Here is a 57671-nt window from a genome sequence, read left to right on the forward strand (position 1 = left end):
CTCGCAACCTGCATTGTATCAGCCATTATATGATGTACCCAATGTGCAACCGTTGCTCCAAGCCATAAGCCCGTCGGGTGATTGGGAGGCATTTAAAAATAAGCCTGATAATGACTACATCCTGTCGCTCAAAGCATTGACGGAAGGAGGTAGTGTCACTCAAAAGCTACGTAAAAACCAGATACTCGACCATCTGCTGGCACGTTTCGGTGAGCAGTTCAATGATTATGTGCTGGAATTGTTCCGCATCGAGCGGCCGCTGGACGACCTTGCCGACGATACCGCCGACGCCGGCGACTGGCTGGAAGACAAGCAACGGTTTTTGCAAAATGTACCGACGCTGGGCCATCACCGTGGCTGTGGTTTCAATTACCGGGCGAAGGTCGAAGATGACAACCGGCATTTCTGGAATTCCGATCATGTGGAAGGGTTCAAAAAGCGGGTTATGGCACAGTTGGGCGTCGCGGACTGGTCGCGAAGGACAATATCAGGCGCACCACAGTTTTCCATGGAAGTGCGGACCGAAATGTTCGAGAGAACACGACGGTACCGTTTCGGGGTGCGGCCAGAGGAGGGTGGTGCCGTCTTACTTTTCAGCAAAGCCACTTATAGCTCCGCATCGGCGGCACAGAAAGCCGGCAATGCGTTTCTGAATAAGTCGGCCTATGCGGAACAATATGATCTTTTTGACAACGACCGGGGCTTGTGGTTTGTGGGATTCTGGCAGGAGAATAGCGGAACGGAGCGTAGTATGGACAATGCCTGGCTGATCTCCGAACCATTTCGCGAGCATGGCGAGGCCAGAAAACGGCTTGCGGAGATCGTTCGGCTGGTCAACCGGGAGCGGCAAAGTGACAGTTTTCACGTGGTGGAGCACATTCTGTTGCGACCAGAGGATGAGTTTTATCATTTATTGAAGCCTACTGCAAATCCCACATCAGTGGGCAGAAATGATGCCTACTCTTTTTGTCTGACAGTAGTTGTACCCATTTGGGGCGACCGATACAATGAGCAGGTACGCTACAATCGCTTTCAGCAGATCGTCAGGACCGAGTTGCCTGCCCATACCCATCCGCATTTTGTAGCAATGGACAAAAATCAGATGCTGGATTTTGAATCCACTTATTATCAGTGGCTTGCGGAAAAAACGAAGCCCGACCAGGATGCCTTCGAATTGCGTAAAGCTGCCAACGATCTTATCGACCTTTTGAATCAATACTAGCCATGCAAACGGAATCGAAACCATCGGAAAAGGTCAATGTTTGTATCCACGGGCATGGTATTGTATGTGGGCTGGCCGCGCAGGTAGGAGAAAACTGTGACGTGATGATCACGCCCGGAACGGCGATTGGGCCGAACGGCGAAGTGGTGCATATTGCCGAACACCGTTTCCGGTATTACCTCAAACAGCCTTCGAAAGTCGTTCAGCAGCATTTTCCGCACCAGGTCGACACTGGTGGACGCATAAACCGTCCCGTTCTCGAACTTTGCGAAGGAGCTTTCGATGCAAAGACCATGGACCCGCTCAAACCTCAGGGCCCAAACGACCTGCCTACGCAAGATTTGCTGGCCGATAAGATCCTCATAGTACTTATACCAACCTATGAAGAGAAGCAATATTTCATCCTTATAAGCCCTTACGAACTTTTAAAAAAAGATCAAACATTGCTCGCACAGGTGCAGCAGCTGGCGCGCGAGGATGCGGCAGAACAGCCCGGCGGGATTTTCAAAAAGCCGAAAGAGCCTGTGCATTATCCGGCAGAGGTGATCGATGCGGTGCTCCGGCCGGTGCTGCAACTTCCCGAGGTGGTGGTCCCTAGATTTGGCTATAAAAAGCTGGCGGTAATCAGCAATGGCCAGCCGTTCGGGACTGATAATTTTGAGAACCCTTTTCTCAAAGTTGCTTCATTTTCAGCTATTTTCTTTGAATACAAGGCCATTCTCGATGATCTCGTACCCGAATTCTGCGAAGCTTTGGAGAGGCTGCATACCCTTTTTGGCAATCGGTTAACACATAAAGGGGCTAACTATTGGGGCAAATACCGCAAAGTGCTTGTCCGCAAGTGGCAGTTCTTTCTCGAAGAGGGAGCGCATTTGTATTACATCCAATATTACTACGACTGGCTGACCGACCTCGTGAAAGCGTACGATGAGTTGCGGGCGAAACTGTCGGCATTCTCGGGTGCGTGCCATTGCGATGATGATCTTCCTGAAAAAGAGCAGGTTATATTAGTAAAACTGGGTCCTGTACTCGGCGGGCGTAGCAGCTACACACCCGTGCCATTCCGCGACTACTTTCAGCCTCCCATGACCGGCGCGGCCGGGCAATGGAACGAGATCCGTTTCCTGCATTGGCGGATGATGATGATGATCTGGACGTTCGACCTCCCTTTTCTGAAACTGGACGAAAATGTACTCCTGCGTGAACGTTACATAGTGAAAGCCCAGGAGTTTGAAGATTCCACCAACTATCTTGAAACGACCAATATAGTCGATAAGCCGGGAGAGGTGCCTGGTACCGTCAACTTCGAAGATTTACCCGTGAAATTCACGCCCGGCCAGACGCCGGACACCGAATTGGGCCGACAGGCGATTCCCTATTACTATCCGCTCGACGCGGACAGCCTGTTTTCACTGCATTTGTACTGGAACTACCGCGCTGCCCAAATGCGTGGGACGAGCCATCTGCATTCTTATAATGCATTCAAAACCAGCGATTCCTATGTGTTTAAAAAAGAAGGGCGATATCATCTGGATGCATTATACCCGCAGGGTTTCCACCTGCGCGAATATCCCTGGCTGCGTGTGGAAGGGCACATCGGGAAGCTTTGGGATGCTGCAAATACAGCGAAAGACCTTGCAGCAGCGATGCAGCGCGATCACGTGCTGTTTGAGGTAATAGCAGTATCGACGAAGGAAATCAACGATTTTGTCAATAAAAAGCCGACCAATACCGACCGGCCGACCGGGCTCGGTATGGAGCATACTGGCGGCCTTGCGCAGGCGCAAACGCTCGTGCTTGTGTATGCTGACGCCAATGAGCAGATCGAGCTGGCGGAATGCAAGAAGGACACTTTACCAGAGATAGCGGCGAAAACCATTGTAGCAGATTTCACAATCCCTTATTTGGTCAGACGATAATGGCAATGCATGTGATACAGCATCTTCGCATAGAGGTGCTTGCGGACGGGCAGGTGTCCGCGCGGGAGTTGCAGAATGAGCTGAGCAATTGGTGTCGCTCCAATGCTTTTTGGCAGCGCGTGTCCGACCGGCTCGACGAGCTGGTACCTCCCGGGGCTGTGTTGCAGATTTCCAGGCTTGAATTGGAGATCGGAGCTGCTGACCGTGCGATTTTTTTGGATAATCTGCTTGAAAAACTGGCTTTGGCTGTGGAAAATGGGGTAAGGGAGCGCGCCATGATTCCGGAAGCGGAATATTTGCATGGACACGCTATTTACTTTCTGATACACGGCTATTTGCCTGTCGGAAGCAGCGCCATGGACGGGTCGCGTGTGCGTGATTTTTTACGTGGTTTCGGGAACAGTTTTCATCCGGACTTCGGAAAAATGTTCCGTCGTGAAATGCCGGACAACCCACAGATGATCGGGCGGCTGATGCATTATGCAGAGGCAGAACCGGCCCGTCGCTTTTTACTTGCTGCGCTCCTGGAAGATCAGTATATTGATGCTCATTATGAATGGATTATATCTTTTTTTGCCAAAAATAAAAATGCGCCGGAAAACGGAAATGCAGACTTCGGACAATGGGAGAATGCGGTTTGGAAGCGGTTGTTTGAACTTCCGGTAAAAGATGTTTTTGAAAGTAAATTGAAGCTGGATGCTGTACTTGATGACATCGTTCGGAAATCGGGTTCTTCTGAAAATCAGATAACGAAAGAGGAAAGTCAACCTTCCCAAGTCGATAGTACCCTTTTCTATATCCCAAATGCGGGGATCGTGTTACTGGCGCCGTTTTTCCCTCAGCTTTTTAATGCGCTTGGCTGGATCGGGAACCGGGTGTGGAAAAGTGATGCCGAAATAAGCCTGGCCGTTCGCCTGATCGGTTATGTATGCACCGGCATTGTGGACAATGACGAATACGATTGGGTGCTCCCCAAAATACTTTGTGGTGTGCCGCCGGAGACGGTGATCAACCTCGAAACACCGATGCCGGAGGAAGCCGTTGGCTTATCGGTGAAGATGATGGAGGCGGCAATTGATCAATGGAAAGTATTGAAATCGACCACGCCGGAGGGTTTGAGAGAGCTGTTCATTCGCCGTGATGGCAAGTTGAGCCGCGACGACGAAGGCACAGGCTGGCGTTTGCAGGTCGATAAAAAAAGTCAGGATGCACTGTTGGAACGACTTCCCTGGGGAATCGCGGTAATCAGGCTTCCCTGGATGGATGAAATGTTGCTGGTAGAATGGTAAAACAATATGAGTTATGCAAAACTTTGCTCCTCAGAAAGGTAAAAATGAAGGCCATCATGCGCCCGCAAAAGCACAAAAGCCTTTTTTTCAAACCAAACTCACGGTAAACGCACCGGGCGACCAATACGAACAGGAAGCCGACGCCGTCGCCGACCGGGTCATGCGTATGCCTGATCCGGCGGTAGCCAATCCGGCGGCCTCCTTTCGCACCATCCCTGTTTCGTCGCTCCAACGGAAATGTGCGGCTTGTGAACGGGAAGAGAAAGTTAGTAGGAAAGAGGTTAGAAGGAAGGAGGAAGCGGAGGAAAGGGACGAAGTGGGTGCGGTTCAGGCTAAGGCTGCTTGTGACCGGCGGGTGAGCCGTAAATGTGCGGCTTGCGGGAAGGAAGAGGAAGTTCATCGTAAGGAACGTTTGTCCGACCATGGGGGTATGGAAGCGCCGGACAGTGTGTCGGAGGTCATCTCTGGTGCTGGTCGTCCGCTCGATACCCCCACGCAGCATTTTATGGGCAGTAGAATGGGCCAGGATTTCAGCGACGTCAGGATCCATACAGATGGCAAAGCTGCCGAATCTGCGTCGGCCATCAATGCATTGGCATACACAGCGGGTAACCACATTGTATTCAACTCCGGCCAGTATCAGCCCGATACCGACAGTGGTAAGCGCCTGCTGGCGCACGAGCTCACGCACGTAGGGCAGCAGACGGGAAATGTGGGGCGGAAGCCTTATGTACAGCGGTTTTACACGTTTGCGCCAGCCAACCGGCCCTCAGGAGGCCGTATTCATTCGGAAGTGCTCCCCGAGGTGGCGAAAGTAAATAAGGGAACGGACTTTTTTGTCGAAGCATCTATTCCAGGAGCCAATAAGGTCGACGCAGAAACTGATAAGAGAGGTATTGCAGACTTTTTCAGGGCTAAAACCACAATCGGCATTCGGTTTAATAAAATCCCGGAATATCTGGAATCAGACAAAAAGTTATTACAGGGTGGCGGGCAAAAATACATGCACAAGCAGCTCTCGGCACCACAGGGTGACAAGGTAAGTAAGACAATTACAAGGCTAGATGAAGCACCTGAAAACATCGAAATTGGTGATTTGAAACCAGGTGGCAGTAGTGAAACCATACTGGGTACATGGCAACTCCGTTCGTATACTCAAGGAATTGAAAAGACAGCTGCATCCATTAATAGCTACCTCGTACAATATCCGAATCGGACTACATCTACCCGGAAATCTTGGCATCCAGTGCCGAAGACAATGACGCGCTTGACTATTCCACCAAACTTGGTCATCAATCAGGGAAAGGGTATGTGGCGTAATGAGCTGCACGTTTATGAAGATCAAAAGGGTAAACCGGCAGTATCCGGTACGCAACTTGTCGGCTCGATGTTCGTGTACAAAGACCAGCGCGAAGGAATATGGTCGTATGAGTGGATTCCAGAGCGTTTAACGGTCGACTACCGTCATGTCAAAGTGGAAAGCGCCCTTCGCCGTTTGAATACAGAAGTAATTCCCAATGTGGTGCAAAGCAAAAGCATGCCTGCCCCGAAACCGCCCACTGCAAGCGCCCCGCTCGGTGTCGTTCAACCGATTGTGTCCCGCATTCAGCGCAAAGAGAAATTCAAGGAAGAAAAATGGCTATCAGCGCATTATAAACCATGGAAAGAAGAAACCGCGTCGGTTTTAAAAGAGCCGAAGGTGGCCGAAAAGGCAAAAATCGCTGAGGCGATCGGTCAGCTTGATAGCCGGACCGGGCATAAAGTCCATGCCCCTCAGGATGCGTTACAACATGTTCAACATATGGACAAAATTAAACACTGGCTTCGGTTTGGGCGGCTCTATGGCTGGCTCCGCCAGAAGTTCGACTTTATTTTTACCAAGTTTCAGGGGTTTGCTAAGCGGATAAAAGAAAAAGCCCGGGCGCTTCAAGCAAAAGTGAGCGGCTCTTTCGGAAGCTGGTTTAAGGCGGCTGTTAAGGTAATATTTAAGATCATCAGAATGGTCGGGGCATGGACGCTCACCCGCATAGCGGAGGAAATACTCGGGTCATTGCAACGAGGCATTCAGAAAAACTTAGCCAAGGTTGTGGAGATGTTTACTCCCGAAGGTGTTAAAAGCCGGGTGGAAGAGTACGAGGAGTTAAAGAATAAATATGAAACAATGCTTGCCGAGAAGGAAGAAGCATTAATGGAAAAGCTCTTTGGTAAGAAGCTTAAACTTGTGGAAGAGCTTTCGGAGCTTGAAAAGGTACTCAGTAATATAGGCACCATTGTCGACCTCGTCAAATGGGGCATACGAATCGTCGCCTGTTTATCTCCGCCGCTCTTGGGTTGTTTATGGAATCTTGCGATAGCAGCATTGGAGTATGCTTTTTCCAAACTAATCGAAACGTGCTGGTTCAGCAAGAAGGTGTACGGACCCATTATGAGCAGCGTTGATGTCGTGAGGGACTTTCCCAAAGGTATAGCCGCTGATGTAGTCACATTTGCAAACAAGCATGTTCCCGTTCCGAACGGGCTCGATCCGCTTTTTGACAAAATCAACATTTCCGAGAGTGAATTTTCTGTCGATTGTTCAGCAGGCGGAGGTTCGGGTGGTGATGGCGAACAGCTGAGCCCACAACAGGAAGCGATAGGGAAGCTTATTGAAGAAATTGGTCGCGAAAAATTCGAAGCGTTCCTAATGCTCGCGAAAGCCCGGGGTATAAGTGAGGCGGTTGAAATGGACGCCGACAGGTTGAGACGTCTCAAATCAGCACTGCAAAATTTGTCAAAAGACGCTTTGGAAAAGGCAGCCAGCGCGCCGAGAGGTGATCAAGCCGTGGCATTGGAAGCTTTCCTGGGTACATTGAAAGATGCTAAACCGGCGGAAGAACTGGCTAAACCCAAGGAGAACTACCATATTGAGGATTATGATAAAGTGGCGAAAAAGAACCGGAAACATCAAGCAGAAATTGGCTGGAAGCCGGAAACATTCCGGATCACTGGCGACAAAGCCGACGATGCGAAAAAGATGGCGGAGGCTATTTATGTAATGCAACAAATGCTCGGATTAAAGGCCGATGGAATTGCAGGTCCCGAAACAGTGATTGAGTACTACGAAAGAAACAATTTGAAAGGCGACCGTATTTACAGGAAGGCAAAGGAAAGTAAAGAGAATGCCAATATCAGAAAGCTGATAGCATCTGGATATCCTTCTAACGAGCAATTGTTAAGCGACCTGAAAACGTTGCAATTTGGGCGGGTTGAGAATGGGAGTTGTGAGTTTTCGAAAATTGGGAAAAACTACATTTTCTGGGGCAAAACGGCTATGGGAAGCCGGGTAGGTAGTTATATTAAGATTTACCCGACCATGCATGAAAGCCAAAAGCGCATGCAGGTTGTCGGAGTTTCCACCATCATTACTTTGGACAGAATAAGTTCGGAAGACAGTCTGGAATTCGACATCGAAGTGCATGCTGCAAACAATATGGTGGAGCTTCGGTACGGCTCCATCTTTATTGGTAACTACCCGGCCAACTCGGTGTTGAATCCCGCGGAGAACTTGCTGGGTGGCCTTATCCCTTCTCATATGTTAAAATAAAATCTTTTAATCCCGTCAGTTGGCCATGCAAAATTGTAAATGTAGACCCCGCGCAAGAGTCCGCTCGCAAATCAGCCGCAAACCCTTCTTCCAAGTCCAACGCAACGGCTTCGGTGATGTGCGCCTGGCGGAAGGGTATTATTATGCCAGAACGACCATTCTTGCCGGTGCTAAATATGCAGCATTAGGTACGGCAGATAAAAGCTTCGCGGACCAACTCCTTGCCTTAGCCGAAAAACAGACTAGTACTCAGACACGTTACGATTATATAACCAAAATTCAGATCCCGTTTTCGCGCTATGCTTCGGTAGCGGATATGGATTATGCCAAAACACAGATATTGGCTTGGGGCGTGGACGCGGGCAAAGTGGCGTCCCTTTTTGCAGTATTATCAAAACCCTTGCTCGGTTACACGGCGTCGGGGTTCGATTTTAGTAAAAGGTTTTTTCACCAGGATACCAAACTGGGTTTCGATGTGGAGAACCGCTCGTTAGGCAGCCACAAAACGCCCGATCCTTATGACAAAGGCCAAACCGCCGCAGTAACTAACCCGGCGGAAAAATCATTTGAGAAATCCGACATGCTGTTCTTTTCGGGGCATCAATATGCACAATACAAAGAGCCCGGACAGTTCGGAGACGATCAAATAGAATCCTGTTTCAACGTGGGCATGATTTCTAAGGCATTAAGCAAAGTGAAACTCATTGTGAGCACCAGTTGCGCTACGATATGTAAGGACGTGGCCAAAATCTGGCAAAGCAAATTCCCCGGTGCAACGATTCTCGGCTATCGCTTTTCGGCACCGTTGGATGGCAGTAAGGTAGCGACGGGTTTCGGAAATCAACTGGCCAAAAAAGGGCCTGTCGATCTCTCCAATAGCACAGGAATGGCGAAGGTGAAGGAGGCATGGAAGTCGGTGGTGCTGGCGAAGCACAGCATTGGCGGCGGTCCGGGTATTCTCGAAGGTACCGAAGTGGAGTTTCATAACGGTAAAACCTGGGTGAAAAAGGCCTGGGACGATAAGGCGAATGAGTGTCATTATCATTGAGGCCGGTTGACGGTAGAAGATAGACCATGGACGATAGACCATAGACCATGAAAAAAGCCATAGTCTATGGTCTATCGTCCATGGTCAAATCCTAAACCATCCCAAAACCACACTAACCATGACCACCGCATTAAACAATCTCCGAACCTGGCTGGGTATGAAAGAAGATGATATAGAACCGGCTCCTGCGCTGCCTGCTCCGGAAGATCAGCCTGCTATGACGCTCTCCGACTCCGGGCGGGTGCAATCGAACCTTACGCTTGGACTTGCGCAGGTAAGGCAGGTGCTGGAAGGCAGATTACGGGAGCATTTTGGCAAAGGAAGCTTCAAAATGCCGGACATGCAGTTGTACGACGACAATTCGGTGTTGTTCAACAAGCTCGGTGAATGGGGGCTGACGGTGGAGGAATACCTGATGCTGATGATCGCCCTCGCGCCGCATTTGCATCCCAATTTCTTCGACAGCATCATCCAGCAATTCGTGCCGAAAGACGGCGAATTTCCCGAGTTTGGCGGTATGAAGGGCGTTGCTTACCGCGGCATGCTTCCGACGGGCGATACCCTGCTTTTTATGCTCGGTGGCCCCGACCTTCCTACGCGCATGGCCGCGCGGCAGCACATTCTCGATCGGGAAAATATCCTTTTCAAAGAACAGGTCCTCACGCTGGAAGAACCGCCCATCGGGGAACCCGATACGAGTGGCCGGCTGCTGGTATCCAGGGATTATATCGAACTCTTTACCACCGGACAAAAATGGCGCCCGCGTTTCGGCCCCGGATTCCCGGCCCAGCTCATTACCACCGAGATGGAATGGCCCGAGCTGGTGCTTTCCGATACTTTGCGTGGTGAGCTCGATCAGATTTACAACTGGCTGATGTTCAATGAAAAACTTATGCAAGACCCGGCGTTGCACGCGCGATTGAAAGCCGGTTACCGGGCACTTTTCTACGGCCCGCCCGGAACCGGCAAGACACTGGCGGCAACCTTGCTCGGCAAGCGGCTGGGGTTGGATGTCTATCGCATCGACCTGTCGCAGGTCGTATCCAAATACATTGGTGAAACCGAGAAAAACCTGCAAACGCTCTTCGAAATGGCCGCCAATAAGCAGTGGATACTCTTTTTCGACGAAGCAGATGCATTATTCGGGAAAAGGACCGCCGTGAATTCCTCCCATGATCGTTACGCCAACCAGGAGGTGTCCTATCTTCTGCAACGCATCGAAGATTATAACGGGCTGGTAATTCTGGCGTCTAACTTCCGGAATAATATGGACATTGCATTCACGCGGCGGTTTCAGGCCATGGTTAATTTTGTGATGCCTACTGCTGCCGAACGTGTACTGCTTTGGCGACAAACGCTCCCCACCACAATCGAAACCTCGCCGGATTTATCAGTAGAGGAATTAGCCACACATTTCGAACTGACCGGGGCGTCTATTTTAAATATAGTACAACTGGCCACGATTCAGGCATTAGCCAACGCACAGCCATTGAGCAAACAATTATTGGTGCAGGAAATCAGAAAGGAATATGCCAAAGAGGGGCGCACAATGTGACATTATTTTCAATTAATAATTCTTCAATAATATATAAAGGCAATAGTTACGAAAGCAATTATTAAACGGAAGGGCTGCGCAAAAATGTTTTGTTACTTTTAGGCAACTTCCCTCCTCGAAAATACTAATACACGATGATCGGTTTTAAATAAAACGGAAACCTAATCCTGTATTTGTGATGCCCAATACAAATGAAATTCCGGTCACCGCTACCGGAAATCAGTCATGTTGTTGCCTGAATGTCAAACACGATGAGCCGGTCCAATCGACCGCCGAAAAAGTGACAACTACCGCCAGGGCAGTTCCTTCTATCCTGATGAGCGTTTTAATCGCATTCTTTCCCAAATGCCCGTTTTGCTGGGCAGTTTACATGAGTATGTTTGGGAGTGTAGGGCTGGCAAAGCTGCCTTATATGAGCTGGTTATTGCCTGTTTTAATGGCAATGCTTGCATTTCATCTCTTTATGCTTTGGAGAAAAGCCGCATTGCACGGCTATGTGCCATTTATGTTAAGCCTGTTTGGTTCGCTGATGATCGTGATAGGCAGAATCTATTTTCCGTTGCAGGAATGGATTCTTATTTCCGGAATTGTGTGTGTCGTTTCGGGCTCATTATTAAATAGCTTTTTTCAAATTCGTTTAATTAAAATTTAAATACAAACTCCACAATTATGGCAATCCAACCTAACCTACGCTTACGGAGAAATATTCTCGAATTACAAAATGAATATGAAAGTGGAAATAAAAAGGCGCTCGAAGACTTGATGCGCGCCTGGAAAGGTATTAAGGAACTTTCGCCGGAAGATGAAAGATCTTTTTTCAAATTGGGTGGCTTTCATGGGGAACCGTTCCGTGGTGCGGGCTGGGGGAACAGTGCATATTGGGGTGGATATTGTAATCACGGCAATGTCCTTTTTCCAACCTGGCACCGCGTTTATTTGCTGAAGTTGGAAGAAGCGTTACAAAGCATTCCTGGCTGCGAAGAAGTAATGCTGCCTTTCTGGGACGAAACGGCCGAAGAGTCACTCAATAAGGGTATTCCGTGGGCACTTACTGTGGAGAATTTCGAGCTGGATGGTGCGACGATCCCGAACCCGCTGCGATCATTTATTTTCCCCAAAAACATTACGGACTCGATCAACGGCGATAATCCGAATTACTCTAAACCGGCCGGGTACGAAACGGTGCGCTATCCATTGTCGGGGCTGGTAGGGACGGCGCAGGACATTGCCAATACCAAAGCGCACAATGCGCAGTTCCCCAATTACGACCAAAATGTCGATATCCTGAACGAGAACATCAAAAACTGGCTCGGTTCGCATATTGTCGTCGACGGCAAGATGATCCCGACGAATGTGGCCAAAAAGTTCAAGGATTGTCTCGACGCGCCGAATTATACCGTATTTTCCAACACCACTTCCGCCGGACAGTGGAATTCAGACCGCCAGACGATCGACCCGAATACCGGTGCGCCGATCGCAAATGATCCTTATCAGATCGTGGTGCCGCTGGAATCGCCGCACAACAGCATTCACCTCGCCGTAGGTGGTTGCGATGTGCCCAACTACGACCGGTCGCCGATCGATGGTGCCAATGGAGACATGGGTGAAAATGACACGGCCGGTCTGGATCCGATTTTCTACTTCCACCATTGCAATGTCGATCGCGTATTCTGGCTGTGGCAAAAGAAACACGGCTTCACCGATCATCTCGATATCATCCCCGAATACCCTGGAACGAACACCGTCGACAGCCAGGGCCCTACGCCGGGATTTGCGCCAAACTCGTGGCTGACGCTGGAAAGTCCGCTGAGCCCGTTCAAAAAATCGGAAGACGGCGTGGAGCGGACCTACACCTCACTGGATTGTATCAATATCGAGACCCAGTTGGGCATTACTTATGGCCCAGGCTCGCTGGATAGTCCAGCCAATGTTGTATCTCTGGCCACGACGCCCGCCATCCCGACCCGCATCATCAAGGTAAGCCGCATCAACCGCGCGCCTATCCGCGGCTCGTTCATGGTTTCGGCCTATATGACTTACGAGGGGCAAAAATTGCATTTGGGAACCGAGGCCGTGCTGAGCCGCTGGAATGTGCAGTATTGTGCCAACTGCCAGACGCACCTGGAGGTAAAGGCATTTTTCCCGCTGCCGCATCCGGAAGGGGAGGTGACCAGGAGCCTGCTCAATGCAGATTATACCAATATTGAAATTGAAATCACCGGACGGGATGGGGTGATCGCGGGGACAAACCGGGCGTCCAGGATGCTCAGCGACACCCGTCCTGTGACGGGGTTTCATATGGAGATTATTTAGGTGCTGGCAGGGGGGGGCGGCTGACGGCTGACCGCTGACGGCTGACCGCTGACCGCGGGTTAGCGGTATGATGGACGGTATGCGTGACGACCATGGACGATGGACCATGGACCATTTGTTTGTATGGTCTATGGTCCATCGTCTATGGTTTATGGTCTATCGTCCATGGTCTATCGTCTATCGTCCATGGTCCATCGTCTATCGTCTATCGTCTTTCATTTTCATTTTCATTTTCGGCGGTCGGCGGTCAGCCGTCAGCCGTCAGCCGTCCAGCCGTCCACCCCCGCCAATGTTCAAATTATCCAGCTAAACCGGCAGATTGTGTAAGCATAACTATCGACGAGCGGCTACTTTTGCGATATTATTTAGAATAAGTCTATTTATTAATAGAAATATGGCAGCAAGTTGTTCGAAATGTCCAGTACGGTTCGACCGTCCTTACGCTACTATCAGTTTGAAATGTTGCGATAACCCTCAAAAATAAACGCTATGATCTGACCATTATCTGACATCCCCGACGATATCAATTCAAAGTAAAAAACCGAATGGCTGGTACCCATCCGGTTTACTGCGCTAAGGCGCATTACTTATAAACGCTGAAACATTTAAAGCAATGCAAATTAGCAAAATTCTGCATACAGGGCTTCTTTGTGCCTTGTCATTCGTCGCCTTTGCCCAGCAGGCGGATGTTACCCTCACCGGGCACGTCAGATCGGAGGACGGCGAGATGCTCCCCGGCACTTCCGTGAGCCTGAAAGGTACCCCGCACGGGACCGTTACAGGTGCCGACGGGAAATATACGCTCGAACACGTCCGGCCTGGCAACTACAAACTCCTGGTAACCTTCATGGGCTATCAGGCGCAGGTGAAAGACGTTATCCTCAAAGCAGGCGAGCATTTTAAATACAATCCAAAATTGGTTTCCGAAACCCGCGAACTCGAATCGGTTTCGGTGATCGGGCGGACGGAAACGAAGGAAATCAACCGCCAGGCATATAATGTGACGGCGATCGACGCCAAGAAGCTGCAAAACTCGACGCTCGACCTTTCCCATGCGTTGGACCGCGTATCGGGAGTGCGTGTGCGGGAGAGCGGGGGCGTGGGCTCGAACATGAACTTCTCGTTGAATGGCTTCACAGGTCGTCAGGTGAAATTTTTCCTCGACGGCGTGCCGATGGACAACTTCGGGTCATCTTTCCAGTTGAACAACATTCCGATCAACCTCGCCGAGCGCGTGGAGGTATATAAAGGCGTCGTTCCTATCTGGTTGGGTTCCGATGCATTGGGCGGGGCGGTGAATATCGTGACCAATACACGGCAGAACAGCTACCTCGATGCATCCTATTCCTACGGTTCATTCAATACCCACCGCACGACGATTAATGCGGGTTATACCAGTAAAAACGGCTTTACAGCTCAATTGAATGCTTTTCAGAACTACTCGGACAACAATTACTGGATTACTGTCGACGTGGCGGACGTGAATACCGGCGAGTATTTCCGCAACCAGCGCCTGCGCAGGTTTCACGATACCTATCATAATGAAACCGTCATTGCCAATGTAGGTGTCGTAGGCAAGAAGTTCGCCGACCGCCTTTTGATCGGGGTGACATTAGGTAAAAACAAGGCTGAGATCCAGACCGGCGCGCGTATGGTGAGTGTGTTCGGGCAGTGGCACCGAAAGGGGAACATTGTGATGCCTAGTTTGAAATACCAAAAGAAAGATCTGTTTGTAAAAGGGTTGAATGTCAATATTTCGGCTAATTATAACCTTGGGCAGGAACAGAATGTGGATACGGTTTACCGCCGCTATAACTGGTTCCAGCAGTTCAAACAATATGAAGGTAAAGGCAGCGAGCGTGAGCGGTCGTTGTACAAATTCCGGAACAACAATGGGCTGGCAACGGCCAATGTGACTTACCAGATTGATCCCAAGCATTCGGTGACGTTCAACAATGTCATAAACACGTTCAACCGGAAGGGGGAGGACGAGCTTTTCCCAGAGTCGGCGAAATATGAGCAGCCGCGTGTTAACCGTAAGAATGTGCTGGGTTTAGGTTACAAATTCGACTATAACGAACGCTGGAATACCTCTTTATTCCTGAAACATTTCTCCCAAAACAACAAGTTTTCGGTCTCCTATAACCCGACCGGCAACTGGGGCGACGAAGCATTCCTGACCCAGAAAAACAAATTTGAAAAGCTGGGCTATGGCATTGCATCGACTTATTTTCTATTTAAGAATTTTCAGTTAAAAGGTTCATTTGAGAAGAGTTACCGCCTGCCCGAAACCGACGAACTTTTTGGCGACCTCCTAAACCTCGAAGGCAATATCGAACTCGATCCGGAGACAAGCTACAACTACAATTTCGGTTTCAGCTACAATGGTGCCATCAAACGCGCGCACCGGTTCAGCGTGGATGCGAACGTGCTTTACCGGGATGCTCAGGGCTTTATCCGTCCGCGTTTGAATGCTAACCAGACCAAGCAGGTCATGGATAACCTGGCCGATGTGACCAATTTCGGTGTTGACGGGGAAGTGCGCTACTCTTACCGCCAGCTTCTAACCGCCGGGGTGAACCTTACTTACCAAAACCTGCGCAACAATACGCGTTTCGAGGAGGGTTACACCACCGAAAGCCCGCTCTACCGAGACCGCATTCCTAATATGCCGTTTATGTTCGGTAATGCAGATGCTGCGGTGTTCTTCAAAGACCTTGGCAAAAAGGGGAACACGCTCACATTGGGTTACAACCTGCTTTACGTGCATGCCTATTACCTCTACTGGCCAAGCCTCGGGAGCGACAAGCTCGATATTCCGGAGCAGTTAAGTCACGATGTGAACCTGGTTTACGCCATGGCGAACGGCAAGTACAATGTCTCGCTGGAATGCAAAAACCTCCTGGATGCCAAGTTGTTTGACAATTTCAGTCTTCAAAAGCCTAGTCGCGGTTTTTACGTCAAATTGCGCTATTTCATTAGTAAGTAACAGTTAATAATCAATAAATCAATCAAAGTAAGAAAATGAAAAAGTCATATTTAAAATGGTTTTTCGTAGTGGGTATAGGCGTGGCTTTGGGCGCGTGCAGCAGCGATGACGATAACGCGACGCCTACGCCAGAACCCGGGACCGGGTCACGGTATGTGGTAGCTTCCGCGCCGATCGGCTCGCAAGGTGTCGCCGATTACCTCCTCACCACCAGCGATCTTTCACAAGGAACGATCAGCACAGTAGGGCAGGGCATCGAGCAGGATGGTTCTTACCGTTATTATCTGACGCACAAAGGCAAGTTTTTCAGCCTTTTGTACGGTCAGGGCAACCCGGGCGCCGTTACGACTTACGCACTGGATGACAAAGGAGCATTGGTAAAAACATCTGATTTTCAAAGTGAAACTGTTCAGGTTTTTGCCCCTTCCGGTGATGATATACTGACTATCAAGGTCCCAAGAAGCGGTAACGAGAGCGCGTCGTGGTTCCGTATTAATGCCGATCAATCCAAGATCGTGGGCGAAGGACAGGTGAATATCGTCAACCTCGCCGGCAATGGCGAGCGAGCGCACTTTACATGGGCGACCCAGGTAGGCGACAAGATTTTTGCTCCTTATATGAGCATCAAAGGTGCCGCTCCCGACGTGTTTGGAACAGCGTTTCCCGACAGCAGCTGGATCGCCGTGTTTGCTTATCCTAGTATGACGCTTGAAAAAGTGATTAAAGACAACCGTACCAGCTATATCGGTGCTTATTTCAATAACGGTTTGGCTGTGGACGAAAACGGCGATGTTTACGGCTTCTCGCCGGCAGCTGCCACCAACAGTGGTACTGCTACCTCCACCAAGCCATCCGCATTCATTCGCATCAAAAAAGGAACGACTGAGTTCGACAAGAGCTATTTCTTCAATGTCCAGGAAAAATCGGGCGGGTACAAAATCGCCAATCAGACTTATCTGGGCAGCGGCAAGTTCCTGCTTTATATGTACGGAGACTTGGGCAAGGCATCCGGAGCTAAGAAGCTCGCTATCGCGGATGCTTACAATCAGACATTTGCATGGGTAACTGGCGTGCCTGACGTGATCGCGTCGTCGTCGGCTTCCTACAACAACAATACGATCAGCGATGACAAAAAGAGCGTCTACGTAGGTATCAATACCGAGGCAGGCAGCTGGGTGTACACAGTGGATATTGCCACTGCTGTTGCCAAGCAAGGCCTCAAAGTCGAAGGCGGAGCTATTACCGCCATTGTCAAGGTCAAATAGTTTGGGTTTTAAAGTATCACAAACCCCGCCGGCCAGAGAGGAACGGTGGGGATTTGTGTTTTGCGGGAGACCGTCGGTTACCGATATTTGGGACAGCGAAAGGCATTATGAAGCAGGGAAGTGGTATGGGTTATATGAGGAGCAAAGCAAAAGAGGAGCAGCATCGTGAAGAACAGCAGCGCATGGAATTCCCGTTGCACGATCTTGGCGAATCCTTTTTCGCCATGACTACGATCGAAAACGGCGATGAACATTTCTTCAACGGCGTACACCGTCACGATTTTTACGAAGTGCTCTGGTTCACGGAGATCAAGCCCGATCAGACACATGATATCGATTTCAACCAATATCCCATCGCGCCCAACCAGGTATTCCTCCTGCTGCCCGACCAGGTCCACAGCATGGACCAGCGCGACAAATGCGGCTTCCTGATGGCCATTTCCAAAGATTTCTTCGAAAGGCTCATCGGCAACGACATCTTTAAGCTATTCAGGTATTCCACCAATTTCTCAGTCACCATACCCGACTGTAAGCTGACAATCCTAAACACGCTCACGGACCTCATTCATATCGAATACCAGTCTGAAAAGCGCCCGGCCATCCTGGAATCCTATCTCCGGAGCTGGTTTTTGCATTGCATCGAACTTCAAAAAGAAACCGGCGAACCCACCGCACGAGATCCACGCCTGAAAATGCTCCTCGAATCCATCGAAAACAACTACCGCAGGCAACGCAAGGCTGGCTTTTATGCCAACGAATTATCACTCAGCGCGAAGCGATTGAACGAGCTCACCCGCGAGTCCTTCGGAAAAACGATCAGTCAGATGATCAACGAACGGCTTATCCTTGAAGCGAAGCGGGAGATCGGCTATGTGCGGAAACCCATCAAGGAGATCAGCTATGAGCTGGGATTTTCGGAACCGGCCTATTTTACACGTTTTTTCGGGAAACAGACCGGGTACGCGCCGGAGGATTTTAGAAAACGGATTAGTGATTTGTATGGGTGAGCCGCCGTGGAACGGTGAATGGGTGTTCGACTTGAGGGAAGCTATTTACGTTTCCAAAGTGATCGTACAAATTTAGGTTTCGCATCCTTACACCACCCTCAACCCAAAGTCAAACCTCCTATCCACGATTCTCCTCAATATCCCTATCTGGCCGCAGTGGTACATGGTATGCTTCATGTTCCAGTCAATAGCTTCAAATTTGGTTTTGGCAATAGGATGCGGGGTGGGGGTTGGCTCTAATGGGTTTTGCAGCTCTTCTTCGGTGACGGTGGCGAGGATGTCGAGGGATTTTTGCTGCATCGTTTTCAGGTCGGCGAATAGTTTTTCTGCGGTGAATTTGCCGGTGGATTGATCAGCCGGGGCGACGGTGAAAAGGTCGCTGTAATCCTTGACGGGCAATTGACGGAGAATGTCCATCTGATGGCCGCGGATGACCATGATGGAGTGGAAGTAATGACTGATGATCAGGTGCCCGACTTGCCAGCTAATGCTCGAAGCGACGGTGCCGGGAATGATTTCCCATTTGTAGAACGGGATGGTTTCTACGAGTTTGTTCGTCCAGTCGTAGGCGTTGGCGTTCTGGTGGATGAGGAGTTCGAGGTTGGTCATGTTAAACAGGCTAAATAGAAGTGGGCTAATGTATTGTATTTTTTCGGGTGATCGGTTCTATGTCACCAAAAATTCACAAAGTAAAATCTCAATGGAAATATTAGTAGAATATATATGACTAAAATATTTGTGAAAACAGCTACATTTGAACAAAAAGATCCGGTTGAAAAAGGTCTTCTCCATTCTCCTGTGCGGCTTACTCCTTTACAATATCATGGGCTTCCCGCTTGTGTATTGGGTAGGGGAGTATTGGGCTGATGCTCAGAGCGGGGATTTTTCACCGGAGCCGGTAGCCGCCGGGGAAGTCCTGATCCTGAAAATCCCGATCATGATCCCTTACCAAACCGACTGGCAGGTAGCCGAGCAAGCCGAGGGGCGTCTGCGGCGAGGGGATGATTTCTACGAGATTGTCGAGCAACAATTAATGAACGACACCTTGTATGTAAAATGCAAGTTGGATATTTCCGCTAAAGACCGTTATCTGGACCTTGTTTCCCACGTGGATAAGCACGTCAAAGGCGGTGTCACCGACGGCAAGGGTAAGACGCCGCAATTGCTTAAAAACTTCTTAAAAGATTACCTCATTTTCAACCGGAAGCACTGGTTTTTTGTGATCGACTGGATCGAAACAGCGGCCAGCTTCAAAGGTGTTTTACTGACTTTCCCTTCCTTATTCCTGCACGTTGCCTCGCCACCTCCGCGGCTGTTTTTTTGAAATAATAACATATATGAGACGCCCCTTGCTGCCACCCGTTGCGCAACTAGGGGGATGTTGCGTGTATGTGCTGTTTTGTTAAAAATAAGCCTAACACAGAGAACATGAGGCAAAAAATGATACTTTTTACCGTCGTGATTACGGGCGCGTTGGCGATAAGCCTGTGCACGAAGCCGACGTCGGAAGACAAAATGCTGAGCTTGCTGGAAGAATCGAAACAAATTGCATTTAACTATCAAAACAATTTCAGCCCCGATGCGCAATTGCCCTATCTCGATTCGTTGCTAAAAGCAATTCCACAGAGCGAATTAGGGCAGCGGTTCAGGGTTAAGCAATTCAAAGCCAATGTATTGCTGCAACTCGGCCGACCCGACGACGCTATTGCCATTTTGAAAGACCTCGAAAGGAGCCCGGGCCCGTTTGCGGTTTTGCCCGGCGTGCTTCGGAAGGTAACCGACGATATGGCTGTTGCGTACCTTCGTTTTGGCGAGCAGATCAACTGCATCAACAACCATTCCGTGGATGCGTGCATTCTGCCGATCAAAAACGGCGGGGTCCATCGTAATACCAAAGGCTCGAAAGGGACAGTTGACATTTATAAAAGAATGCTGGCGGAGAAGCCGGATGATTACGAAGCATTATGGCTGTTGAACATCGCGTATATGACACTGGGTCAGTATCCGGCGCACGTTCCAAAACCGTTGCTCATCCCGGCCATGGATGCTCCCGATCCCGTTGCTGTAAAGCCGTTTGAAGATATCGCTCCCGATTTAAAGCTGGATGTTAAGAATATGGCAGGTGGCGTGATTACCGAAGATTTCGACAACGACGGGTTTCTGGATCTCGCGACCACAGGTTGGGACCTGAGCGAACCGATGCATTATTTCAAAAACAATGGCGACGGGACGTTCACGGATAAATCGGAACAGTCGCGGCTGAACAAGTTCACCGGCGGCCTGCATATGATGCAGACCGACTATAACAATGATGGTTTCAAGGACATTTTCGTCATGCGCGGTGCGTGGCTGGGCAGTCCGTATGGTGACCAGCCCAATTCGCTTCTGCGGAACAATGGCGACGGGACCTTTACCGACGTCACCATCGATGCGGGATTGCTTTCGCGGCACCCGACGCAGACGGCCACCTGGAACGATTTCAACAACGACGGCTGGCTGGATGTTTTTATTGGAAATGAAACGACCATCGGGGCAAATTATCACCCTTGCGAACTCTACCTGAACAACAAAAACGGCACATTTACCGAAGTTGCCAAGCAGACAAAAACGGACATTGCAGCTTTTGTAAAAGGTGTTACTTCAGGAGATTACGACAACGACGGCTGGAACGACCTCTTTATTTCTACGTTAAGCGGTGGACGTTTCCTGCTTCGTAATAAGGGAGTTGGAAATGGGAATAATGGCCGCGGACTTAGTTTCGAGGATGTAACGCAAGCTGCCACATTGGACAAAGATCAGAACCGCAGTTTCGCTACCTGGTTTTGGGACTATGACAACGACGGCTGGCAGGACATTTTGTGCGGCGATTATACGATGGATTATAACCTGAGTTACTACGCCGCGGCTGAGCGTCTGGGTAATTCACCTCAATTTCATGGCCAACCCGTGCTTTATCATAACAACCACGACGGCACATTTACCAACGTGACGAAAGCCATAGGGCTCGATAAAACCGGCTTTGCGATGGGCGGAAATTTTGGTGACATCGATAACGACGGTTACCTCGATATTTTCATCGGAACAGGTAATCCCAGCTACAAATCTTTGATCCCCAATAAGATGTTCAAGAATATCGAAGGCAAGGCTTTCGCGGATGTGACCACTTCGGCAAAGGTGGGTAGCTTGCAGAAAGGACATTCCGTCGCATTTGCCGATATGGACAACGATGGTGACCAGGACATTTACATTGAAATGGGCGGCGCTTACATTGGAGATGCATATCAAAGTTCCTTCTTCATGAACCCCGGGCAGAGCGACAACAACTGGATTTCTCTCGATCTGGAAGGAATGGCCGCCAATAAGGCTGCTGTCGGCTCAAAAATCAAGCTGACCTTTACCGAAAATGGGAAAACGCGGAGTGTTTACCGTGTGGTATCCTCGGGAGGCAGTTTCGGATCTCAGCCATTCAAACGTGAGATCGGTCTGGGCCAAGCCAGCGTGATCGACGAGATCGAGATTCGCTGGAATGGAAGCGGCAAGGTGCAGAAGTTGCAAAACGTTGCTGCCAATCAGTTTATCAAAGTCCGGGAAGGCGTTGCAACACCTGACAAACTACTCATTAAAAAGCTCGCTTTCAAGCATGGCGGCAAGCATGAAACACCCGTCTGCGCTCCGGTAGCGAAGGCTTCTATTTAAGTAGTATTTCAAACCTACCTCGCATAGCAGCGCCAATGGAGCTGGTTTGCGAGGTAGGTTTTTTTATGGCAGGCAATCGCAGTCATACTTTTCAAATACCGTTCACTCGGTGATTTTGCCGAAAGTCATTAGAGAACCTGGGCATGGCCCCTTTTAAGAGTGTCCGGTCTCCGGACATGATTTCATTGTAGTTTGAGTAAAGAGAGGGGCGGCATGTTCCTCTTTTTCTTTTGAATACCGAAAAGACAGGAAGCGCCCCGGGTGAACGGAGCGCTTATAAAAACTCAATACTAATATTTTCGATGTTTTCTGTATTGAAACACCTGCTTGGCCATTTTTCCGAATTGCCGCTCGGTACGTTTCCGCTCGACCGAACCGGTCTGGTAATGTGCCTGTTCCCTGCTGATTTTTAAATAGCTGTTGTAAACTTCGCGTGGAAGTTCACCGCTATGTACAGACGCTACAACGGCACATCCCGGCTCGTGCTGGTGTGTGCAATCATGAAAACGGCATTTGGCCGCTAGCGCAGCCAACAGGGGATGATAGTTCAGGCTCTGATCATCGGAATCAAGCGTCACGCCGAACTCACGCATGCCCGGCGAGTCTATCAGCATGGCGCCAGACGGCAGCATCACCAGATTTCGCGACACAGTGGTATGCTTTCCTTTTTGGTTAAAATCACTTACATCACCTTCCTCCTGCAAGCGGTAGCCCAGCAACGCATTTACGAGCGTGCTTTTGCCTACGCCGGAGGAACCGATAAGGACATACGTTTCGCCCGGGTGTAAATGTTCCGCGGCCCATTCTTGCAGTCCTTCGTGCCCGGTTGCGCTCAACAACAAAACCGGGCATTCGTAGCCCAGTGCGGTCACTTCCTGCCGGAACCGTTCCGGGTCTTCGACCAGGTCCTGTTTGTTGAGCAGCACAACCGGCCGGATATTGCATTGCATAATTTGCACAATATACCGTTGCATCCGCATCGGATTGAAATCGCGGTCGAGACCCTGCACGATAAATGCGACATCGATATTGGTTGCGATCACCTGTTTTTCGGTGCTGCGGCCTGGCAGTTTGCGGCTGAGTTCATTAAGCCGCGGCAATACGGCTATGATAATGCCTTCCTGGTCATAAGATTTGAAAGCGACCCAGTCACCGACTTTGGGTAGTTCCCAATTGTCGAGCCCGTTGACGAGCGCGCCCGAAAGAGTAGCGTCAACTTGCCCGTTCTCAGTAACCAGTTTATGCCGAAAGCCTTCGATGGCAGTAACCCGTCCCGCTTCGAGCCCTTGTGTCTGGTAAGTATGGAAGTATTGTTCGAAATGGGTATTCCACCCATGAGATGTCAAAGATGTCATTGTTATAAAAGTCTGAGCTATGGGCAGCACATCGCCTGTCCGCGCGCATAGCGTGAATGAATAAGATCAAAGCAGGGAATTGTCGCGGGTCCCGAAGAGATAGTAATTCGGAAGACCAGCGTCAGGCTGCAATGTCAGCAGATGGGCGATATGTAGTTTCAGACCATGACATATTGGGGGCAAAGGTAGGGGTTATTTTTGATACATTTTACGGGTCTCTGCGCCGAAATCGATGGGGATCGTGTACGGCACCCGTTCTATTTTACCATGCCGGAATACCACAAACCAGCTGGGAATAAGCTTGATAACCCGGATAGCCTCCTTATTAGTTTGCTCATCAAGGCCTTTTAACACCTCCACCTGGTCCACTATGCCATTTTCATTTGCAGAGAATTTAAGAAACACGCGCGACAGGGTACCCTGAATTTCAGGAACCTTCTTCCAATTGATCCCGGAATAGATTGTTCGACTAAGAAGGTGCGGTTTATCCGCGTAAACGGAACGCCTTGATTTTGAATTGTCATGATGACGGACATCGACCAATTTGCCTTTCGAGATTACACATTCCCATTCAGTTTTGAAAACAGGAGCGACAAAAGTGGATACCCATATTGCCGGTCCCACCATGCCATAAACGCTGCCGGAATACCAGTCGGCCGCGACTTCACCAGTGTGATAATACTTTCTGAAAATGAATTCAAGCGTAGCCTTTTCTTGGGCATCACTATAACATTCCGAGTCTGCTTTGACCAGGAAAAGTTGGTCGTCATGAACCTCCCAATACAGTGTGATCGGGGAGTAGCATTTTGATCCATCCGGTTTCTCACTCAAACTAAGTCGGTCAACAAGTTCTTTTTGCGCGCCAGGCAAATCACTGAGTGGATAGGAGTCCATAATCAATGTGTCTCCATGAAATATCAGGAAGCAATTGCGATGCGCATATGGGTTAAAGGCTTCCGATGGAAAAGACATGAATACAAATAGCAGGGAAAGCGTGACTCCTTTGCCAAGAGCAAATGATTTGCCGAAATGCCGGAGAATAGAGGAAAGTATAAAGAGGATCAGACTCGTAACAATGACTTTACATTCATCGCCGCCAGCCGGTTGTTCATTGTTGTGGGTGTATTTGTTTTTCATGATTAATATTCCAAAAGGCACTATTGCATTTAATCAGTTACAAATATATATTTAAGAAAATTAAATATAAAAATAGCTATGAAATGGTTAGCAATTATTGCGGTTACCGTTATGCTGGGAGGCTGCCAGGGGCGGCAGGAGGAAAATGCGGAAGTCGCATTTCAAGTGGATGCTGAACCGGTGCCTAAGGAGAAGGAAGAAGTGGAAGAAGTAATTTCAAATGCTCCACCAAAGTCGGCCGAGCAAAAGCTTGTGAAAAACGGCCGCATTGAATTTGAAACCGACGATGCGGACAAAACACGACAGACGATCCTGGCCTCGGTGAAGGCGAATGGGGGATACATTGGCCGGGATGATGAAGAACGGAACAGCAGTGACATGTCTTATACGATGGTCGTGCATGTGCCCACCGCACGCTTCGAAAAGTTTGTGTCATCGGCCACAAAGGATGTCGCAGAATTCAGGCACAGATCAATTTCGACTGAGGACGTCACAGCCCGCTACGTCGATACGGAATCGAGGATCAAAACGAAAAAGGAGATCGAAATCCGCTACCGCGCATTGCTGGGTAAGGCGACCAAGGTCAAGGAAATTTTAGAAATTGAAGAACAACTTGGCGAGATAAGAACCGATATCGAGGCGATGGAAGCGCAATTCAAGCAACTGAATAACGACGTGGAATATGCCACGCTTGAAATTGTGTTTTTCAAACCGATTTACACATCCAACCCGTTCATGAGCGAGCTTGCGGATGCATTTGGTGATGGGCTTGATAATTTGCGCGGCTTTGCAGTGGTGCTCGTCGCGGTTTGGCCGTTTGTGCTGCTAGCTATCGGGGTGGTGGCAATGTTTAATTGGTGGAAAAAGAAAAGAAAAAGGGTGTCGAAGCAGGAAGGGGCTGAGTTATCATAAGAAGTAACTGCCATGCAACGATTTGGGGAGCAGAACTGTCCTCCAATGCAAAAACCGGATTTCGCGCATGAAACGACTTTTTCACATCCTGTTAATCTTCTGTATCGCCTTTTGCACCCATTGCAAGAACCGTGATGAGTTGAATGTTATGGACAAAGAGGGATTGGGTCTTTACTGGCATCACGAAGCAAATGTCGAGAGAGGGAGGCACCTATTGATGAGCTTTATTAACGTCAACGCTTCAACAGACAAGGCCGACTATAAATTTGAGTACCAGATACAGGGACGCGTGATCGATGTGCGCCTGGTAGAAAAGATCAGCAAAGGGAAGTGCCAGGTTTTTCCGGGGCCGAACGGAGATCAGTGCCAGTCCTGGGGAAACATTTACATTCCTGAAACAGCCCTTTCGGAGGGCACCTATAAATTCCGGCTGCAAACTGGCAAGGCCATTGTAACAGCCGATCTCATAGTCGGGCATGATCAATATGAGTTGAAAGTTCCTGCCAATTCCTATTTTACTAACAATATTCCGGTCGTTTATGCCATTCCCCGGAACATCGTTTTCGGCTCGGTATTGTACAAAGGCGACGCAAACGAGCCGTTGGCCAGGGCATTGATCGACGATTTAATGAAGGCAGGACTTAAACCTGCGGTGATCCCGACCCACCCTTACAGCTATCTGGCTGAAAACAACCAGACGCATTTGTCAAATACCTTTTGGGAGCCCGACAATCATTTGATCAATCTGGTTTTCAGCTGGGAGGGCGATTTTAAAAAGGTGGTTGAAATTTGCAAAAAGCATTTCGAACTGTCCAAAAAGCAAATCGGGATTGGATTATGGAACAGCGATTATATGGAGCAGATCACCGCGGATCCAAATGGTGGAGTCAATGCATTTACCCGCTAAAAATTCCCGGCAAATCGCTTACCTGTTTTCAAATCCTTCAACTGTACCGATCGCAGGGTACCAATTCCGGCGAACATCACATCAAGCCCGTAAATGTGCCTTAGCGGCTTTTGATAGGTGTTTTTATAAACTTCCTTACCGTTAATCAACAGCCTTGCATGACGGTTCACCACCTTCAGTTCCAGCGTTCCGCCGTTGGTGAGGTCAGCACCGAGGAAATTAAGGCCGTCGGAACGCCCGTTTTCGGAGAATTCAGAAAATCGCAGCTTGCTCCAGTGAACACAGCCCGGTTTCATAATATCGACCATATGGTTGGAAGAATCACCATAAACAGTCAGGCGTACCTGCGAGCAGCGGACGCCCGGGCGGGGAGGCGACGTTTTTATGTCTACCAGCAACTCAAAATTATCGCCATTGATACCGGTGAGGTGGCTATTGATAAAGTCGACAAAGAAAGTACGGTTCGTATCCACACCCGCATGCGCGATCTCAGCGGCATTTACGCTGTTACGGCCATTGGTGAACAGGTCGGGAAGTTCGATAGGGTATACCCGCGTGGTGTCATGCATCATGTTAGCGGTTGCCGTCCAGCCGTCGGTTTGCAGGAAAACGGGCACTGTATCAACAGGGATTTGCTGTTTGCGTAACACCGCAAAATACCGGCCAGGTGTCTCATAGTAATGTGAATAAGCACTATCCTTTGCATTAAGCGCCATTTTATCCCCATCGCCCCACAGGATATCGTAGTCGTCACCCAGCTGCCCGACGTTTTCAAAACCTCTCAGCACAAATACTGCCGAATGCGGATTGCCACCCGCCGGGTTTCGGCAAAAAAGGTCACTGCAGGTTCTTCTTTTGTCAAAAGCAACTTTCCTATCCAGGCGAGTCCAACAATGATAATGAGTGTCAAACCTGCAAAAATACCCGGCCTCAAACGCGGAAATTCGCCGGATGGGCCAGCCGGTAACGTCGGTGTTGGCTGGCGGAACGGCACTGCAATGTCTCCGTAACTGCCGCTCGCAGCGGCGTTTAGTTCTGGCAACGGCAGGAGCTGTGCATGCGTGAAGGTATCCCAATCCGCAAACCCTGCATAACGCGCGAGCGAGTCACGTGTGGCTTTTTGAGGATAGTAACGTGCGTCGGTTTTAATTTTCCCAAAAATCCGTTTCAGCGTGTTCGGGCTGATCTGTACCTGCGTCTGCCTGTAAAGGATGCTGCTAAGCCTGATGAAGTCGCTGTTCGTCCAGTGGACGGCGTCTGGCTTTCCGTACTTTTCGCTGACCAGTTGGCAGCAGTGATCGAGGTGGTCTAAAACGCTCGCCTTGTCTTGTCCATTCTCCATAATACTCATACAATAAACTTCTGTATGTCAGCTTTTTAGGTTGTCCATAATTTTGGATAGCGAACTGGCTAAGCGCATTTGAAAATCACCGTATTGTCCAATTTTATATTTGCTCACTCAAATTTTTATTTACGCCGTTCGAAGCCCCGGGTGGAGTCCCGGAACGGCAAGAAACCCTAAAATAATCGAAAAAATATGCGACAAAAAATTCTACTTGGCTGTGCCTTGCTTTTCGGCTCGCTGAGTCCGCTATTCGCACAGGTGCGGCAGCTAGCGGGCAAGGTAACCGACGCAGGTGTAAAGGAGCTACCCGGCGTGAGCATCGTCATCAAAGGTACCCAACGGGGAACGGTGACCGACGCCAATGGTGATTACACGCTTGCTCTGTCAGAGGGTGAAACCGTGACGCTTACCTTCTCATTTGTGGGCTACCAAAGCCAGGACATCGCTCCGGGTACGCGGACAAAACTGGATGTGGCGCTCAAACCAGCCGATAACGCGCTTTCGGAGGTAGTTGTGGTGGGTTATGGCACCCAGAAAAAGAAAGACCTTACCGGCGCCATTTCGTCCATTGGTGCGCGGGATGTGGGCGGCCGTCAGACTTTACAGGTGTCCGACGCTTTGCAAGGTAGCGTGGCAGGCGTATCGGTTACGCGTAGCAGCGGTGCGCCGGGTTCCGGTTCGAGCATTCTGATACGCGGCATTACGACAATCGGTACCAATAGCCCGCTGGTGATCGTGGACGGCGTGCCCGTGAGCAGCATCGATAATGTGAACCCAGGCGACGTGGAGAATATATCGGTATTGAAAGACGCGGCTTCGGCGGCCATCTACGGCTCGCGGGGCGCGGCCGGGGTAATCCTGGTCACCACCAAACGTGCAAAAAGTGGACAAGGAAGCCTGGAATACACTTATGAGTATGGCGTGCAGCGCGCGACGGCCTCGCCCGAATATGTCGGCGTGCAGGATTACATGCGGTATTTCAACGAGCAGGCCGTGAACGACGGTGCCAGCGCCGGGCCGTTTGCAGACGCCTACGTTGCTTCATACCTCGACAGTAACCGCGTCAGTCCCGACCGATTCCCCAATACCAACTGGCAAAAATCCATCCTCACCCGCCGTAATGCGCCGCGCCAGCGGCACGACGTAGTCTTTACGATGGGTACGGGCAAGATCAAAACCAAGGCCTCACTCGGTTACGCCAGTTCCGGTGCGTTCTATGATCACCGTTCGTACGATCGCTACCTGTTCCGGGTGAACAACGACATGCAGGTCAACGACAAAATCAGCGTCAACCTGGACGTGTTTTATAAGCGCACGACCAACAAAGGCAATTCGAACGAACTCCCAAGCAGCTCCTACAACCCGATTTACGAGGCGCGCGTCATGCCACCTATCTATGATGATGTGTACGAAAATGGCAATCTCGCAGTAGGAAAGGATGGCCGTAATCCGGTGGCGCAGCTTGGTGATGGTGGTTTTTCAAGAATGCTTTACAATCAGATCGGCGGGCGGATGTCGCTGAACTACAAACCACTTAATGGCCTCACGTTCACCGCACTGGTAGCGCCGGTGTTCGATCTTGACAAGAGTAAGTTTTTTTCCAAACAGATCCGTTTCACGAACCCGGATGGCACGGTCGGAACTGTGGTGAACCAGGCGCGGACGGTACTGACCGAAGGCCGGTCGGAGGGTATGAGTATCAACGGGCAGTTGCTGGCCAATTATGCGAGGGAATTCAATTCAGTGCATTCGATCGATGTTCTGGCTGGTTTTGAAGAAAACTATCGTTCGATTGAGACACTGGGCGCTTCACGCAGCGGCTTTGCATTGACTGGTTTTCCTTACCTCAATTCCGGTTCCACCGAATTGCGCGACAACTCGGGCAGCGCCAATGAATCCGGCTTGCATTCGTTCTTCGGGCGGCTGCAATACAATTTCAAAAGCAGGTATTTCATTCAGGGAAACCTTCGATCGGATCTCTCGTCGCGGTTCGCGGCAAAGTATCGCAAAGCGGTGTATCCTTCGGTTTCAGCAGGCTGGACTGTTTCGGAGGAAAATTTTCTTAAAAACAACCATTGGCTGTCATTCCTGAAACTGCGGGGCTCCTGGGGTGAGGCGGGTAACGAGCGTTTGCTCGATAAGGATGGAAATCCGGCCTATTATCCCTACATGGCCACCATCGATTTCTCTACTGCATTGTTTTACCAAAATGGGGGCGTAGTTCCGTTAACGGGCGGCGCACAACAAGTATACGCCGTCGAAAATATCAGCTGGGAAACCAGCCGTACCGCAGATATCGGCGTCGACGCTTCATTTCTGAACGACCGTCTGACATTAGCGGCCGATTATTACAAAAAAACCACCACGAATATCCTGCTGCCACTCGATATTCCGCTTTATCTCGGCTACGACAAACCCAACCAGAATGCGGGCACATTGAACGTGAAAGGCTGGGAGCTGGAACTCAGCTGGCGCGACCGTATTAACAAGCTAAACTATTCCGTTTCGGCCAACCTTTCGGACGCCAAATCGACCGTGGGCGACCTGAAGGGCACCGAGTTCCGCGGCGACCAGATTATTCGGAACGGCAGCGAGTATAACGAATGGTTCGGTTATGTTTCCAACGGATTATTCCAAACGGTAGACGAAATCAAAGGAGCGCCCGTGCTGAATGTCACTACCAAACCCGGCGATGTCCGGTATGTGGATATTAACCAGGACGGTAAGATCACGACCGACGATAAAGTGCTGCTGGGCGGCGCATTGCCGCGCTATTTATATGGGGGGAATCTGCGGGCCGATTATGAGGGATTTGATGTGGGTATAACCTTTCAGGGAGTCGCCAAAAAGCTATCACAGCTCAGCTCAGAGGTAACGCAGCCGTTTGCAGAGGCGTTCGGTAATATGTCCACGGAAATGGTCGGGAAGTTTTGGAGTAACAATAATACGGCGGAGCAGAACCTGAAAGCGACCTATCCGAGACTCTCGCGAACTTCCAACGGTGCCAACTACGCGCTTTCGGATTACTGGCTCAGGAGCGGAGCCTATTTCCGGCTCAAAAACATCACATTGGGATACACGTTTAAAAAGGATTTGGTCAAACGGACCGGTATGCCATCGGTCAGGCTATACTTGTCGGCAAATGACGTGTTCTCGCTCAGTAAATTTCCTAAATACCTCGACCCGGAATCGGCCAGCTACTCGTATCCGATTGTAGCCACATTCATGGCAGGCGCCACCATCCGGTTCTAGCAAATCCACATATCAGACATGAAAAAGACCCTATTTCTATTAATGCTCGCTGGTACGACCGGTTGCCATACCCTGGACCTGAACCCGCTTTCCGAAGCATCCACCGGCACATTTTACTCCAATCAGACCGAGCTCGAACTGGCTGTAAACGACCTGTACCGGCTGGCGTTCTGGGGTAACGACAATGAACTGTACAGCGACAATGAATGGCATCGCGGACAGCTCACGAATGCTGTGATAGGCGGTACTATGAATGCGGACGACGCTGCTGTGCAGACATTTTGGCTCAACAGCTACAAGGCCATTGCCCGCGTGAACACTTTCCTCGTGAATAAGGAACGCGCCGCAAGTAACACACCGGCCGCTATTATGCTGCGGCTGGAAGCGGAAATGCGGCTTATCCGTGCCTATCAGTATGCGCGGCTGATCACGCATTTCGGCGACGTGCCATTGCTTACAGATCCGGTAGCGCTGGAAGAATCCTACGGCATTGCCCGGAAAAATCAGTCGGAAATCCTGCAATTTGTTTTCGATGAGCTCGATTTTGCGATAGCGAACCTGCCTGTATCCTATGGCGCTTCGGAAACGAAAAGGCTGACAAAAGGCGCTGCACAGGCCATCAAGGCCCGAACAGCATTGTATACCGGCAAATGGGAAATCGCGCGGGATGCGGCGAAGGCCGTGATGGAATCGGGCGTGTATGCATTGCATTCCAGCTACTCTCAATTGTTCCTTAAAGCAGGTGAAACGAGCAAAGAAATCATCATGAGCGTGCCAAGAGAGGAAAAGCAACAGGTTTTCAACGGCGCAGGTTATGTGCAGGACAATATCTCGCGTAATGCCGGCGGGTATGGGGCGCAACTTCCCACGCGTGACATGATGGACGCCTACGAATGCACGGATGGCAAGCCGATCGACGAGTCCGCCTTATACAATCCGAAAGCGCCATTCAAAAACCGTGATCCACGTCTCATGGCCACAATTGTCGAATTCAACACACAATGGCTCGGCTATAACTATATGCCTCATCCTGACTCCTTAACAGTGTTCAGTGCGAAAGAAAACCGCCGCGTTTCCAACAAAGACAATCGCGCCGTGGCTGCATTCGCAAGTTTTACGGGCCTGCTTTGGAAAAAAGGCATTGACCAAACCTGGGCTGACCGGCTTGTGGAAGACAACGACGCCATCATCGTCCGGTATGCCGAAATGCTTTTGACGTACGCAGAGGCCAAAATCGAGCTAGGAGAAATCGATGAAAGTATTTTGAACGCTGTTAACCAGGTGAAAGCAAGGGCATACGGCGTGACAGTGGAGCAAACTTCCGCGTATCCGGTCGTGACGACAACCAATGCAACGGCGCTTCGCAAGATCCTGCGTCGTGAAAGGCGGGTGGAGTTCCCGAGGGAAGGCTTGCGCTATATGGACCTTATCCGCTGGAAACTGGCGGAAAAAGCACTGGTAACACCGGTAATAGGCCTGCCAGATCCCGCAGCGCAAAATCGTGCGAAGTGGCCCTTCCCCGGCGTAACGCCGCTGGACGACGACGGCATTGCCGATTACACTGGCTTCGGTTCCGATGTGAAGGCGCTTTCCCAACGCAGTTTCGATAAAACCAGGCAATACCTCTGGCCGATCCCAGCGGTGGAGCGGCGTGTGAACCCGAATATCACGCAGAATTCCGGGTATTAACTCTAACTTTCCCCCCGCAGCTAGTTAGCAATGCGGGGGTATCATCCTTTTGATTTTCAGAACAATGAATTTTTCGATGAATAGCAATCGTGTGCGGGCACTGGTAGCCGGTTCCCTACTGTGTCTCTCTCAGGCGGGAATGGCTCAAACCCCAAAACAACCAGCGTACAGTGGTATTTACCCACATTTGGCCATGTACAACAATGAAGGCGAATGCGGTACCGGTGCGGTCGTGCCCTGGGCCGGAAAGCTCTGGGCGGTAACTTATGGCCCGCATTTGCCTTTTGGGTCGTCGGACAAGCTGTACGAGATCAGTCCCGATTTGAAACAGACCGTTCGACCGGAGAGCATCGGCGGTACGCCTGCCAACCGGATGATCCACCGCGAAAGCAACCAGCTCTTTATAGGCCCGTACGCGGTGGATAGCAAAGGAAATGTGGGCACGATTCCTTATAAGGCAATGCCCGGTCGCCACACCGGAAACGCACGTCATTTGACCGATCCGAAAGGAAAGATCCTCTACGGAACTATGGAGGAAGGTTTTTATGAAGTGGATGTAAAAACGCTTGCTCCGACGATGCTCTACGAGGACGGGAATATCGAAAAAGGTAGCGAAGCCAGTAAAGCGACCTATCAAACGAAAGGCCTCTTGCCAGGCACGCACGGAAAAGGCTTCTACTCCGGGCAGGGCGTGGCGGTGTATTCCAATAATGGCGAGCCGGGCGCGAAGGCTGAAAAGCAGTTTGATATCGAGTCGGGATCCCTGTCGGAATGGGATGGCAAGAACTGGAAGGTGATCCGCCGTAACCAGTTTGTGGAAGTGAGCGGCCCCGGCGGTATTTATGGCAATGCCAATCCGGAAACCGACCCGATCTGGGCGACGGGCTGGGACCATAAATCGGTGCTGGTCGGCACGCGTGATCATGGCCAATGGAGCTTTTACCGTCTGCCAAAAGCCAGCCACGCCTACGACGGCGCGCATGGTTGGAATACCGAATGGCCGCGTATCCGGGACGTAGGCACGCCACAACAACCAGATTACCTTATGACCATGCACGGCATGTTCTGGCAATTTCCCGGACAATTTAATTCCAAAAACAGTGCCGGAATTCGGCCACGATCGGCCTATTTGAAAGTGATCGGCGATTTTGCCCGTTGGAATGAACAGCTTGTTTTCGGCTGTGACGATTCGGCGCAGCGGGAATTTTTAAATAAACGAAAAGCAAAGGGTGGGATAGAGGGCCCCGGCCAGTCCAACTCGAACCTTTGGTTTACACCCCTTAACCTACCCGATCGGCTCGGACCAAATTCAGCGGAGGGCTCGGTATGGTTGGATGAGGCCATTAAAGCCGAAGAAATATCGGAACCATTCCTTTTTACAGGTTGGGCGCACCGTTCGGTTTGGATCCGGAATGATGGCGATCAGGAAACCGCGTTTGTTTTGGAAGTGGATAAAAAAGGAAATGGTGCATGGTCTGCATTAAAAACAGTGAAAGTTGCCGGGAAAACGTCGTCCAGCATTGTCTTTGCTGCAACAGACGCCGGTGAATGGATCAGGGTCAGGCCGGATAAAGCAACCCGCGCGACGGTTCATTTTACCTATACTTCCGACGATAAGAGGGCTAATACGGCCAATGCGATATTCAAAGGATTAACGAGCTCTAATTCGAAAATCAGTCACGGTGGGTTGTTGTACGGCCTGGGTGAAAACCGGCGGGTGCTGGGTGTCGCTGCCATGGATTTTAATGCGAACGGGTCAAGCGATGCCGGTTATTATGAGCTGGATGCGAATATGAAATTGGTACGCCAGCAGGATACTAAAACGCATGCATTTATCAAAGCCAGATTTGCGGTTCCCAAGCAAGTCGTAACGGTTGACGCGTCCTCTGTTCTGGTAATAGACGACAAAGGCCGCCGCTGGCGCTTACCGCTTGGTAATGAGGCTTTCACCGAATTGACGAACCAGGCCGCCCTGCGCATCTGCCGCGAAGTGGCCACCGAACGCGATCTCTTCAATTGCCACGGCACATTTTACGAGCTGCCTGCCGAGAATGCCGATGGCTATGCTAAAATCCGCCCGGTATCGTCCCATAACCTGCGCATTCACGACTACGCCTCGTACCGTGGCCTGCTCGTTATGACGGGCATCGATGCGGCCGCGATGCGCAATAGTGAGCATATCATCGTTTCCAACGATAAAAAGGCCGCCATCTGGGCCGGGGCAATCGATGACCTATGGAAATTGGGTAAACCCTTGGGGCACGGAGGACCATGGAAGGATACGAAGGTCAATGCCGGTGAAAGTTCGGATCCATATTTAATCGGTTTTTATGACAAAAAAAGCTTGAAACTCTCGCATGACGCGAAGGAGGCGGTGACTTTCACGCTGGAAGCCGATCCGGTTGGGAATGGGCCCTGGATGACTTATAAGACGTTCACTGTCAAACCGGGCATGGAGTTGGCTTTCGACTTTCCGGCGGGCTTCGATGCGCGCTGGATACGCTTCCGGGCGGATCGGGCCTGTGCAGCGTCTGCGGAGCTGACATATCGTTGACCTCGGGCTGAGTTAGGGCGTCGACCCCAAGGCTTCTTAGGCCGTGGGGCGACGTTATTTTACGAGGTATGATTGATTCTTGTTATTGAGCCGGTTATCATTCGTCGCGCTACTGTCAAATTGTGACATAGGTCACGCACCGGCTTTCGTTTTCCATGCTTAATTTGCGCAGCGGGTTTTACTTCCGGCCCGCCGCATCGTTTATGTGGAATCAAACCAATGTTTCCCGCACGCTGGGAATCGATTATCCGATATTGCAAGGACCTTTTGGTGGAAATTTGTCTTCCGTTAAACTCGTTTCGACAGTTTCCAACCTCGGTGGAATGGGTGGCTACGGCGCATACATGCTCACACCCGAAGACATTATCTCGCTTGATAAAGAACTCAAACAAGCCACTAACAAACCCTACAACATTAATCTCTGGATCTCCGACAGCGATTTTGCTGCCGGGGAGATTTCAGATGAGGCATTTGAAAAAGCCTCGGCTTTGGTTAAACCGTTTTTTGACGAACTCGGCGCGCCGCTGCCAGCCAAACCCAAAGCTTATCCATCCCGCTTTGAAAACCAGGTCGAAGCATTGCTGACGGCTAAGCCGCCGGTGTTCAGCTTCATTTTTGGCGTACCTTCTGAAACCATCCTGGAAGATTTTCGTAAAAAGGGTATTAAACTCATCGGCAACGCCACCACGCTCGATGAAGCACTCGCATTGGAAAATGCAGGCGTCGATGTCATCATTGCTTCCGGTTTTGAAGCCGGCGGGCACCGGCCGTCGTTTCTGGATTCCGCCGAGGCGTCGTTGACGGGCACATTTGTGCTGGTGCAACAGATCCGCGACAAAGTAAAGACACCGGTAGTTGCCGCAGGCGGTATTGCCGATGCGCGTGGTGTGGCGGCCGCATTCACACTCGGGGCAGAGGGTGTGCAAATTGGAACGGCATTCCTCGCGACCGAAGAATCGGGTGCTACCGAATATCATCGCAACATGCTACATTCGGACGCGGCGCGTTACACGACTTTGACGAGGGTATCGACTGGCCGTTTAGGCAGGGGAATCCGAAGCCGGTACACCGAGACACTCGCCGGCCATAATGATGAATTGTTGCCGTTTCCATTGCAAAATCAATTTATCGTCCCGCTTCGTAAAGCGGCTACCGAAGCGAAGCAATGGGACCTGATCATGTTCTGGAGCGGGCAGATCGCGCCGGTACTCAAACATACCAGCGCGAAACGGCTATTTGAATCGATTGTTGAGGAAGTGCCCGGGTATTTGAAATGATTATTTAAATACCCGGCCTGTGTCTATTCGCTCCAAGGTGAATGTAAAATGCATTCGCAAAAGTTTTTGCGCTCAAAATTGGGGATCATATAGGCACATACGTCGGCTTTAATATTGCCAAAAGTGGTGTCGGTTTTGTGCGCAAAGCCGGAAAAGAATGTGGGTATGATCCTGTTTTTGAAATCGTTGCGTGGAAATGCGGTGACGATCGCCTCGCGGTCGTTTGCAGTAAGGTGTTCATAACCTTCACCCATCACGTCGAGCCCAACACCCGAATAGAGGAGTGCGACCTCGGGTTCTTTGTATTCGGCCACGCCGATGGTGGTGTGTAAAGCGATGGCGTCCCAAACCAGCTGCATCGATTCCTTGGGAAGTCCGTTGCTTTTCAGGAAATCACGGGCCGCATTCGCTCCGTCCACTTCGAAACGCTTGTCGGGACTGCTGAAATGCGGCACGAGGCCGAGGTCGTGGAATACCGAGCTGATATACAGCAGTTCGGGATCGTAAGCGCGTTTTTCGCGATTTCCGTTCAGAGAGGCAAATAAGAACACGCGCAATGAGTGATTGTAAATGAACTCGGTGCCGTGTTCAAGGAGCAGGTCGGTGGCGTCGTTGGCCAGCTTGCTATCGGGAATGCGGATTCCCGCGATGGTTTGCAATGCGTTGACAGACATAATTTTGTGTTTTTTGTTTTTACAAAATTAGGTCTGTGCGCCGCGCCAGGGAATGTCAGATTCTGCGGATCACCTGCCAAAATTGACGAAGCGCGTTCGGTAATCCTGAGGCGATATCATCGCGTTCTTCTTAAAAAAATGGCTGAACTGCTCGGGCGTGCTGAAATGCAGCTGGTAAGCGATTTCCTTTACCGGCTGGGACGAAAACTGCAACGAACGCTTCGCCTCCGCCACGATCTGCCCGTTGATGATTTCCTTCGCACCTTTACCCGCACAACGCCTGCAAATATCCGAAAGCCTGCGTGCCGGAATGTTCAATGCATCGGCATATTCGGCTACCTCGTGCATCTCGCGGTATTTGCGGCTCACGAGCTCGATGAAGTTGCGGTAAAGTTTTTTTTCATGGTTATCAAAGCCCGCACCTGCCTCCGCATTGATATTCGCAATCTTGATCATGATGATTTTCAGGTAGGCGGCCAGCGCATCCAGCTTGTTGACATAATCTTCGGCTCCAAATTCCCGGTTAAGCGATTCGAACAGGAAGTTTAGCTCTACAAATGCCAGCTCACTTACCGGTAATCGCTGATTTTCAGCAGCATTATTAAACAATACAGCCTTGCAATTACTAGCGCTATCGGGTGCCCTTTCCCAGAAACAATCCCCGAAACTCAGCTCATAACCCGTTAACAGACTACGCTCCGGCAAACGACAAAGTTGCCCTTTTGAAAGCAGAAACAGGCTTTTTCCTGAAAGGTCAAACCGCACATCATCGATTTCAATCTCCCCCGCAGCTTCCTGCAAGAAAACAATCCGGTGATACCCAAGCCGCTCGGGCACAGGCGATTCTTTCTCAGTGCATTCAAGGTGTGTAATGCGGAAAGAGTCTTTAATATCTTTTTCAAAAACAAGGTCCATGTTGATACAAATCCGGGTTGAAGGAAGAATTACAATGCCGATACAAAAGTTCAAAACTTCTTGAAGCGCCGGTGCAAATCTCGTGACTTATACCCACTATTCGCAGGCCTCCGGCCGGTGAGCACCGCAGTGTCGCCTTGCCGTGCCGACCGTCCGCAGGCCTGCAAAAAGTTAGTCACGAAGGTGGACCTTCGCGCCATTTTTCCCTTCTTCCTCCATTCCTTCCTTCAATCATCCAACATAAAAGCCATCGGATCAAGCACCACCGCTACGGGGCGTTTGGATGTAATGATGCTGATCGTCGTCGAGGACCTCGAAAACTGATGTTTTTGCAAATAAACGGGTTCGGGCAACCTCTTTCCTGCTACTATTTCCCGGTCGAAGATAGCAATCTCGACTTCGTCGTTCGGCTGCATTGGAACAGGTTTTCCAGTAGTTTCATCTGTTTTGTGAATGTTGACCTGCAATATCAATTGATACTTTTTATTGGGTAATGCCTTGTTTGACAGTATTTTAAAATCATTATCATAAATAATCACCTTTTTGAAGAGCTCGTCAATAAGCCGGACCTGGGCTGGCGTAGCGTCCGTTTTCAATGTCTCAACCAGATCCGTTGGACGGGGCTTGCTTCGCGGATAGCCGTGTTGCGCGATCAGTTGCTGCAATGCCTTTGTAATATGTTCTTCACCCAATGCTTCTTTCAAATGATATAAAGCCAGGCCGCCTTTCTGGTAGTGTACAAAAGGCTGCTCCTGAGCCATCCAAAGTGGCAATTCTATTTCACCATTTGCATTGCGCAATGCGAAGTAAAGCTGTTTATCTGCCAAATGGTAAGGACGCAGGTATGATTTTCCAAAACGCTTTTCGGTAACCATGGCTTCGGTATACTTGGCGAGCGACTCGGTAAGCAATGCATAGCCGGGCCCGGACGACGCGGACACACGGCCAGCCCACCATTGATGCGCGGTTTCATGCGCGGTCGTAGCGTAAGTAAAGTTAAAACGTGTGCTGTCGCTGAAATCGGTCGTGAAATTGATGCGTTCATGGCTGAAAATGACGCCGGGATAGGCCGTTGCCGAGCCCGGATAATGCGGGATTTCGGCCAGTGTGAGTTCACGGAGCGGATACGGGCTAAAATGCGTATTACCATAATCGAGCGCGTCTTTCATGGCCAGCATCATGGCTGGCACATTCGCCTCGTGGCCGGGATGATAGTAAATGCGGAATGTGGTCCCTTGGTACTGGTCGGTCCGTAAAGCGTAGCGCGCCGAGCTCAGTGCAAACATGAACGGGATGGGTTGGGCGGATTTGTATTGAAAATACCTGCGCTTTCCAGCGAGCCATGTCTTGTGAAGCGTGCCGGTGGTGACTACCTGTTGATCGGAGTCTGTGGAGATAAGGTTTTGAAAATCAATGAAATGGTAGGTGCTATCGGAGGACGGAATACTGATCCGTTCTGGGAGGTTATATTTCTGTCGCTGCCGGGGATCCGTTATTTCATAGTTCGCCATGTAGCCCAAATGCGGGAGGTATTTTTCCAATTCGATATAAGTACCATTTTCGGCAACGGAATTCTCACTGTTGAAACTTTTGTAAGGCGGGCGCTCCACACGGATGGCGAACCGGATGGTCATATCCGCACCTGGTGCAAGCGGCTTTTGCAAATGAAAGGGGTACTCATGAAAAACGTTGTCCGACCAGACCGGCTCAGCGTTCTCGGGTTGTAACGTGGTCAGTTCCACATCCGGATCCACCCCAAACCAGAGCTGTCTAATTTCCTTGCCGGATTTATTTGTAACCCTGTAACTTCCTTTAACAGTATAATAGTGCCCGTCGGGGTAGAGGTCAGTTTGGATATTAATGGCAGTTATAACAGGTTGCGCCATGTTTTCGAGCCGCTTATATTTGCGTTCGTATTTTGCCTGCCATTCCGGGTCGGTCCCGCCGTTTCGATTATAGGCCGAATGCCCGGTTTGGGAGTGAATGTAAAAGCCGGTTCCTGCACATAACATTGATCCTGATAAAGCGATGGCAACGGCTGGTCTGCCCCAATTTCGGAGACTTTCACGCACGTGCGACGCCCAAGTGTCGTGCATACCATCTACCCACAAGCGCGCACCCATGATTCCCAGCACCAGCGCGAACGACGCCCAATAAAGCATATAACCATCGAATGCCAGCCCATCATGACCAAAACCGTGCATATCTGAATATTGCAGCGGCGGCGTAACGGCAAAACGGACAAGGTAACTTTCCAGCCCCAGTTTCCGTCCGAACAGGAACAAGCCAATGACCACTCCGCTCAGGAACATGCCAAGGTATTTGTTTTGAAAAATGATTTGAATAAAAATGATCAGGACAGCGTAAAGCATGAGTGGCAATCCCGCATAATAGTAGAGCGAAAAATAGAGGTTCCACTGGAACTCCTTCACGCCCGCCAGGTACTGAAATGCAATGCCGGCAAGAATATGAACGGTCATGAGCATTAATATCCAGATGAGCAGGGCTGATGATTTGGCAATGGCAAATGTCGTTTTCGAAACCGGCGTAGCGAAAATGAGTGCGTGCATGCCAGTGTTCCGCTCGCGGTGGACCATCTCCGAGGCAAAGAAAATGAGTAACAGCAACGCCGGACGCACGGTCAGCAATTGCTCCGCCAGCATTCCGCTTGTGGCATAGCTTCGAACGCCATAAGGGCCGGACGTCAGGTTTTCGGAGAGCTCGACCGTTGTGAAAAATACCCATAATGCCAGTAACACCAGCGTCAGTACATGGCCTAGCAATGCTTTCGTTTCAAGGTGGAGGATTTTCGAAAAGGTTTGTATTTGATAATTAAATCCCGTTGTAAAAGTCTTGAAAGTACGATAAGCCGTTGTGATTGGGGGCTGTGGTGCGGCTGCTTTTGTTTTACTATTATTTTCTATCAAAACCCTAAACTGGAAGCGGCGATAGGCCAATGTGAGTAGCCCGAGAGACAGGCCTGTCCAAAACAAGCGATTGGACAGGAAAGCGGGGGTAAGCGGAAAGAGCTCCGTGTTCCGGCGCCACACCGGCCAATTGGCGGTTTCCCCAAAAAACGCGGTAAGTCCAAACGGATCCAGCAACACCGAAAGCCAGCCGGGCCCGCCTGGACTGTGCGTGGAACTCGCCATCACCGGCGAATTGCCTAAGATGGAGGCTGTGAAGTACAAAATGAAGAGCAAAACGCCCACCGCATACACATAGCGCACGTTGCGGGTAAGCAGGGCCGTCGTAAAAACTATGCTGCTGCAAAAAATAATGCTTGGCAGGGCAAAAATGGCAAACGGAAGTAGGTAATGCGATATCCTGAATGGCGCGAGAAGTTTAGCACTCCCCAAAAGTGGCCCAAGTGCAATGCCTGCGGCTGCCATGAGCATCACAAAAGCAACCGCCCCCAGCAGCCCGCCCAGTCGTGCCATAAAATAGGGTAGGCGTCCGACGCTGGTTGTGAACACCAACGGTTCCATCTGATACTGCACGTCTCGAAGCACGACCGAAGCGCAGGCGAGCGTGGTAACAAAAAGCGAGAACAGCGAAAGCAGGCAGACGATAAAACCCGTTACATAGGGCGCATTAGGGGAAACATCGTCGCCTCCGAAGTTGCCAAAAGTCATAAGCATGCCAAGCCCGAAAAATGACGCTGCAGCCATGCGGAAGGTGATTTGTTTGAAATGGTACTCCACTTCGAAACGGAGCAGGGAGGTTAGCATGGCAACACCTCCTTTCCCGGCTGATTGGCCAACGTCGCGAAGTATACGTCTTCCAGCCCCGGCTCCAATGCTTCAAAAGCTCCACCCGGGCGCTCCGCGGCCAGCACGTGCACCTGTGTAAGCCCGCCGACCCTGCGCGTAGAGATGACGGGGAGTAATGCACGCAAATCGGACAGTTCGTCGCGGCTAACGGCCTTGCGCCAGAGACGGCCTCTCAGTGAGCCGGTCAGTTCGTCAGGCTTTCCTTGCAATATCACACGCCCGCTGGCGAGCACCGCCATTTGTGGGCATAGGTCATGAATGTCTTCCACGATGTGCGTCGAGAGGATCACGACGATTTGCTCACCGATTTCACACAGCAGATCATGAAACCGGTTCCGTTCCGAGGGGTCGAGGCCAGCGGTGGGCTCGTCGACGATCACCAATTGCGGATTACCAAGCAGCGCTTGTGCAATGCCGAACCTTTGCCGCATCCCACCAGAGAAAGTGCTCACGGATTGTTTTCGATAGCTGTACAAGTTGGTTTGCTGCAATAAGGCAGCAATTTGTTCGCGTCGCTCCCACCTTTCTGTCAGTCCTTTCAGCACCGCCAGGTGGTCGAGGAGCGCTTCCGCTGAAACGCCGGGGTATACACCGAAATCCTGTGGCAGGTAGCCCAGTTTGTTTCTCAGCTCATCGGGGTGTTGCAGAATGTCCTGTCCGTCGAACGAAATAGCCCCGGCGTCGGGCCGGGCGAGCGTGGCCAGTATGCGCATAAAGGTTGATTTCCCAGCACCATTGGGTCCGAGCAGGCCAAACATGCCGTTAGGGATGTCGAGTGACACGCCGTCGAGCGCGCGGGTGCCGTTAGGGTAAGTCTTGGAGAGTCCGGTGATTTTCAATCGTTGCATGACATGGCTTTTTGAGATAACAGTCTCAAATATGAGCATGCGCTTTCATGCATTCAATTAATGATGAGCAAGGTAACAGGGTCAGTGACGAACGCAGGAATTCGGTGTTTCTTTGGACACGTTTTACCAATATCACTAAAAACGCGACGCTTGTCACTATTTTTTGGCCGCCTGCAATGTCGCTGGTTTATTTGTGCTATGCTAACAAAAGAGGAAGTGCTCAACGCATTGAGCCGTCGGAAAGACACCTGCCTGCTTCTCGGAACGTTCTGCTGGATCGCCATCGCTTATACGATCGGGTCGGAACGCCCGTGGGAAGCCTATTACAGGACTTTGGTGATGTGCGCATGCGCATGGGTGCCTGCACTCGTGCTCGTATGGGTACGCGAAGGGAGTGGACAGGGGCGTTTCGAGGGTATCAACCGGCGGTATTGGCTCTTGTTTTTTGCGGGTTATTGGCCTGTGCTGATGTTACTTTCGGCGGCGCAGATCGATGCAACACACCTGCTTTGGACAAAGCTGTTTGTGGCAGGCATTTGCATTGCACTACTGGAATGCGCGCTGGTGCTCGACGCCCATTATTTTCACCGGCTGCGGTCGGTAACCTGGATGCAGCGGCTGACTCTGGAAAAGGCTGTTCTGGTGAGCATTTCGGGGCTGGCGGTGCTGCTGGGCGCGATGGCAGTTTCGAGCCTCAACAATCCGGCATACCACTCCGACAAGCAATTGCTGATCGGTTTCGAGCTGCATTTCCTGAAAATTCTCAGTATGTTTCCGACGTTCGTGAGCTTTTCGTTGCAACTACTGACGATGTATCTGGCGGGCTATTTTTTCTTTTATGTCAATAGCAAATGGCTCGTGCCGCGCATTTTGAAAGAGCGTGGCATGCTTGCTTATCTCCTTTGCGGGGCTGCGCTGATCGGTATTTTTTATCCGTTCTGCGGGCAGTTGCTCGCGAATCTTCCGCTAAGCCAATTGTTGGGTGGTGTGTTTTCTGCCAATCCGTTTGTCGCGGAAAACGCATTTGGCGCCGTTATGGTGGTCCTGATCAGCCTGCCGGTTTTGCTGGCGATCCAATGGTCGAGACAGAACAGCCTGATCACCGCATTGCAGCATGAAAAATCGCTGGCGGAACTCGATTTGCTCAAACAGCAACTGAACCCGCATTTTTTCTTTAATACCCTCAATAATCTTTATGCTTTGAGCCTCCAACGGTCGGAACAAACGCCGGAGAGCATCTTACAGCTTTCAGAGCTGATGCGTTATGTGATCTACAAAGCCAAAGAACCGCTGGTAAGTATTCGGGAGGAGGTCCGGTACCTCGAAGACTACCTGCAATTGCAGCAGATCCGCCTCAAAAGGAAGCTCGACCTACGGTTTGAAAAGGTGATCGGCGCTGAAAACGCATCCATCGCACCACTGTTACTGATTGTATTCGTAGAAAATGCATTCAAGCACGGCATTGAACCGGCTGAGGAAGCAGCATTTTTGTACATAGCTTTGAAAGCGGATGCTGACAAATTGCATTTCTTTTGCAGAAACTCCTTTGAAACCTCGCGGGAAACGCATTCAGGCATCGGATTGACTAACTTGCAAAAACGGCTCGCATTGCTCTATCCCGGAAAACATTTATTAAAAACAGCTTCCGAAAACGGGACATTTACAGCCGAATTGGAAATCGACCTGCTATGAACCTACGCTGCCTCATTGTGGACGACGAGCCGCTGGCCCACGACGTGATCCTCCGTTACATGGAAGATATTCCGTTTCTGGAAAAAGCCGGGCAATGTTATCTCGCTACCGAGGCGTTTGCTTTCCTGAGCCATCACGCCGTCGACCTGATCTTTCTGGATATCCGCATGCCTAAGCTCAGTGGGCTGGATTTTCTACGGACGCTCAACCAGCGACCGCTCGTGATCATTACGTCGGCTTTTGAGGAACATGCGCTCGAAAGTTTCGAACTGGAAGTGATCGATTATCTGCTTAAACCCTTCCGGTTCGATCGTTTCCTGAAAGCAGCCAACCGTGCCTTGGAGCAGCATATGCTGCGAAAGCAACCCGCACTGCCGCAAGTGCCGGCAATGCAGCATGACATGGAGCTTCTGTATATCAAATCGGACAAGAAGCTGGTACAAATGCCGCTCGACGATGTCTATTATCTCGAAAGCCTCGGCAACTATGTCAAAGTTTGGGCGCATGACCATTTTTTGCTTACGCAGCGTACGCTTGGCAGCTTTGAGGAGCAGTTGCCAGGCGAGGTGTTCATCCGCATTCACAAGTCATTTATCCTGAACAGGAAGTTCGTTCATTATATTGAAGGCAATACGATCCGGCTGCGGAATGGCAAGGAGTTACCGCTTGGTAAAACGTTTAAGCACGTGATTAAACTGTTTCCAGGCTGAAATATTTGGATATTATTAGTAATAATTAAAGAAAATATATTACATATGAAATAACCTTCTGCCTGTCTCTTGTTTGCGCGTGGATATGCCATTCTGAACCTTGAAATTTTACCGCAGGCTGGATATATTTGTTTATACACGAATTTTACGACAGCACCAACGGATCAGGATGAATTCACTCGATTACCTGCGCGACGAGATCAAGATTTATTTTCCAGAGTCAAGGGAATTACTACTTTCATCAGCCTACGACGGCCAGCGGAGGTACAATTTTTATTTTGAAATGGCCCCGGACCAGCGCTACTTATTGTATTTGAACTGGGATGGCGATATCGACGGATTTACCCTGAAATGCCTTGAATTTCCGGATGCAGTGCTATTGAAGGAACTGTCCGACGCCTACACCGATAAGGGTTCTAAGGTATTTAACATCGGACAGCCGATAGCGGCGCTTTCATTTGTTTATCATGAAAAAGACAGGCTAAAAATGCGCAGCTACAAAGGCAAAGCGCACATCGATTCCCCTGAAATTTCTGCCCGGCAAATGATGTTCTCCGTCAATCCGTTCGAATGAACATCCGGTTTGGCCCGAAAAGCTTGGCACCGGGTGTTTTTTGATAATGATCGATGAGCCGTGTTTTTGGAACAAATGAGAAAATCCCGTCATGCAGCCGGTAAGGTGACGAATGTTCGGTGCAATGTGTTGCGGAGAGCTTGAATGCATTGCGGAATTTATCTGAAAACGCGGGGGTAGCCCAAATCAGATATGCAAGTAGCCGGAACAGGTTACCAGACGGGAGATACAGGAGGGATTGCACTCACAATTTCCGAAGTGACTGTTAACATTTGTTAAGGACCGGGCGGGCGGTCTTTAACAAATGTTACTCCGGGAAATCCATTTCGGTTTCGGAGAAATGGCAGAGGCCGTCGAGGAGTTCGCTGAGCTTTGAGCCCGTTTCTGAGAGCGTGTATTCGACGCGGCTTGGAACTTCGCGGAAATTGTCGTTGCGGGTGATCAGCTTGTGCTGTTCAAGCAATTTCAGGCGATCGGCTAAAATGTTGTCGCTGATGTGTTTGAGGTCTTCTTTCAACATCGAAAACCGGTTGTTGCCTTCTTCAATGCTGAACATTACTTCTGTCAGCCAGCGCTTGCTAAGCAAGTTGATCAGCTCGTTCAAAGTGCATTTGTCTTCCAGGAACGTCTGATTGTAATAATTTGTCGAGGTAAGTTTTCTCATAGTGTTCGGCTCATTTTTGGGGGAGTTACTCACAATTTACGGAGATAACAACGGCTTGTCAACGGTGCGGTGCTGTGCATAACAAGGTATCTGCAATTTATTCTGCATTATTTGGATAAAAAAGATGAAAATAATGGGGTAAATCTGCCTAAACTGAGTCTCATCTAGAAAAAGTGATGGCTGCCACGAGATGAGAGCACGCTTTACTACTGTTGCGTATAGCATTTATCGTAGCGGTAATTTATCAACCAGTTTTTGAATGAAAAACCTGAAAAAAAGACTGCAAAACGGGGAAACACTGCATGGCTGCTGGCTCAATACCGGCAGTTCCCTCACGGCGGAGATTGTGGGCCTGGCCGGTTTCGACTGGGTGCTTATCGACCTGGAACACGGTGCCGGCTCCGAAAAAGATGTGCTGTACCAGTTACAGGCGCTCGAACATACGCCCACAGCGGCGATCGTACGCGTGGAAAGTTCGGAAAGTCAGCGCATTCACCGCGTGCTCGACATGGGTGCCGAGGGAGTGATGTGCCCCAAAATCCTGAATCCGGAAGGGGCGCAAAAGCTGGTGCAGGGCTTGCACTATCCGCCATTCGGAGGTCGTGGTGTGGCAAAAATGGTGCGAGCGACTGGTTTTGGACAGCATTTTCAGGAATATTATGACAACAGCCGAGCCAATATCCTGGGCATAGCACAGATCGAGACGGTGGAGGTGCTCAATCACCTCGACGTTGTGGCGAATACCGATGACATCGACGTCCTGTTCATCGGCCCGGCCGATCTTTCGATGGAGCTTGGTATTTTCGGGCAGTTCGACCATCCGACGTTCCGTGATGCCGTCCGCGCGACATGCGAAGCAGCGCGAAAAGCAGGGAAAGCAGTTGGTATTCTGTTTTTTAATACAAGCGAATACACGGCTTATCACGAGCTGGGCATTCGGTTCATCGCCTGCGGCTCCGACGCCACATTTGTAGCCGAAGGCGCCCGTACGATGGCCAAAAGACTGAATGACCTCCGCCCATCATAAACCTCATTTTTCATGACCGCTCTATTCAGCGACCCGCTTCTCATTCTCCTTATTGGCGTGATCATTGTGGTAGGAGGCATCATTTTCCTGCAATTGCACCCGTTTCTGGCGCTGATCCTGGCAGCTTTTGTCGTTGCATTGCTTACGCCCGCAACCTCCATCGAGGCGTTTGCCATTGCCAAAGGCTCGTCTCCGGAAGCTGCGGCGGCACTGGCAAAAAAGAGCATTGGGGAGCGCATTGCCACCGAATTCGGGAGTACTTGTGGTAAAATAGGTATCCTGATCGCAATGGCGGCGATTATTGGCAAAAGTATGCTCGAAAGCGGTGCGGCGGAGCGGATCGTACGGTCGATGCTGGCTGTAACCGGCGTGAACAATGCGCCTTTTGCATTTCTGGTCAGCAGCTTTTTCCTGGGTGTGCCGGTGTTTTTTGATATTGTGATTTTCCTCATGATCCCGCTGGCAAAAGCCGTTAGTATGCGCATTGGGAAGAACTATTTGCTGCTGGTACTAGCCATTACTGGTGGTGCGGCTATGGCCAATTCGTTTGTGCCGCCCGCGCCAGGGCCGTTGTTTTTGATTGGGGAAATGAATATTCCGATTGGTATGATGATGGCCGGAGGGACTTTGCTGGGATTAGTCACGATCACGTCGGGTTTCTTTTTCGCGAAATGGGCCAATGCCAAATGGCCGGTGGAACTGCGCGACTCGCTTGATGCCCGCCTGGACGACATCCGTTCCCTGGCCGAGCGGGACGATAAGGATTTGCCGCCGCTATGGTTTTCGCTTTTGCCCGTGCTATTCCCGCTCATATTCATTTGCCTGGATAACATTCTGAAATCATTGATCAAATCGGGCGCATTTATGCCGGAATCGTTACTGGAACATTTTCTGGTAGATTCCATTGCCTTAGTTGGAGATAAAAACGTCGCACTGGTCGGTGGCGGGTTGATTGCCTTGATATTGTTGGCGTCGAGGAAAAAAGGGAGCAAAGATGGTATTTCCGGATTCGTGCAAGCTGCGTTGATGAGCGGCGGCGGCATTATCCTCATCACCGCGGCGGGAGGCTCATTTGGCGGCATTTTGCAGCAAACGGGTATCAGTGCACGTATTGCCGCCCTCACGGCCGATTATCAGATGACTTTGATCCCGCTCGCATTCGTGATCAGCGCGGTGGTGCGTACGGCGCAAGGCTCGGCCACGGTGGCACTCATTACAGCCTCCGGTATATTGTCGGGAATGGCTACCAACGCGCACTTAGAATTCCATCCATTGTACCTGGGGCTAGCAATTGGTTGTGGTTCGAAGCTCGTTCCGTGGATGAACGACGCTGGTTTCTGGATCATCGTCAAGATCAGTAACCTCACGGAAAAAGAGGCTTTGAAAACATTCTCGCCCATGCTGGTCGTCATGGGCTGTGTGGGTTTAGCGGTGCTGATGATCGCTGCGCGGGTATTTCCTTTGGTTTAATTAATTAAAAACAGATAGTTAGTCGAAGTATGGTGAAAATTGGTTTTATAAGCCTCGGTAGGATGGGCAAGCCAATGGCGCTGAGTTAAAAAGTAATGAAATTGTTCCACTCGCTTAAAGCTTACAACACATGTCTACCATTCAGGAAATCCATATTACTCCCATTGCAATCGTTGATCCGCCGCTGTTGAATGCGGCGGGGTTGCATGCGCCTTATGCACTTCGGACGGTCGTCGAGATTGTTACCAATGACGGCATTTCCGGGATCAGTGAAATACCCGGTAACAGTGACGTCGATTTGGCGCTGAAAGAAGCCAGAGGGTTGCTGATCGGCAGAGACCCATTCAATCTGAACACCATCCGGCAGATTCTGACGGATCATTTCGGTACCGAATCGGCAGCAGCGCGGGGTGATGCGCCTTGGGACCAGCGGAAACTGGTTCACATTTTCAGTGCCGTCGAAGTGGCTTGCCTGGACATTATCGGCAAGATCACCGATCGTCCGGTAGTAGATTTGCTGGGCGGTAAAATGCGTGACCGCGTTCCGTTTTCGGCTTATTTGTTTTATAAATATGAAGGCGCTGGCGGCCCGCTGGAGTTTGGTACCGATCCGAATGCCACTGGTTGGGCAGCCGCACGGCAGGCAGCGGCATTGGACCCGGAAAGTATTGTGGTGCAAGCGAAAGCGATGTGCAAAGAATTTGGTTTTCAATCCATTAAACTGAAAGGCGGTGTTTTTGAACCGCGTGTGGAGGTGGATTCAATGCTCGCATTGCGCAAGGCATTCGGCCCGGCTATACCGCTCCGTGTTGATCCGAACGCGATTTGGGAGGTTGAAACGGCGATCCGCTACGGCCGTGAAATGAAAGATATTCTCGAATACCTGGAAGACCCGGTGCGCGGACAGGAAAATATGGCGAAAGTGCGCAAAGAGTTGGGTATTCCGCTGGCCACCAATATGTGCACAACATCATTTGGCGACATTCCGCGCAGTATCGAACTCGGTTCGGAAGACATTATCCTGAGCGATCATCACTTCTGGGGTGGTTTAAGGGCCTCTATGAATCTCTCGGGCATTTGTGAAACATTCGGACGGGGCCTTTCCATGCATTCTAATAGTCACCTGGGAATTTCGCTGGCGGCTATGGTGCATTTGGGTGCGGCATTGCCGGAAGTTCCTTACGCATTGGATACGCATTATCCCTGGCAGAGCGACGAGGTGATTGTTGGTGGCCGCATTCAGTTTGAAGAAGGTAGTGTGCTGGTTCCTTCCGGCCCGGGCCTCGGCGTGGAACTCGATCGCGCAGCTTTGAAAAAACTGCATGATAATTACGTCGCCTGCGGTCTTAAAAAACGCGACGACGAGATAGAAATGCAGAAAAAAGTGCCCGGCTGGAAATTCAAGGCGGTGCGGTGGTAGGGCCGATTAAAACTTAGCCATCATTTTGTCGAACACCTGGCGCTGTTGTTTCATTGCACCAACCTTGTCGTCGGGATTGGTGTGGCATTCGAGTAGTACCCAGCCTTTGTAATCCATTTTGGCGAGATTGTCAATCAGCTCTGGATACGGATAGTCTGTCCGGTCGAGTTCGCGGACGTGGCAGGTATCGCCGAAATACTTTTTGACCAGATCGAAATTGTATTGAAAGCCCTGGCCATTCAGGTCCTGCTTGTTGCAGTTCCAGCAGATTTTGGCATTGCGATGATCTGCATAATCCATGATCTTGCGGATATTAGGCAGCTCCTGAGTTTCTTCGCCATGTACTTCCAATCGTAGTTGCTGGCCAAAATCGGCAGCATAAACCGCTAATCCACGCAGTGCCAGGCCGATTTGTTCCAGCGTTTTTTCAGTCGGAGCTTCCTTATGCAGTGCATTGGGTTTCACCTTCACGCCGGTTCCGCCGACATCGGCGCTCAGACGGATAAATTCTTTGGTACGCTCAATGGAAGCTTTGAGTTTGTCCTGATCGGGATAATCGTATTGCTGGTTTGTACCCAGCCCTACAATGTCAACGGGGCTGTCGTCGAATTGCCTTTTCACTTCTTTTCTCGGAGCTGTCGTCAGATCGGGCATTACCTTGTGTGCATGCTCGACGCGCAACTCCACGCCGGTGATCTGCGTGTCGGAAAGGTTTTTAATGAGTGTAGGCACGTCCCAGTCTTTTCCCCACAAATAGGTCACAAACCCGAGCTTCATTTTTGGTTTTTTCAATAAGAGGTCGTTGGCTTTTGCGAAGTCCGAAAGGAGAGCTGCGCCGGCAGCGAGGGATAGGCTTTGAAGGAACGTCTTTCTGTCGATATGCATCGGAAGCCGGTTTAAGTTTGACTGGTTACAATCGCTTTAAGCCGGCTTCCTGCGATTTCTACCGTTTGCTGGCTTGTTGGATTAGAAAATCGAGTGCGGGTTGTTCCGTCAGCGGTCCTGCCTTCACTTCGTCGCCCAGCAGCATTATTTGCGGGGCATTTGGATTAAATGCAGGCCATTGGGGAAGACCGGTGCCGTTAGGATTTCCTGTTTTGACAAAATTGACCCAATAAGCAGACATCAGATTTGCCAACTGATCGTCTGTCTCGTTCAATGGACGCAAGGAACGATCAATAAAACGGAGGTTATCATACGCATAGGCGACTTCGCCTGTGTGAAATGCACCGTAATTGGCATAAATGCCGGTAGCGGGAAGTTTGCGTGTGAACCGGTAGACGTACGCTCCTTTATTCTGTTGAGCCTGTGCCACGGCCCAGGAATAGTTCTGCAGACCAAAACTGATGTCGCGGGCCAGCTCATTTTGCGAGTGTGCGGCTTGCTCGTCTGTTTGGGCCGGATAATATTGAAAGAAAGTCTGAGCAGTAGGCCCGTATTGCTGGTTATATTGTGCCTGAAACTCCGTCGCGGTTTTTGGTTTGGATACCGCATTTTCATTCTGGTTCCAACCAGTAAGCAATGTGACAGGGTTTTGTTTTTCCGCCTGATAAATGGCAGTTATGTCGTCGGGAAGGACTAAGCCATCGACGATGGGGCCGCGATATGCAGTCACGTTTTTCAGTATGTCCTCTGCCGGAACTTTACGCAATGCGGCCAGCGAAGTTGCATTCAATTTTTGACCCGCTTGTAAACCTGCGTCTTCGGCCTGCTTCAACGATGGATAGTTCCTTCCAAAACCAGCACCGCTCTCCGCAATCGCCTTATTGAACAACCCTTTGGCCTGAGGGCTCACAACCAGACAGTTCACACTCATTGATCCCGCCGATTGTCCGGCAATTGTCACATTGTCGGGATCGCCACCGAACTGGGAGATGTTTTTCTTAACCCATTTCAAAGCGGTGATCTGGTCCATTAAACCATAGTTGCCGGACGCATTTTTGCCCGACTCTTTGGTCAGTTCAGGATGCGCGAAGAACCCGAGCGCGCCGACCCGGTAATTGATACTGACAAAAACAACGCCTTTTTTGGCTGTGGCTTCGCCGTCATAAATAGCACATCCCGCGCCACCGCTTACAAAACCGCCGCCATAAATCCATACCAGAACAGGTTTCTTCCCAACTGGTTTGCCGCTTTTTTCAGTCCAGACATTGAGGTAAAGACAGTCCTCGTTAATCGGCGTTTTGGGGATCAGGAACTCGGCGCTCCACATGCTGAACGGAGCAGGCTCACCCTGCACAGGACTTGCCCCGAATTTATCGCACGCCAGCACGCCGCTCCATTTTTTCACAGGCTGCGGCGCTTTCCAGCGTAAATCGCCGACGGGCGGCGCGGCAAAAGGAATGCCTTTGTAAATATTAATGCGACCGTCGGAGCTGCTGATGCCCGATATTTTTCCGCCTTCAACGCGAAGCGTATCGGCGGCTTGCAAGGTAAGTTGGATGCCTAACCAAATGGCAAAAGATAGGGTGTAGCGAATGTGAGGAACGCGTAATTTCATGCTGATGGATGATCATTTATAGCGCAAGTTCTATTTTATTTTTGACATGCTTGCGTTCTTTCTCCCGAATCGCCTCATCCTGCATCAGCTCCGCTTCCTTTGATTTTTGCAGCAACCGAAACCACCAGGACGCCGGTATCAGGCCGTTGGAATGCAGTTCCAGCCGGATCAGAAATTCCTTAGGCGGGTTACGATGGCCATTCAGATATTGGCTGAGGACATAGGGTTTCACATCCACATCCGCCGCAAACTCTTTGTCTTTCTTTTCCTGAGCACGAATGTATTCGTTGAGGAAGTGTTGGAAGTTCCAGTGTTCTTTGGGTTCGATGTTTTCTACATAATTTTGAACTTGATATCTAATCCTCAGTGTCTTTATTTCGCGTCGTTTCTCTGGCGTTCGGCTTGCGATTTCCTGATGACGCATAGCCCGGAACTTTTCCATTTCCTTTTCTTCCTCTTCGGGTGAGAGTGGCACTCTTGGAATCATAAAAGCGTCGGCTATTTCTTCCACAGTGTATTGTTTAAACAGCCTCTCAATAGTCTTTAAGTCTTTTTTGGTCAGGTGTTCCATAATATTCATTGATTAGTTTTCTGGAATTGACAGTATCGGTAAAGAGACTGTTGCCATTATTGACGAAACCGTATTTCTGACAATAATGACGTATAATTGCGGTTTTAGCTTTGAGGTAAACATAGCCATCAAAGTTCAGATCGAAGGATTTTGCACAAACAAAAGCAATTAGGCATCCGGCAATTCTATCATAGCGTTTTCTTGAACCACAATGTTCTTTGGCATTTGCTATCAACTTAATTTCAATGGCAATATTCTTCTTTTGACACTCGAACGAAACCAAACCAACTACTATGCCCGAGGACTCCAATCGAAGGCCATAGACTTCGAAACGATTTTGTAAGTTCCATTCGAAATCGAATCTTTTACTCTTGTTGAGCAGTGCAATTTCCTTTCCGGAAAGCCTGCTGGGAATCACCGGGAGCTTCTCACCGGTTAATAGATCTTCTAAATAATAGCCCATGAAGATACAAAAAAGTTTACGGATTTGGTAAACATTTAAAAGCTTTTTCTCTCCATTTAGACGGTGTTTAGAGGTTTGGTAACGGCTACATGGAGATGGATTAGCTATCGGCAGGATTTGCAAGATTACCGGAATGTGAAATTGGAGCAGGAGGATCAACTGAATCGTTAAAAATCCGGTTACCGGGTCTTTTTGAAAAAACATACTATAAAACATGACGGAAATCGATCGCCGGAAATTTATCAAAATGTCCGCCGGAGCGGCTGGTGCAGGAGCAGCTTTGAATTTACTGCCGCCTCTAATCCGCAAAGCGTTGGCAGTAAAAGCTTATAGTCCTACCAAAACCATTCAGGACGTGCAACATGTGGTGATCCTGATGCAGGAGAATCGTTCTTTCGACCATTATTTCGGGGCGATGCGTGGCGTACGGGGCTTTGGCGACCGGTTTCCGATTCCGCTGGAAAGTGGTAAGAGGGCATTTGTACAGTCGGATGGGAAGCGTGACTATTCGCCTTACCGGGCTGATAAAAAGACGGTTAATGCAGCGCTAGTGAGCGGTACTCCACACGATTTCCCTGACACGCAGGCAGCCTGGAACCAGGGTAAATATGGGTATTGGCCCATGTTCAAGACGCCGTTTTCGATGGCATACTATACTCGTGAGGAAATTCCTTTTCAATATGCACTGGCCGAATCATTTACCATTTGTGACGCCTATCACTGTTCCATCGCCACGGGTACCGATCCTAACCGCATCGTGTTCTGGTCGGGATCCAATTTTGATCCGGAAAAACGTGCAGCGGGGATTAACTGTACCGATACCGATTCGGAACCTGTAAACCTGCGTTGCTGGGTGGAAGGCAAAATGCCTGATCCGGGGTATACTTATCGTGGAAATGCTTTTAAATGGGATACAATTCCGGATGTGCTGCAAAAAGCGGGCGTCAGTTGGCGGATTTATCAGGACCCGAACGATAACTGGACCGGCGCGATGCACGGTTGTCTGGCTTTCGAAAGTTTCAGGAATGCGAAACCCGGTTCGCCGATTTATGAAAATGGTATGAAGCATTGGTCGATCCAGGATCTAGCGGAACATGTAAAAAACAATACGCTACCCCAAGTTAGCTGGGTGTTGCCGTCGCAGAGCAATTCAGAGCATCCCAGCGGGCCATCCAGCCCGAACCGTGGCGGCGATTTTACGCATCAGGTGTTGACAGCCATCACATCCAACCCCGAAGTTTGGAGCAAAACCGTTTTTTTTCTCACATTTGATGAAAACGACGGTCTTTTTGATCACTTGCCTGCGCCAGCCGTACCTTCCTATAATGCCGACGGCACACTAGCCGGCAAATCGACGATCGACCTGGCCGGAATGTATTTCCATAACGATAAAGGCACTTCCGAGTTTCCGAATCCATTCCATGAGGCCAGCATGAAGAAGGGTGGGCCGGTGCGTACGCGTATTTATCAGGACAAGCGCGACACAATTACCGGCAGCATCCGTCCGTGGGGAATGGGACCGCGGGTGCCAATGTACATTATCTCGCCTTGGAGCAAGGGCGGTTGGGTCGATTCTGAAGTGGCCGACCATACCTCTGTCGGACAATTTCTTGAAAAGCGTTTCAATATCAATATCCCAGCCATAAGCCCATGGCATAGGGCAGTTAGCAGCGACCTCACTTCCGCTTTTGATTTCTTAACACCTAATGATGCCGTTTTTCCCGCAATGCCAGATACAGCCAATTATGTCAGTATTGAGGAAACATCCAAATTGCTGCCCAAAGCCACTGCACCCGAAAAGCCGGGACCATTATTTCAGGAGAAAGGCACAAAATACTCGCGCGCATTGCCTTATCGATTAAATACCGTCGGACTCGTGCGACGCGACGCATTTGAACTACGATTTGATAATGCAGGTAATGCGGGGGCTGTATTCCATGTGTACGATGTCAAACATCTCGATCGAATTCCCAGACGGTATACGGTGGAAGGTGGTAAGTCACTATCGGATGAATGGAATCTGGATTCCGGTTCGGGTGATTATGCCTTGGAAGTATTTGGTCCGAATGGCTATTTTCAAAGTTTTGTCGGAAACAGTAAGTCAATGGAAACAGAAGCAAAGGCTAGCTTTGATCACAGCAAAAGTGTAATTCGACTTGCCCTTCATAACCCCGGCAAATCTGCTTTGGAAATTGTGGTCACGAGTGGTTATGATCAATCAAAATCCTGGAACATCTCAATCCCGGCAAATGGTAATGTGGCCCGGGAATGGCGTTGTGGCGATCACGGAAACTGGTACGATCTGACTGTTCGGACCAAATCCCAAGACGGTTACCTCCGTCGTTTCGCTGGTCGGATCGAGACCGGAAAGCATAGCATCAGCGATCCGGCAATGGCGTCTGAAATATGAAAAAGGTTTGTCTCAGCGCCCCTGAATAGTCGGGTTTGCGGCAGTTATCCGGATAATACCCTGCATAACCTGCCAGTGTCCGGGAAATGAACAGATAAATGGATACGCTCCCGGTATGGCAGGAGCGGTGAAATCGAGGCGGTAAGTTTTGCCTGCATCTACAAGCGGTGTTGCGAACAATACTTCCGGGAGGGCCGGGACAAAGTTCTTTTCAAAGCCGTCCTTAAGTTTGGCCATCGCATCGGCGGCTTCACCCACTTTTTGCGTTTGCCCAGGGCTGGTAATGACGACGTTATGCGGCATAATATCTGCGTTTTGGAAAACCAATGATACCTGTCGCCCGGCAGGTATTTGAATTTCTTTCTGATCAAATGCCATTTTCGCTTCCACTGCTTTCAGGTTGATTTCCAATCTGCCCTTTGGCTCCTTTGCCGCCTTTTCTTTCTGCTGTGCTGTCGCCTCCGCGCGACGGTTGATTTCTTCCGACACCAGTTTGTCAGGCGGAAGATGACTCAATTCGCCCGCGCTAATCAGCCTCAGCAAGTTGCGTTTATCATTTTCAGAAACCATCAAAGCGGATTTGTCAGAATCAAACGAAGCAAGCCATACCGGCTTGAATAGCAGCATGGTCTCGCGGATCGCATAATCCAGATAGTAATCGGTAGGATGTTTGTAAATATCGAGCGCAACAGGAAGTGCCTCATCCGCTTCAAAATCACTAAGCGCCACGATGGCTTCCAGCCTCACACGGGGTGACTCATCGTTCACACGGGCCTGGATAAGTTTGAGTGCGCCAGGAATGCCTTTCCGCCAATATCGCAGCACACGTATTGCCGCTGCCCTGGTACGAGGGTCCTTGCCGGTTAAAAGCGTATTTAAGAGTTTTTGTTCCGGCCGATCGAAATCCTGGTAAAGCCAGAGCGCTTCAAGCAAATGGTGCTCAGAAAGTGAGTCACTGGCGTCGGGGGCCATAGTCCATTTTTGAAGTTCGGGCGCCAGCTGTTGCCACGGAAATTCCCGTAGACGCGTTCTGGAACGGTAACGGAGCCGGTCTTCGTGCACTTTTAGATTATCGAGTAGTTGCGGAATGCTTTGCTTTGAAATATCGATCGTTGTCAGCAAAGGGCGGTTTTGCGCAGTAATGCGCCAAATCCTTCCATGCGATTTGTCGCGGGCGGGATCACGGGGCGGGTTTTCGCCGTGTGAAATGAGCGGATTATACCAGTCGACAATGTACAGCGCCCCGTCCGGACCAAATTCGAGGTCGATAGGCCGGAAGTTCGGGTCTGATGATTGAAGTAAAGGCTCCATTTCCTGTCCCTTTATGCCTGAGCCGTTTTGGATAATGCGGTGCTGCTTAGTGCCCTGAAATCCGATGTTATTATTTACCAGAAAGTTGCCCTGCACATCATCCGGGAAGTGTCTGCTGGAAATAATCTCGATCCCCGCTGTCGGACGAACACGTGTTTCGGTGAACATATTTATTCTCGGATGCTTGTCAGGGTAAACTATGCGACCAGTCATCGGCGGTGCAAAGTAGTTGGAACCATCCGACGCGTCTCCGATCAAATGCATTCCCCAACGATCAAAAACGCTTCCCCACGGATTATAATAGGGATATGAGATATAATGCGAAAGTTTGTGCG

Annotated in this window: 41 protein-coding genes (2 of these 41 cut by a window edge); 26 read left to right on the forward strand and 15 right to left on the reverse strand. The window is 50.2% G+C overall.

Features of this window, described 5'->3' with window-relative positions:
* From LZD49_RS27935 to LZD49_RS27985, 11 genes are all read left to right on the forward strand, one after another.
* On the forward strand, nt 1-1222 hold the end of the coding sequence (locus LZD49_RS27935) for a hypothetical protein (RefSeq protein WP_234671133.1). It extends 2102 nt beyond the left edge of the window; the window shows 1222 of its 3324 coding nt (coding positions 2103-3324); its start codon lies beyond the left edge, outside the window; the stop codon is at nt 1220-1222.
* A 2-nt stretch (nt 1223-1224) separates the two neighbouring features.
* Complete coding sequence (locus LZD49_RS27940; protein WP_234671134.1) at nt 1225-3141, forward strand: hypothetical protein; 1917 nt, start codon at nt 1225-1227, stop codon at nt 3139-3141.
* Nucleotides 3142-3152: 11 nt separating this feature from the next.
* Nucleotides 3153-4430: a contractile injection system tape measure protein gene (locus tag LZD49_RS27945; RefSeq protein ID WP_234671135.1), complete on the forward strand. Its 1278-nt coding sequence runs from the start codon at nt 3153-3155 to the stop codon at nt 4428-4430.
* Nucleotides 4431-4443: 13 nt separating this feature from the next.
* Nucleotides 4444-8013, forward strand: a complete 3570-nt coding sequence (locus LZD49_RS27950; protein WP_234671136.1) for a DUF4157 domain-containing protein — start codon at nt 4444-4446, stop codon at nt 8011-8013.
* A gap of 25 nt (nt 8014-8038) precedes the next feature.
* Nucleotides 8039-9061, forward strand: a complete 1023-nt coding sequence (locus tag LZD49_RS27955; RefSeq protein ID WP_234671137.1) for a hypothetical protein — start codon at nt 8039-8041, stop codon at nt 9059-9061.
* 118 nt (nt 9062-9179) lie between these two features.
* On the forward strand, nt 9180-10616 hold the full coding sequence (locus tag LZD49_RS27960; protein ID WP_234671138.1) for an ATP-binding protein: 1437 nt from the start codon (nt 9180-9182) through the stop codon (nt 10614-10616).
* A gap of 178 nt (nt 10617-10794) precedes the next feature.
* Nucleotides 10795-11268, forward strand: coding sequence for a hypothetical protein (locus tag LZD49_RS27965; protein ID WP_234671139.1), 474 nt, complete (start codon nt 10795-10797; stop codon nt 11266-11268).
* 17 nt (nt 11269-11285) lie between these two features.
* Entirely contained in the window at nt 11286-12929 is a 1644-nt protein-coding gene (locus LZD49_RS27970; RefSeq protein ID WP_234671140.1) for a tyrosinase family protein, read from the forward strand.
* A 613-nt stretch (nt 12930-13542) separates the two neighbouring features.
* Nucleotides 13543-15918 (forward strand): TonB-dependent receptor, encoded by a 2376-nt coding sequence (locus LZD49_RS27975; protein ID WP_234671141.1) that lies wholly within the window; start codon nt 13543-13545, stop codon nt 15916-15918.
* 35 nt (nt 15919-15953) lie between these two features.
* Nucleotides 15954-17183, forward strand: a complete 1230-nt coding sequence (locus LZD49_RS27980; protein ID WP_234671142.1) for a DUF4374 domain-containing protein — start codon at nt 15954-15956, stop codon at nt 17181-17183.
* Between the two features lie 107 nt (nt 17184-17290).
* Nucleotides 17291-18190, forward strand: coding sequence for a helix-turn-helix domain-containing protein (locus LZD49_RS27985; protein WP_234671143.1), 900 nt, complete (start codon nt 17291-17293; stop codon nt 18188-18190).
* A gap of 87 nt (nt 18191-18277) precedes the next feature.
* On the opposite strand, the gene LZD49_RS27990 is transcribed toward LZD49_RS27985, so the two are convergent.
* Nucleotides 18278-18799, reverse strand: a complete 522-nt coding sequence (locus LZD49_RS27990; protein WP_234671144.1) for a DinB family protein — start codon at nt 18797-18799, stop codon at nt 18278-18280.
* A 145-nt stretch (nt 18800-18944) separates the two neighbouring features.
* On the opposite strand from LZD49_RS27990, the gene LZD49_RS27995 reads away from it, so the two are divergent.
* A complete protein-coding gene (locus tag LZD49_RS27995; RefSeq protein ID WP_234671145.1) occupies nt 18945-19514 on the forward strand; it encodes a hypothetical protein in 570 nt (189 codons plus the stop codon).
* A gap of 104 nt (nt 19515-19618) precedes the next feature.
* On the forward strand, nt 19619-21886 hold the full coding sequence (locus LZD49_RS28000) for a CRTAC1 family protein (RefSeq protein ID WP_234671146.1): 2268 nt from the start codon (nt 19619-19621) through the stop codon (nt 21884-21886).
* Between the two features lie 290 nt (nt 21887-22176).
* On the opposite strand, the gene rsgA is transcribed toward LZD49_RS28000, so the two are convergent.
* The gene (gene rsgA, locus LZD49_RS28005) at nt 22177-23241 is read right to left on the reverse strand and encodes a ribosome small subunit-dependent GTPase A (protein ID WP_234671147.1); all 1065 of its coding nucleotides are present in this window, start codon (nt 23239-23241) and stop codon (nt 22177-22179) included.
* A gap of 192 nt (nt 23242-23433) precedes the next feature.
* A complete protein-coding gene (locus LZD49_RS28010; protein WP_234671148.1) occupies nt 23434-24378 on the reverse strand; it encodes an energy transducer TonB in 945 nt (314 codons plus the stop codon).
* 78 nt (nt 24379-24456) lie between these two features.
* On the opposite strand from LZD49_RS28010, the gene LZD49_RS28015 reads away from it, so the two are divergent.
* The gene (locus LZD49_RS28015) at nt 24457-25290 is read left to right on the forward strand and encodes a DUF4349 domain-containing protein (RefSeq protein ID WP_234671149.1); all 834 of its coding nucleotides are present in this window, start codon (nt 24457-24459) and stop codon (nt 25288-25290) included.
* Between the two features lie 67 nt (nt 25291-25357).
* Complete coding sequence (locus LZD49_RS28020; protein ID WP_234671150.1) at nt 25358-26197, forward strand: hypothetical protein; 840 nt, start codon at nt 25358-25360, stop codon at nt 26195-26197.
* On the opposite strand, the gene LZD49_RS28025 is transcribed toward LZD49_RS28020, so the two are convergent.
* Nucleotides 26194-26985: a hypothetical protein gene (locus LZD49_RS28025; RefSeq protein ID WP_234671151.1), complete on the reverse strand. Its 792-nt coding sequence runs from the start codon at nt 26983-26985 to the stop codon at nt 26194-26196. The genes LZD49_RS28020 and LZD49_RS28025 overlap by 4 nt on opposite strands.
* The gene (locus LZD49_RS28030) at nt 26979-27539 is read right to left on the reverse strand and encodes a hypothetical protein (protein WP_234671152.1); all 561 of its coding nucleotides are present in this window, start codon (nt 27537-27539) and stop codon (nt 26979-26981) included. The genes LZD49_RS28025 and LZD49_RS28030 overlap by 7 nt, the downstream gene beginning before the upstream one ends.
* 195 nt (nt 27540-27734) lie before the next feature.
* Here LZD49_RS28030 and LZD49_RS28035 point away from each other — a divergent pair, with 195 nt between their 5' ends.
* The 4 genes from LZD49_RS28035 (at nt 27735) to LZD49_RS28050 (ending at nt 36314) form a co-directional block, all read left to right on the forward strand.
* Nucleotides 27735-30794: a TonB-dependent receptor gene (locus LZD49_RS28035; protein WP_234671154.1), complete on the forward strand. Its 3060-nt coding sequence runs from the start codon at nt 27735-27737 to the stop codon at nt 30792-30794.
* Nucleotides 30795-30812: 18 nt separating this feature from the next.
* Nucleotides 30813-32483, forward strand: a complete 1671-nt coding sequence (locus tag LZD49_RS28040; RefSeq protein ID WP_234671156.1) for a RagB/SusD family nutrient uptake outer membrane protein — start codon at nt 30813-30815, stop codon at nt 32481-32483.
* 76 nt (nt 32484-32559) lie between these two features.
* The gene (locus tag LZD49_RS28045; protein ID WP_234671158.1) at nt 32560-35037 is read left to right on the forward strand and encodes a hypothetical protein; all 2478 of its coding nucleotides are present in this window, start codon (nt 32560-32562) and stop codon (nt 35035-35037) included.
* A gap of 203 nt (nt 35038-35240) precedes the next feature.
* On the forward strand, nt 35241-36314 hold the full coding sequence (locus LZD49_RS28050) for a nitronate monooxygenase family protein (RefSeq protein ID WP_234671160.1): 1074 nt from the start codon (nt 35241-35243) through the stop codon (nt 36312-36314).
* 23 nt (nt 36315-36337) lie between these two features.
* Here LZD49_RS28050 and LZD49_RS28055 read toward each other — a convergent pair whose 3' ends face one another.
* From LZD49_RS28055 to LZD49_RS28070, 4 genes are all read right to left on the reverse strand, one after another.
* Nucleotides 36338-36988: an HD domain-containing protein gene (locus LZD49_RS28055; protein ID WP_234671162.1), complete on the reverse strand. Its 651-nt coding sequence runs from the start codon at nt 36986-36988 to the stop codon at nt 36338-36340.
* 69 nt (nt 36989-37057) lie between these two features.
* Nucleotides 37058-37903, reverse strand: a complete 846-nt coding sequence (locus tag LZD49_RS28060) for a helix-turn-helix domain-containing protein (protein ID WP_234671164.1) — start codon at nt 37901-37903, stop codon at nt 37058-37060.
* A 227-nt stretch (nt 37904-38130) separates the two neighbouring features.
* Complete coding sequence (locus tag LZD49_RS28065) at nt 38131-41634, reverse strand: M1 family aminopeptidase (RefSeq protein WP_234671166.1); 3504 nt, start codon at nt 41632-41634, stop codon at nt 38131-38133.
* Nucleotides 41628-42524: an ABC transporter ATP-binding protein gene (locus LZD49_RS28070; RefSeq protein ID WP_234671168.1), complete on the reverse strand. Its 897-nt coding sequence runs from the start codon at nt 42522-42524 to the stop codon at nt 41628-41630. Before LZD49_RS28070 ends, LZD49_RS28065 begins: the two co-directional genes overlap by 7 nt.
* A gap of 198 nt (nt 42525-42722) precedes the next feature.
* Here LZD49_RS28070 and LZD49_RS28075 point away from each other — a divergent pair, with 198 nt between their 5' ends.
* The 3 genes from LZD49_RS28075 (at nt 42723) to LZD49_RS28085 (ending at nt 45500) form a co-directional block, all read left to right on the forward strand.
* The gene (locus tag LZD49_RS28075; protein WP_234671170.1) at nt 42723-44216 is read left to right on the forward strand and encodes a sensor histidine kinase; all 1494 of its coding nucleotides are present in this window, start codon (nt 42723-42725) and stop codon (nt 44214-44216) included.
* The gene (locus LZD49_RS28080; protein WP_234671171.1) at nt 44213-44926 is read left to right on the forward strand and encodes a LytTR family DNA-binding domain-containing protein; all 714 of its coding nucleotides are present in this window, start codon (nt 44213-44215) and stop codon (nt 44924-44926) included. The genes LZD49_RS28075 and LZD49_RS28080 overlap by 4 nt, the downstream gene beginning before the upstream one ends.
* Before the next feature lie 169 nt (nt 44927-45095).
* Nucleotides 45096-45500 carry a hypothetical protein gene (locus tag LZD49_RS28085; RefSeq protein ID WP_234671172.1) on the forward strand — a complete coding sequence of 135 codons (405 nt, stop codon included), beginning with the start codon at nt 45096-45098 and terminating at the stop codon, nt 45498-45500.
* A gap of 307 nt (nt 45501-45807) precedes the next feature.
* Here LZD49_RS28085 and LZD49_RS28090 read toward each other — a convergent pair whose 3' ends face one another.
* A complete protein-coding gene (locus tag LZD49_RS28090) occupies nt 45808-46164 on the reverse strand; it encodes a helix-turn-helix domain-containing protein (RefSeq protein ID WP_234671173.1) in 357 nt (118 codons plus the stop codon).
* A 259-nt stretch (nt 46165-46423) separates the two neighbouring features.
* Here LZD49_RS28090 and LZD49_RS28095 point away from each other — a divergent pair, with 259 nt between their 5' ends.
* The 3 genes from LZD49_RS28095 (at nt 46424) to LZD49_RS28105 (ending at nt 50081) form a co-directional block, all read left to right on the forward strand.
* The gene (locus LZD49_RS28095) at nt 46424-47191 is read left to right on the forward strand and encodes an HpcH/HpaI aldolase/citrate lyase family protein (protein WP_234671174.1); all 768 of its coding nucleotides are present in this window, start codon (nt 46424-46426) and stop codon (nt 47189-47191) included.
* A 12-nt stretch (nt 47192-47203) separates the two neighbouring features.
* Nucleotides 47204-48661, forward strand: a complete 1458-nt coding sequence (locus tag LZD49_RS28100) for a GntP family permease (protein WP_234671175.1) — start codon at nt 47204-47206, stop codon at nt 48659-48661.
* A 130-nt stretch (nt 48662-48791) separates the two neighbouring features.
* A complete protein-coding gene (locus LZD49_RS28105) occupies nt 48792-50081 on the forward strand; it encodes an enolase C-terminal domain-like protein (RefSeq protein ID WP_234671176.1) in 1290 nt (429 codons plus the stop codon).
* Nucleotides 50082-50087: 6 nt separating this feature from the next.
* On the opposite strand, the gene LZD49_RS28110 is transcribed toward LZD49_RS28105, so the two are convergent.
* The 4 genes from LZD49_RS28110 to LZD49_RS28125 are packed head-to-tail and all read right to left on the reverse strand — an operon-like array spanning nt 50088 to nt 53819.
* Nucleotides 50088-50966, reverse strand: a complete 879-nt coding sequence (locus LZD49_RS28110; RefSeq protein ID WP_234671177.1) for a sugar phosphate isomerase/epimerase — start codon at nt 50964-50966, stop codon at nt 50088-50090.
* Nucleotides 50967-51024: 58 nt separating this feature from the next.
* Nucleotides 51025-52581 carry a carboxylesterase/lipase family protein gene (locus LZD49_RS28115; RefSeq protein WP_234671178.1) on the reverse strand — a complete coding sequence of 519 codons (1557 nt, stop codon included), beginning with the start codon at nt 52579-52581 and terminating at the stop codon, nt 51025-51027.
* Between the two features lie 16 nt (nt 52582-52597).
* Complete coding sequence (locus tag LZD49_RS28120; protein WP_234671180.1) at nt 52598-53152, reverse strand: hypothetical protein; 555 nt, start codon at nt 53150-53152, stop codon at nt 52598-52600.
* Nucleotides 53115-53819: a hypothetical protein gene (locus LZD49_RS28125; RefSeq protein WP_234671181.1), complete on the reverse strand. Its 705-nt coding sequence runs from the start codon at nt 53817-53819 to the stop codon at nt 53115-53117. The genes LZD49_RS28120 and LZD49_RS28125 overlap by 38 nt, the downstream gene beginning before the upstream one ends.
* A gap of 10 nt (nt 53820-53829) precedes the next feature.
* Between LZD49_RS28125 and LZD49_RS28130 the strand changes: the two genes are divergently transcribed.
* Complete coding sequence (locus LZD49_RS28130; RefSeq protein WP_234671182.1) at nt 53830-56025, forward strand: phosphocholine-specific phospholipase C; 2196 nt, start codon at nt 53830-53832, stop codon at nt 56023-56025.
* 12 nt (nt 56026-56037) lie between these two features.
* Here the strand turns inward: LZD49_RS28130 and LZD49_RS28135 are convergent, their stop codons facing one another.
* Nucleotides 56038-57671, reverse strand: partial view of a PVC-type heme-binding CxxCH protein gene (locus LZD49_RS28135; protein WP_234671183.1) — the 3' portion only. The gene runs 1729 nt beyond the window's last position; 1634 of the gene's 3363 nt are visible here — the last part of the coding sequence; its start codon lies beyond the right edge, outside the window; it ends in the stop codon at nt 56038-56040.

Source organism: Dyadobacter sp. CY261 (assembly GCF_021440085.1).
In the GTDB taxonomy this organism is placed as follows: Bacteria; Bacteroidota; Bacteroidia; order Cytophagales; family Spirosomataceae; genus Dyadobacter.

Bases quoted from the DNA above. Each gene is read 5' to 3' on its own strand.
- LZD49_RS27940 (WP_234671134.1), top strand. From the start codon at position 1,225: ATGCAAACGGAATCGAAACCATCGGAAAAGGTCAATGTTTGTATCCAC.
- LZD49_RS27950 (WP_234671136.1), top strand. From the start codon at position 4,444: ATGCAAAACTTTGCTCCTCAGAAAGGTAAAAATGAAGGCCATCATGCG.
- LZD49_RS27955 (WP_234671137.1), top strand. From the start codon at position 8,039: ATGCAAAATTGTAAATGTAGACCCCGCGCAAGAGTCCGCTCGCAAATC.
- LZD49_RS27960 (WP_234671138.1), top strand. From the start codon at position 9,180: ATGACCACCGCATTAAACAATCTCCGAACCTGGCTGGGTATGAAAGAA.
- LZD49_RS27965 (WP_234671139.1), top strand. From the start codon at position 10,795: ATGCCCAATACAAATGAAATTCCGGTCACCGCTACCGGAAATCAGTCA.
- LZD49_RS27970 (WP_234671140.1), top strand. From the start codon at position 11,286: ATGGCAATCCAACCTAACCTACGCTTACGGAGAAATATTCTCGAATTA.
- LZD49_RS27975 (WP_234671141.1), top strand. From the start codon at position 13,543: ATGCAAATTAGCAAAATTCTGCATACAGGGCTTCTTTGTGCCTTGTCA.
- LZD49_RS27980 (WP_234671142.1), top strand. From the start codon at position 15,954: ATGAAAAAGTCATATTTAAAATGGTTTTTCGTAGTGGGTATAGGCGTG.
- LZD49_RS27985 (WP_234671143.1), top strand. From the start codon at position 17,291: ATGAAGCAGGGAAGTGGTATGGGTTATATGAGGAGCAAAGCAAAAGAG.
- LZD49_RS27990 (WP_234671144.1), bottom strand. From the start codon at position 18,799: ATGACCAACCTCGAACTCCTCATCCACCAGAACGCCAACGCCTACGAC.
- LZD49_RS28000 (WP_234671146.1), top strand. From the start codon at position 19,619: ATGAGGCAAAAAATGATACTTTTTACCGTCGTGATTACGGGCGCGTTG.
- rsgA (WP_234671147.1), bottom strand. From the start codon at position 23,241: ATGACATCTTTGACATCTCATGGGTGGAATACCCATTTCGAACAATAC.
- LZD49_RS28010 (WP_234671148.1), bottom strand. From the start codon at position 24,378: ATGAAAAACAAATACACCCACAACAATGAACAACCGGCTGGCGGCGAT.
- LZD49_RS28015 (WP_234671149.1), top strand. From the start codon at position 24,457: ATGAAATGGTTAGCAATTATTGCGGTTACCGTTATGCTGGGAGGCTGC.
- LZD49_RS28020 (WP_234671150.1), top strand. From the start codon at position 25,358: ATGAAACGACTTTTTCACATCCTGTTAATCTTCTGTATCGCCTTTTGC.
- LZD49_RS28030 (WP_234671152.1), bottom strand. From the start codon at position 27,539: ATGGAGAATGGACAAGACAAGGCGAGCGTTTTAGACCACCTCGATCAC.
- LZD49_RS28035 (WP_234671154.1), top strand. From the start codon at position 27,735: ATGCGACAAAAAATTCTACTTGGCTGTGCCTTGCTTTTCGGCTCGCTG.
- LZD49_RS28040 (WP_234671156.1), top strand. From the start codon at position 30,813: ATGAAAAAGACCCTATTTCTATTAATGCTCGCTGGTACGACCGGTTGC.
- LZD49_RS28045 (WP_234671158.1), top strand. From the start codon at position 32,560: ATGAATAGCAATCGTGTGCGGGCACTGGTAGCCGGTTCCCTACTGTGT.
- LZD49_RS28050 (WP_234671160.1), top strand. From the start codon at position 35,241: ATGTGGAATCAAACCAATGTTTCCCGCACGCTGGGAATCGATTATCCG.
- LZD49_RS28055 (WP_234671162.1), bottom strand. From the start codon at position 36,988: ATGTCTGTCAACGCATTGCAAACCATCGCGGGAATCCGCATTCCCGAT.
- LZD49_RS28060 (WP_234671164.1), bottom strand. From the start codon at position 37,903: ATGGACCTTGTTTTTGAAAAAGATATTAAAGACTCTTTCCGCATTACA.
- LZD49_RS28065 (WP_234671166.1), bottom strand. From the start codon at position 41,634: ATGCTAACCTCCCTGCTCCGTTTCGAAGTGGAGTACCATTTCAAACAA.
- LZD49_RS28070 (WP_234671168.1), bottom strand. From the start codon at position 42,524: ATGCAACGATTGAAAATCACCGGACTCTCCAAGACTTACCCTAACGGC.
- LZD49_RS28075 (WP_234671170.1), top strand. From the start codon at position 42,723: ATGCTAACAAAAGAGGAAGTGCTCAACGCATTGAGCCGTCGGAAAGAC.
- LZD49_RS28080 (WP_234671171.1), top strand. From the start codon at position 44,213: ATGAACCTACGCTGCCTCATTGTGGACGACGAGCCGCTGGCCCACGAC.
- LZD49_RS28085 (WP_234671172.1), top strand. From the start codon at position 45,096: ATGAATTCACTCGATTACCTGCGCGACGAGATCAAGATTTATTTTCCA.
- LZD49_RS28090 (WP_234671173.1), bottom strand. From the start codon at position 46,164: ATGAGAAAACTTACCTCGACAAATTATTACAATCAGACGTTCCTGGAA.
- LZD49_RS28095 (WP_234671174.1), top strand. From the start codon at position 46,424: ATGAAAAACCTGAAAAAAAGACTGCAAAACGGGGAAACACTGCATGGC.
- LZD49_RS28100 (WP_234671175.1), top strand. From the start codon at position 47,204: ATGACCGCTCTATTCAGCGACCCGCTTCTCATTCTCCTTATTGGCGTG.
- LZD49_RS28105 (WP_234671176.1), top strand. From the start codon at position 48,792: ATGTCTACCATTCAGGAAATCCATATTACTCCCATTGCAATCGTTGAT.
- LZD49_RS28110 (WP_234671177.1), bottom strand. From the start codon at position 50,966: ATGCATATCGACAGAAAGACGTTCCTTCAAAGCCTATCCCTCGCTGCC.
- LZD49_RS28115 (WP_234671178.1), bottom strand. From the start codon at position 52,581: ATGAAATTACGCGTTCCTCACATTCGCTACACCCTATCTTTTGCCATT.
- LZD49_RS28120 (WP_234671180.1), bottom strand. From the start codon at position 53,152: ATGGAACACCTGACCAAAAAAGACTTAAAGACTATTGAGAGGCTGTTT.
- LZD49_RS28125 (WP_234671181.1), bottom strand. From the start codon at position 53,819: ATGTTTTTTCAAAAAGACCCGGTAACCGGATTTTTAACGATTCAGTTG.
- LZD49_RS28130 (WP_234671182.1), top strand. From the start codon at position 53,830: ATGACGGAAATCGATCGCCGGAAATTTATCAAAATGTCCGCCGGAGCG.